Below are 41,868 nucleotides of genomic sequence, written 5' to 3'. Positions count from 1 at the left end.
CCCTGCAAGCCCACGCCCAACAACTCATCCACCACCTCCACACCCACCCCCACCACCACCACCACCCCCACGACATCGCCCACACCCTCGCCACCCGCCACCACTTCAAACACCGCGCCACCATCACCGCCACGGATGCGCCGCGGGCGGCAGATGCGCTGGAAGCTCTCGCCCGGGGCACGTCGCATCCGAGCCTTGCCCGGGACACCGCCAGAGCGGCACGGCTCGCCGTGATGTTCACGGGTCAGGGAGCGCAACGGGTCGACATGGGCCGGGAGCTGTACCGCACTTCTCCCGTCTTCGCCGATGCCTACGACGCGGTCGCCGCCGCGCTCGCCCTACCCTCGCCCGGGGCGGAAGACGCCCAGGGCACGGCGTGGGCTCAACCTGCGCTGTTTGCCCTCGAGGTTGCGCTCTACCGCCTGCTGACCCATGCGGGGGTGAAACCCGACTTCGTCGTCGGTCACTCCGCCGGCGAGATCGCGGCCGCTCATGTCGCCGGCGTGCTGTCGCTGGAGGACGCCGCAACATTGATCACCGCGCGGGGACGGCTGATGGGTGCGCTGCGCGACGGCGGGATGATGGTCGCCGTGCGGGCTCCGGAGCCACGCGTACGGGACCTGCTGACTCCTGGAGTGGCCATCGCCGCCGTCAACGGGCCTTCGTCGGTGGTCGTCTCGGGTATCGAGGAAGAGGTCCAACGGCTGCTCGACCAGCTTCCGGGCGGGAAGCGGCTCGCGGTGAGCCAGGCGTTCCACTCGCCGTCGATGGACGAGATCCTGCCCGACTTCCTTCAGGTGGCGCGGACACTGACGTATCGCGAGCCCACCCTGGCGGTGATATCCACGGTGACCGGACGACCGGCCGACGGCGACGACCTGCGCACGCCGGAGTACTGGGCACGGCACATCCGCGAGACGGTGCGCTTCGGTGACGCGATCCGGTGGCTGACCAGCGCCGGCGTGGACACGTTCGTCGAGGCCGGTCCCGATGCCGTCCTGACGCCGATGGTCCGGGAGCAGACGCCGGGGGCAGCCGCCGTGGCGATGCTCCGGCACGACCGTACGGAGCCGGCCGCGCTGGCGGATTGCCTGGGTGCGCTGTGGGCACGCGGCGTGCCGGTGAAGTGGGCCGCGGTGCTCACACCTCCGGCAAGGACGGGGGCGGCGCTACCGACATATCCGTTCGACCGGCGGCGGTACTGGTGGAGCGCACCCACGCCGCGTCGGGCAAGGGAGACAGACGTGTTCTGGGACCTGGCGGCCAAGGGGGACGTCGGCGGCTTCGCCCGTCAGCTCGGCCTCGCCGCTGACGCCCCGCTGAGCAGCGTCGTTGCGGCGCTGGCCGACCGGTGCCGGTCGCACAACGACACCGTACCGGCATCCGCGCAGGTGGAGCCGGAACAGGTGGAGCCGGAACAGGTGGAGCTGCGGGAGCGCCTCGCCGGGCTGACCCCGGGCCAGCAGCGCGATGTGCTGCTGGAGACGGTGCGTACGGCGGCAGTCGAGATCCTGGGGTACGAATCCGTGGAAGACATCGCACCCGACGACGAGTTCCTCAGCGTCGGCTTCGTGTCGCTGAGCGCCGTCGAACTCCGTGACCGGCTCAACCGGGTGATGGGCGCGGAACTGCCGGCGACCATGGTGTACGAGCATCCCACTCCACGGGAGCTGGCCCAATGCCTCCATCAGGAGCTGTACGCCGACGTCGGCGCCTGATCCTCAACCGAATTCAGAGCCTGCCGCGAGGGTTCTTCGCCTACCGAGAGATCTACTGGACGCAGGGACGCAGTCACGCTGGCCGTCCCTGCGCCCCGACCACGATGTGAGGTTGCCCGATGACCGTTGCTCACCCCGGCACGCAGCCGCCGGCCGGACTCGGCGAGCAGGAGCTCCGTCTCCTCGATCTGATGACCGATCCGGACCGGGTCGCGACGTACGCGCGCCTCCGAGAGCAGTACCGAGTGGTCGCCTGCCGGCACGTCGACGACAGCCGGGTGTGGCTGGTCACCCGATACGAGGACGCCAAGCTGGTGCTGGCGGACCCTCGCTTTGCCAGCGACTCTTCGCGGCACGGCCGGGGCGGCATGGCGGCCGTCAGTGGGATGCCGGAGGACGTGGCGCGCTACCTCGACGGGAACATGCTGGACCGGGACCCGCCGGAACACACCCGGCTGCGGCGGCTGGTGTCCCGGGTCTTCACCGCGCGGCGGATATCCGCCCTGGCCCCCCAGGCGCAGCGGCTCGCCGACGCGCTGTTCGACAGCGCGGCGGACCAGCCGGAGCCGGATCTGGTGGCCTCGTTCTCCGGCCCGTACCCATCCCAGGTCATCTGCGAGCTGTTCGGGGTGCCGCGGCACCAGTGGGACGACTGGGCGCGGCACGCCAAGGGCCTGACCGAGATGGGCCCGGCCATGGTCGACGCGGCGCGCGGCCTGATCGCCCTGGCCCTGGACCTCATCGCCCGCAAGCGGGTGGCGCCCGGCGCGGACCTCGTCTCCGAACTGGTCGCCCTCAACGACCAGGATGCGGCCAAGCTCACCGACGACGAGCTCGTGACCATGGTCATCACTCTGCTCGGCACCGGACACGAGTCCAGCGTGCAGTTCCTGAGCTGCGGTTTCTACACGCTACTCACGCAGGAGCAGCACCGCGAGGCGCTCATCCAGGATCCGGCGAGGGTGTCCGCGGCGGTGGAAGAAATCCTGCGTGTGTTCACGCCGTTCGAACTCAGTGGTATGCGGTACCCGGTCGAGCCCGTCGAGATCGGCGGCATCACCATTCCGGCGGGTGAGCCGGTGTATGCCGTCCTCGCCGCCGCGGACCGGGACCCGCGGGTGTTTCCCGAACCGGACCGGATCGACCTGCTCCGCGGCAACACCGGGGCCCATCTCGCCTTCGGTCACGGTCTGCACTTCTGCATCGGTGCGGCCCTGGCGCGGATGCAGGGCGAGATCGCGTTCACCACGCTGCTGCGCCGGTTTCCCGCCGTGTCCCTCGCCGTGCCGGCCGACGAACTGAAGTGGCGCCGGGCCTTCGTCAACGGCCCCGCCGCGTTACCCGTGCACCTGACGCCGAGGGGAATCTGACGCGCCGGCGGGGACGCTGTCGCGAACCCGCCGGCCATCGGGTCAGCTGGCCAGCGTGCTGGGGAAGTCCACGTAGGAGATCTCCTCGAGCAGTCTGCGCGACGGCCGGTTGAGCACCGGCGCCGGCTGTTCGTCGGCTTCGAGCCTGTCATCGGCGTTGAGGATCGCCTGGTGAAGACGCTGGACTTGAGCGCCCGGCTCCAGCCCGAGTTCCTCGACGAGGTTGTCGCGCAGCTCACGGAACACCTTGAGCGCCTGTCCGCGCCGGCCGCTGCTGTTGAGTGCACGCATGTACTGCCCGTGCAATCCCTCGTGGAGCGGGTTGCTGCTGGTCAGGGCCACCAGCTCGGGCAGCACCTCACGGAACATGCCGAGCCGCAACTGCGCGTCGATCATGTACTCGATGACGATGAGACGGGACTCCTCCATCTGGCGACGTCGCGACTCGAGTACCCGGCCACCGGTCACGTCCACCAGCGCCGGACCGCGCCAGACTCCCAGCGCCTCGCCCAGCTTCGCGATACCGGTGCTGTCGTCGCCGGCGGACAAGGCCTCCCGCCCCGCGACCACGAGCGCGTTGTAGCGATGCAGGTCCAGGTCGATGCTGCCGGCGTTGAGAACGTACCCACCGGCACGGGTGACGATCAGGTCCTGGGACACCTCGTGAAACGGCCGACCGAGGGCATGGGCGAACAGCTTGCGCAGAGCCAGGATGTACGTCTGCAGCGTGGTGAGGCCACTGCGCGGCAGGTCGTCCTCCCACAGCTCCGCCATGAGCGACGACGCTGGTACCAACTGACCGGCGTGCACGACGAGGGTGGTCAGGATGTTGCGCAGTTTTGGCGCGCTCGGCACCGTCGTGATCGGTCCGACACGGACGTAGAGTGGCCCGAGTATTCCCGCTTGCACCCTCTGTTCCCCCTTAGTAACACTTCGCAACCTAACCGAGCGGTTTCGTAGTTCTGGGAGTGCACTGCCCTTGTGGCCGCTGCCCGGCCGAATCATGAGAAGTCTCTTCGCTGTCGCGTTCCCGACATCCGGCAGCAAGTTGTGTTCAGGCTCGTCCGCATTCGAGCCCATTCCGACTAGAAAATATGGCCAATCAGACGATGTGACTGGCCATTGCGCTTACTCGAAGTCCTGTGTGGATCGCCCTGCATCTTGGCCGACCGGCTGGAGCAAACGCTATCGACGGCCGCAACTGGGGCCAACCCTTAAGACACCCCTCAGCGATCATGTGATGGCGCACTGTGCCGATTGCCCGTCTTGGGATCTGTCTTTGAACCGTCTTATGCGCTCCAAAACACTGACGGGTTGATCTCAGGCAAGTGGGCGCCGCGGGAGGTGGCGCCACACGGATGCGAAGTCGAACGGCATCCCAGCACGCCTGGTGGGTACCGGAGCCTGCCAGCGGCAGGACTTCTCTCCCCGGCCCTTGCCCGACTGCAGCGGCCGGTCACCCGCCTCCGCACACCTGTCCTGAGCGGCGGAGCTCCTTGGCGATGTGCTTCGTCGCAGTCGGTACGCCGCTTCGACAGCGTCGCGGGCCCAACGCATCCGTGACGCAGCCTCCCCGGGGTGATCTCCGTACGCCGCTGCAACCTCTGCCGCGCACTTGGCCGAGCCGCCGTATCGGCGCAGGACAGTGACGATGGCGGCCACGATCTCGTCGTGGGGGTGGGTCACGTGGGCGGAGAGGTGGCTCAGGAAGAGGGCGTGGGCGCGGGCCAGACCTGACATGTCACGGGTCATGCCGGCCTCCGGTCGGGGCTCCGGCAGCGCCCGACGGCGCCCTCCGAGCCCGTTGTCAGGCGCGGGTGGCTTGCTGAGCGGTGCCGCGTTCGCTGCCAACGAGTTCAGGGAGGTGGGGACCCGTAGGCCCGCAGCGGCCGACCGGATGGCTCGCATGAGCGGTATGGACCGGGGACGGAACATCAGATCTCCCTTCCGGAACGCGGAGCTGCCGGATTTGGCAACAGAGGAGACTGTGGCGCCCCGCGACTCCGTAGTCGTCTGCCGCTGGGGGGAATCGCCGGGTCCGCCTCATGGCGGACGTGCATCGTCGGAGGGGGTGGGAACCGGCGAAGTGCGCTGGTGGAGTCTCGAGTCGGTACGACCGGCGGGCCGGACAGTCCCCGCCAAGGGGGAGGATGCCGGGCGATGCCTCCCCCTTCGGTGGGCCTGTGTGTCGTCCCGGGTCCCTCACTGTGGTGACCCGGGACCGTTCAGATGTCCGACATCCGGTGGACCACACCAGCCCGCCGCGGGTGTCTCATTGATGGGAGGCGATGGGTGCTCGCCGTCTACCAGCCGATCAACAGGCACCCGGGAGGTCCACCATGCCGACTTCTGACGAAGCGGGAGAGGTCGTCGTCTCTATACAGGCGACGGGAATGGAGCAGGAGCCATGGGCCGGGCACCGGGCGGTCGGGTTGCTGGCGACCGAGGATCTGGTGCTGGTGCCCGAGGCAGCCCAGGAGCTGGCGGACGCCGGGCGATGGTTCGAGGCGCTGATCATCCCGACGTCGCTGGGAGCCGATCGGCCAGTTGAACGCATCAGCATTGCCGGCGTCGAGGCGCTGCAGCAGGTCGATGACGGTCGGGTGACTTCTGTCGTGTTCAAGCTGGCGCGCTGGTCGAGATACCCATCATCGATCTCCTCGTTCAGCAACTGCGATTTCAAGCAAGCGGTTCGCGAGCAGGATGGCAACGTATGGAAGGCCTTGCTGAGCGTCGGTGCGATTCGCCCCGGGCTTGACGTCGTCCCGGAAGAATTGTTGCGAGCGGTCCCCGCCATCGAACGGGAGCAGCGGCAACGCCGGATCCATTCTCACCCGTACCGGTTCCCCGGCGACGACTCCTGGGACATCTGTCCCTTCATCCTTTGGCCGTGCCGACCGTGCCAACCGTGCCGACCATGATCTGTATGCCTCGCCTCTTCCGCGCGGTCGCTGCGGAATCGGGCTCGCATGGCCAGTCGCCTTCCCTGCTGTGGGATGTGGTACCCGCAGCGGGCTTCTGTGCGATCGACCTGGTGCTCTTCTCGCACTTCATGGAGCCGCGTAACGCCCCGCTGGACAGCAGCGTTTCCCGGGCTGCCGTGGTGGGGTACGCAGTGTTCGGATTCGCTCCGCTGCTGCTGCGCCGACGATATCCGTTGCCGGTCTTCGCCATTGTGTACGTTCACGCGGTGGCGGCGTCCCAGCTACCCCTGCTCGGCTACACCCCCATGCTGGGCCTGCTGGTGGCTCTCTACACGGTCGCGGTCGTCTGCGGTCCGGTGTCCAACCTGGTGACGCTGCTGGCAAGCTTCGTCCCGCAAGGTCTTGTCGTCGCCGGCGCCGTCCGGTCTGCCGCGGACAATCACACCGCAACCTTGGTCGCCAACTCGGTGTTCTCCGCACTACTCACCATCACGGTGTGGGGCATCGGCCGGTGGGTCGGCGCCAGCCGGCGACATGCCCGCGATCTGGAATGCCGCCGACAAGTGGCAGCACGGGAAGCAGTGGCGGCAGAGCGTCAACGGATCGCCCGGGAATTGCACGACATCGTGGCGCACTCGGTCACCGTGATGGTGTTACAGGCCGGCGGTGCTCAGCAGGTTCTCCACGTCAACCCTGCTCGAGTGGGCGAGGCGCTCACTCGGATCGAGGAACTCGGCAAGCAAGCCATGGTAGAGCTGCGCCGGCTGCTCGTCGTGCTCCGAGCAGCCGACGCGGAAGACCGAACCGTCTCGGACGACACTCATCAGCCCGGCCTGGCTGGCCTCGACGATCTACTTCGCACCTTCCGCGTCGCGGGCTTGCCTATCCACCTGACGATGCGGGGCCGCGAACAACCCTTGGACCGCAGCGTCGACCTGGGCGCGTACCGCATCATCCAGGAGGCCCTGACAAACGTGATGAAGCACGCCGGCCCCGGCACACCGACTACCGTCGAGTTGGAATGGACCGATGACCTGCTGATCCGGATAACGGATCATGGCGGGCGCACCCCGCACCCCGCTGCTCGCAACTTGTCGACCGGACACGGGCTGCTCGGCCTGCAGGAACGGGTGAGTGTCATCGGCGGATCGGTACGGGCAGCTCCCGCCGGCGAAGGTTTCCAAGTCACCGCACTGCTACCTACTCAGGAATCCACCGCCCGCAACGCTGGCGCCGATGAAGGCAGCTCGCCGACCCCCGGCAGGCAGCCATGACCATCCGCGTCTTGATTGCCGACGACGAGCCGTTGGTGCGCTCGGGTATCGACATGCTGCTCAGCGCCAGCGCCGAGATCGAGCTTGTGGGCGAGACATCCGACGGCGCCGAAGCAATACGCGAAGCCCTTCGCCTCCAACCCGACGTCGTGTTGATGGACGTACGGATGCCCAGCGTCGACGGCGTCGAGGCGACCCGACAGATCACGGCAGACACGTTCTCGGTGGACACCGACAAGCCGATCAAGGTACTGATCCTGACCACGTTCAACGATGATGAGGCTGTACATGCGGCGCTGCGGGCTGGTGCCTCCGGCTTCCTGCTGAAGGAAGCGGCCAGGGCAGAACTCGTTCGGGCCGTCCAGGCCCTCGCGGCCGGCGACGGCTGGCTAGATCCTGCAGTGACCAAGCGGCTACTCCGCGAGTTTGCGACACGACCGGAGCAACACCGACCGACGCCGTCGGAGATGACCCAGCTCACTCCGCGGGAGCGCGAGACACTGGAGCTCGCTGCGCACGGACTGTCCAATCGCGAGATCGCAACGCAGCTCTATATCGGTGAGGCAACCGTCAAGACCCATTTTCAGCGTGTCCTCATGAAGCTCGGACTCCGCGACCGAGTTCAAGCCGTGGTGGCGGCCTACCAGAGCGGCCTGGTTGTACCAGGGTCCCTGCCGCCCAGTCTGCGTAGACAGCCCGATGAGCCATAGACCCGCGCGTGCCCTGCTGGTTGCCAGCTGATGCACCGCCACGATGTTCTCTTGCACCCTCCGGCTACTCGACCTGACGGCCCGTCCGCGCTTCGCTGGGTCCGGCGTCCAGCGGCGCCACGATCTCGCCCCGGTGTAGTGCGGCACCCGATGCGCAGCGCAAGCGGCGCGCCGACGCTCACCTAGAATGATCAAAGCTCAATAAACAGGGAGATCATGACCATCGTGAATTCAGGTGCACCGGTAGGGCGGCGTCTCCGGCGCTTCGCACGTTGGATGGCCATGGGGGAGGGCGCGGCAGCAGGCACTGGTGACCGGTTTCCGGTCTTGGCCGCTCCTCGTCCGCGGGGACCGCACGGAGTGATGCATGCGGTTTAACCTGCTAGGCCCGTTGGGCGTCGTGGTCGACAAGAGTACGGTCACACCGAGCAGCTTCAACCAACGGGCCACGCTGGCGTTCCTGCTCCTCCACCCCAACACCGCGGTAAGCACTAGGCAGCTCACGAAGGCACTCTGGGGTGACGACCCCCCGCGTACGGCTAGAAAGATGCTGCAGAACGCCGTGGCGGCGCTACGCCGGTTGTTTGCCGCCCACGCCGTCGCCGGTGACGGCGTCGCCCTGCATACCCTGGCCCCGGGATACCTGCTGCACGTCGAACCGCTCTCGATCGATCTGGTGCGCTTCCACGGCCTGGTGGAACGCGGCCGCACGAGCCTGGTGGAACGCGACTACGCGGTCGCATCGCAGCATCTGCGGCAGGCGCTGGACCTGTGGCGGGGACCGACCTTGGCTGATCTGGCGGAGCAGCGGGTGGACTGGCCCGAACTCAAGGTCACCGACGACGCCCGCCTCACTGCCTTCGAGCACTACGCCGACGCGGAGCTGGCCGCCGGCCGCCACTACGCGGTGGTCGGTGAACTGGAGCGTCTGGTAGCGGCCACCGACATCCCGCATGAGGCCTTGTGTGCACAGTTGATGCTCGCGTTGTACCGCTGTGGCCGGCGGGCCGACGCGCTGGGGGTGTACCGCCGGGCACGCACCGAACTGACGGAGAAACGGGGCGTCGAGCCGGGACGTCTGATGCAGCAACTGGAAAGGGCCATCCTCGACCATCATCCCGGCTTGACGTTGCCTTCCACCCGGTCGGAGGCACTGACGCATCGTCATTTCACGCCGTCGGCGTTCTGACGTACCTCCGGGGCCGCGCAGGACCCCGGAGGTACGCACATCACGCCGTCGCGGCCATCTCCGCAGTCAACCAGGCGGGGAGATCTCGACGATTGGAGACATCCAGCTTTCGGTACACCCGGGTGAGGTGCTGCTCTACCGTGCTCGGGGTGATGAACAGCCGCTCGCCGATCTCGCGGTTGGTGTAGCCCAGCACCGCCAAGCACGCGACCCGCCGTTCGGAGGCGGTCAGGTCGGCGGCACCCGGCAGCCCGCTGTCATGCATCGCGGGGGGCGCAGACTGGCTCTTTCTGGCGGCAAGCAGGTCCTGGCGCAGCGGTTGAGCCTCACAGGAAGTCGCGAGGTGCCAAGCGCGCCGGAAGGCCATGCGGGCACGTCCCGTCTCGTTGACCAGCTGGTGTACCCGGCTCACCTCGGCCAGCGTCCGGGCCTGCTCGTACCGATCGCCACAGACCTCGAACAGCTCAAGAGCCCGGCTGAGTGCCGGGCGCGAGCGGGCACCGGGCGTCAGTTGTGCTTGCAGCCGCAAGGCGGTGGCCTCGGTGCGGGCGGACGGGCTGCGCCGAAGCTGCTCGATCAGGCACCGTTGCGCCTCGTCGGTCGCACCCAGCTGCACGAACACCTCTGCGGCACCGACCCGCCATGCGGGAGCCAGGGAGTCGTCGAGCCGCCATCTGTGGCACAACCTGCCGCACGAGAGGAAGTCGTCGAGGGCGGCCTGCAGCTGTCCGGTCGCCAGGTGGTAGTGACCGCGCGAATGCAAGTACCCCACCCCCCACCGACTGTCGGTCAGTGCTTCAGGCAGGGGTAGCGCGAGCCACTGCGCCCCTTCTTCGAACTCACCGGCGCGAGTGGACGCCATGACCAAGACACCGAGCGGCTGCCCCACCACCACCCCCCACGACTTGCGCGTGAGATGAGTCAGCGCCGCCTGTGCGTGCTCGATGGCGAGGGCCAAGGCGCCTTGACGCAATGCGGCCTCAGCCCGCGCCCCCGCCACGATGGCTTCCCAGGCCGCAGCCTGCGGCATGATGCCGTCGCGGAGCAGCCGGTCGCAGTGGGCGATCACCGTTGTCGTACGGTCGGCGTCGTTGAGCACGGCGAAGGCCAGCAGTGCGGCCTCCTGCGCCCACATGCCGCCTCGGCTCGGATCCACGCCTTCCAGGATCATGTCGGCGTCCTCGCACGCGCCGTCGCTGTCGCCGGTGGCCAACCGGTGCGACATCGCGCCGACCCGTTGCAGCCAGGGATCGGCCTCGGGCGCGTCGGCCCGCGGTGGGACGGCGTCGACGGCCAGGCTCGGATAGGACGACCGAAGCCAGTGCTCGAACGGGGCAAGCGACGGGGTCGCGTCGTTCGCCCGCAACGACGTCAGGACGCGGCGCGCATCGGCGACGCGGCCGTGCCACAGCAACTGCCGCACCAGCGCCATCCGGTGATGGGCGTCGAGCTGGTCGAGGTCGGCTGCGCAGACAAGGACGTCAAGGTGCATGGCGGCGGCGGCGGGCGACACGACGGACTGCAGCTGGGCCAGTCGAGATCTCAGCTCGGCGCGGGTGCCCTCGTGGTTGCTCGCGTCGACCGCCGCCCTGAGGCGTTCCGTCGCCAGCCGGACGTCTCCTGCGTCGGTCGCCTGGGCCGCGGCACGCACCAGGACGTCCGCCGCCCACTGCGGGTGCGGCTGCCGGGCGCGGACGAGGTGGTGCACCAGCAGGTCGTCTGCGCGGCCCCGCAGGTAACGCAGGAGCGCGGCCCGCTGGTGCAGCGCCGCCCGCTGTTTGGCCGTCATGTCGTCGAGCGCGGCGGCCATGGCGGCGCGGTGGCGAGGCCGGCCGGCCGCCAGGAGCCCGGCCGCGGAGGTGTTCTCCAGGCTCTGCTCGAGAGCCTCGGGCGTGGTCTCGATGAGCCACGCGATATCCGCGGAGCTGGCGTCGTCCTGCCACACGGCCGCGGCCCGTACGGCGTGCAGGGAAAGCGGATCGCCTCGGCGGAGGCAGTCGATCAATGTACGACCGTATCCGTCCCGGTGGGGCGCACCATGGCGATCCTGGTCTTCGAGCAGAGCCATCAGCAGAGCGGGGTTTCCACCGCTGAGGCGGTGGTAATCGGCTGCCAGACCGGGCGTGATCTCCACGCGGGCCTGTTGGCGAACCACGCCGGCGATCTCGTGCTCAGACAGTGGCGTCATGACCTGGCGCCACACGTGCGGCAGATGCAGCAGCTCTCCGCGGAGCTCCGGCAGTGACGACGGTGCGTCCGGATGCTCGGTCAACACCAGCTTGAGCGGGGTAGCGGCCATGCGGCGGACCACATGACGCAGAAACAGCAGGGAGGCGGGATCGGCGTGGTGGGCATCGTCCACCTGAATGAGAAGCGGGCGCTTCTGCGCAGATTCCAGAAGGCTTAGATAGAGTTGCTGAAATTGCCGAAGAACGACCGGGCTGGCGGAGTTGCCGGAAGCCAGCGCCTCGGCTGACACGGCGGCGGCAGAGTCGAGCATCGTGCTGATCCGGCGCGGACGCCGCGAGATGTGGTCCGCATGATGAAACCATTGCCGGGCAATGTCCAGGGGAAGACTCCGCTCGTCCTGTTTGGCCGACGCGCGCAGTACGGCGTGGCCGGATGCGGTAGCCTGGGCGGCAAGTCGATCGAGTAGATGGGTCTTTCCCAGGCCCGCGGCCCCGTGCACCAACAGCACATTACGCCGGCCAGAAATCAGTTCCTGTGAAACGCTTCCGAACAATTTTGGACATAAGGCTTCTTCGACGTTATCCACATTCTCCCCCGAGATGGACTACTCTGCCTTAGTACACCAGAACGATAAATCACGATCTCGCAAACACGGTATCAAGTAATTGCACTGCGGTGCCGCCCGGTACCCACCGGCCGGCAACGGGCCACCCATTGCTGTCATCGTCAAGTATTTCGGCGTCAGCCTTCGGCGGCAGTCTCGGTGCCGGAGCCGTCCTATCGGCCCTGGGGGACGGCGGCCTGGGCAGCGAGCACCTCGTCCACGATGGCCGTGGTGTGATCGCCGCGGCGGAACGACGGCGCGGCCAGCAGCTGCGCCAGGAACGGCATGGTCGTGCGTACGCCCGGCCCGGTGACCTGGAACTCGGCCAGGGCGCGCTGCATCCGCTCGATTGCCTGCTCTCGATCGGGAGCCCAGACGAGCAGCTTCGCCAGCAACGAGTCGTAGTCGGCCGGGACGCGGTAGCCCGGGTAGCCGTGAGTGTCGACCCGGACGAAGGGGCCCGCGGCCGGCACGAATGTTTCGAGCAGCCCGGGCGAGGGCGCGAAGTTGCGCGCGGGGTCCTCCACATTGACCCGGCATTCGATGACCGCTCCTCGGGGGTGGACATCCTCCTGCCGCAGGCGCAGCGGCTCCCCGGCGGCGATCCGGATCTGTTCGGCCACCAGGTCGACACCGGTGGCCATCTCGGTGACCGGGTGCTCGACCTGGATACGGCAGTTGACCTCCATGAAGAAGAAGTGGTGATCTCCGTCGACGAGGAACTCGAACGTGCCCGCACCGACGTATCCCGCGGCGCGTGCGCCCCGGATCGCAGCGGCCCCCATCGCCCGTCGTACCTCCTCCGGCAAGCCGGGTGCCGGAGTTTCCTCCACGAGCTTCTGGTGTCGGCGCTGCGCGGAGCAGTCCCGTTCGCCGAGCTCGATCACCTCGCCGTACCGGTCGGCGAGAATCTGGATCTCGACATGCCGGGCACGCTCCAGATACCGCTCGACGTAGACCCGGCTGTCGCCGAACAGGGCCTGCGCGGTCGCCTTCGTCTCGGCGTAGGCCTGGGCGAACCCGGCCGGTTCGCGGACCATGGCCATGCCACGTCCGCCGCCGCCCGCCGCGGCCTTGATGATGACCGGATATCCGATCTCCGCCACCACGGCCTGCGCCTCGTGCAGGGTGGCCAGCGGCTCGATGCTGCCCGGCAGCATCGGTACGTCGGCGTGCTTCATCACCGCCCGCGCTGCCGTCTTGTCGCCCAGCTGGGCGATGACTTCGGCCGGTGGTCCGATGAAAGCGATGTCATTGGCCGCGCAGACTTCGGCGAAGTACGGATCCTCGGACAGGAAGCCGTACCCGGGGTGGATCGCGTCGGCGCCGGTCAGCCGCGCTGCCTCGATGATCGCCGGCATGTTGAGGTAGCTGCGCCTGGCGGGACCGGGTCCGATCTGCACGGCCTCGTCGGCGTACTGCACCAGTGCGGAGCACCGGTCCACGACCGAGTGGACCGCCACGGTCCGGACACCGAGTTCGCGGCAGGCGCGGGCGACCCGCAGACCGATCTCGCCCCGGTTGGCGATAAGCACCTTCTCGAACACCCTGCCACCCCTAGTCGTGAGTCGGATCGATCAAGAAGAGCCGGTCGCCGTACTCGACCATGGCGCCGTCGGCGACGAGTACCTGCCGCACCGTTCCGGCCACGGCCGCCTCGGCCGGGATCATGAGCTTCATCGCCTCGATGATGCCGATCTGCTGGCCCTGCCGGATGGCGTCTCCCACCTGCACGAACGGCGCCGCTCCGGGCTCCGGCGCATGGTAGAAGGCCCCCACCATCTCGGCGGTGAGGTAGGCGCCGTCGTCGGTCGCGGCGGGCGCCGTGACGGGCGCGGTGGCGTCTGCGGGGCCGAGCACCGGTGCGGTGGACGCGGCTGCCGCCTGTTCGGGCCACTCGAGCTGGATCTCGGCGCCGTCGTTGCGGAGCTTCATCGACCGGGGCGGACGGTTCAGTCCCGCCAGTAACCGCAATGCGGTGTCCTGTAGCTGGTCGAGCGCCGCCCCGGATTCGGTGCCGCCCATCGCATCGGCGTTGCCACCGGTCATCTCATTGCCTCCACCGTAGTTACGACCTCACTGCCGAACTGCCGGAACTTCCGGCGGCGCGACTCGACCAGCCGGGCGGGGTTGGACGCCGACAGGCGCCGTAGAGCCGTGACCAGCGCGTCGTGGACGAGGCCCGCCGCGGCCTGATGATCGCTGTGTGCCCCGCCGAGCGGTTCGGGGATGACCCCGTCGATCAGGCCCGCCTGCAGAAGCCGCCGCGCGTCGACCCGTAGAGCCTCCGCCGCCCGCGGCGCCGCTGTGGCGTCGCTCCACAGGATCGCGGCACAGCCCTCCGGGCTGATCACCGAATAGACGGCGTTCGCGCACATCAGGACCTGATCCGCGACCGCCAGCGCCAACGCGCCGCCGCTGCCGCCCTCGCCGGTGATGACCGTGATCACCGGTACCGGCAGACCGGACATCAGCCGGATGCTCTCCGCGATCGCGACCGCCTGCCCCTGCTCCTCCGCAGCGATGCCGGGATACGCACCCGGCGTGTCCACGAAGGTGATCACCGGGAGACCCAGCTTGGCGGCGAGCCGGCACAGCCGGGCCGCCTTGCGGTAGCCGGCCGGCGAGGCCATGCCGTAGTTCCGCTTGACCAGCTCGGCCGGGCCCGATCCCTTCTGGTGGCCGACGACGACGAGCGGTACGCCGGCCAGACGGGCCAGCCCGCCGACGATGGCGGCGCAGTCGCCGGAGATCCGGTCACCACGCAACTCCACGTAGTCGTCGAAGACCCGGCTGAGGTAATCGAGTGTCGTGGGCCGGTTGACGTTGCGGGCGCGCTGAACGGCGTCCCACGCCGGCACCTCCGGCAGGGCTGCCACATCGGTGACGACGACGTCCTCGACGGCCGCCCCGGTGTCCCGGCCACGGCGTCCGCCGGTGCCGAGGATCCGGCTGAGTACCTGACGCAGCGCGTGCCGGGGATGGATGGCGTCGATCAGCCCGCGCTCGAGCAGGAACTCCGCGGTCTGGAAGCCCGGCGGAAGGGTCTGCCGGATGGTCTGCGCGATGACCCGTGGGCCGGCGAACCCCAGCCGGGCGCCCGGTTCGGCGATTATCACGTCGGCCAGGGTCGCGAACGAGGCCGCGACCCCGCCGTACGTCGGGTCGGTCACCAGCGAGACGGTGAGGATGCCGGCCTCGTCGAGCTGCCCCAGCGCCTGGCTCGTCTTGGCCATCTGCATGAGGGCCACCGCACCCTCCTGCATGCGGGCACCGCCGGAGGCGGTCACCATGAGCAGCGGTACCCGGCGGCGCAGCGCCACGTCCGCTGCGGTGGCGATGACCTCCCCGACCCCTGCGCCCAGACTGCCGCCGAGGAAGCGGAAGTCCATCACCGCCGCGATCACCGGCTGCCCGTGGACCCGGCCGGCGGCGATGACCGCCGCCTCGCTCAGTCCGGTGCTTTTCTGCGCCGCCGCCCAACGCTCCGGGTACGGCTTCGAGTCGACGAACGACAGGGGGTCCCGCATGCGAACCGCCACGTCGATGCGCTCGACCGAGTCGGGATCCAGGAGCTGGTCCAGACGCTCCAGCGCGGTCAGCCGATGATGGCTGCCGCAGTCCGGGCAGACCTTGAGGTTCCGGTGCAGGCGCTTGCTGTAGATCATGTTGCGGCAGCCGGGGCACACCAGCCAGCAGGTGGCCTCGGCGTCTTCTGTGGGACGCAGGGTGTCCGTCACAGTCGATCTCCCCTCAGCACGGTCGGCCGGCGGTGACCGCCGACAGCGGATTGGCCGCCAGCGACGGCGGGAACTTGTGTCTGGCGCGGTGGTCCATCCAGCAAGCTCAGGAATGCGCCACCGTGGCGGTGACGAATCGGACCGGTACCGGGATGGACAGCGGGCCTGGCCCGTCCCGCATGTCGTCGAGTGCGGTGATCAGTCGCTCCCGCAGCTCGGTGCTCTCGGCCGGCGGCAGGTGCTGCCAGAGCAGGCGCATGCCCTGCGTGTGTGACCAGTCGACCCAGGCTTCCCCGGACGTGGCCACCATGTCGATGTCCTCGTCCGTGACCCGCACATCGGCGAATCCAGCGCGGTGCATGGTGGCGATCAGGTCGCCTTCGTCTGCGAGCCAGCTGTTGAACCGGCGGCGCAGCTCGTCGGGCTGCCAGGCCGGGGGCAGGTTGCGGAGCAGGCGGGCAGGGATCAGTTCGGTGAAGACCGGCGGCAGGAACGGAAAAGTGTCGTCGGTGAAGACCGGGCTGGTGAACGCGAGCCGCCCGCCGGGGGAGAGCAGACGGGCGTACCGGGCGACTGCCGCCGGCGCATCCGGCATGAAGATCACGCTGTAGCTGCCGGTGATGACGTCGAAGGAATGGGCGGGCAGATCCGGGTCTTCACCGTCCATGACCCGCACCTTCACGGTGGCGGACAGCCGCTGGCGGGCGATCTCCAGAGCGGCCTCGTCGATCATCGCCGGCGCGATGTCGATGCCCAGCACCTGACCACTGGGACCCACCGCGGCGGCGGCCGGGAACAGGCAGGCACCGCGCCCGCAGCCGATGTCGAGCACACGCTGCCCGGCGGCGGGTGCAGCGTGCTCGACCAGACGCTGGCCCATGGGGGCGAAGAACTGGACTCCCATCCGGTCGTAGCTTGCCGCGGCGGCGTTGAACGCGTTGGTCACCGCAGCCTTGTAGGTCGTGGTCTCCATGGGTTGGGTCCTCCCGGGATGGGCGCTGGTGAGGCGCCCGTTGCGCGAAGTGCCCGCGGGCCGCAGCCGGCAGGCACTTCGCTGACGATCCGATGTCCGCGCCGTTACCGGGCGCGGGCGCCGGCTACTGGGCGCACTGCGCGACCCAGTCCAAGGTGCTGCGGACGTCGGTGGGCTCGAGCTGGATGATGACGCGGGTCTGCGGTTCCGGGTCGTCGTGTCCGACGACCTGATAGCGCTCGTTGAGCCGGTCGAAGTGTGCCGGGGCGCCCTCCTCCGTCGTCATGACGAGGGTGGTCTCGACGTGCACCACCCGGGTCATGTCCTTCGGGTCCATGAGCAGAAGAGACGCCTGCTTGTCCCGCTCGATGGCGGCCAGCCAGCGCGAGCCGCGCCAGCTGTTGAGCCAGAAATGGCCGTCGCGGAACTCGTACCAGGCGGGGTCCATCTTGACCACGCCGTTCTTGCGCTTGGTACCGACGACAATCGGCATCACCTCGTCCAGGAACGCGGCGACCCGGTCACTGATGTCGGGGTGCATGACTACCTCCACAGACAAAACGCGTACGGCCAGAGAGCATCAACGGAATGAGTCGGCGTGCTCGAACGCCCACTGCGCCAGGGTGCGGCCGGGACGGCCGGTGACCTGCTCGACGACCGGGCTGACCGTCGGCGGGTGGGCTTCGAAGTGCTTGTAGTGGCCCATGATCTCGTCGACCAGCTCGGGCGGCATTCCCTGTCCGATCCAGTCCTGACGAGCCTGCTCGGGGGTCAGTTCCTCGAAGGCGATGTCGATCCCGGTGCCCACCGCGATGGACCGGACCTGGTCGCGCTCGGTAAGTGCCTGCGGACCGGTCAGTTCGTACTTGGCTCCGGCGTGGCCGTCCTCGGTCAGTGCGGCGACCGCCACGGCGGCGATGTCGGCCTCGTGCACGGGCGCGCCCAGAACATCGGGGAACCCGCAGCGCACCTTCTTCTCCGCCCGGATCGACTGTCCCCAGCTGTAGATCTTGTTGGTGGCGAACTCGCCCGGCCGCAGCATCGTCCAGTCCAGCGACGAGGCTTCCACGGACTCCTCGGCGAGCCGGTGATGCTCGTCGTGGCCGTACATGACGGCGTTGGACGACAGGAGCACGATCCGTCGTACACCGGCCTTCTCGGCCACCGCCGGCACGTCAGTGGTCACCTTCGCCTCGGTGAAGGACTGCCCGGACTGGTCGGGGTAGGCCAGCGGGAACAGGAACAGACTCTCCACACCCCGGAGCACCTCCTGCAGCCTGTCGAGATCGTTCAGATCGCCCTGCAGGACCTCCACGCCAGCGGGTACTCGTGCCCGGGACGGGTCGCGGGTCAGTGCCCGGACCTGGGCCCCGCGTCGGGCCAGCAGGTCGACCACGTTGCGGCCGACATTTCCGGTCGCCCCAGTCACCAAGATCGTCATGTTTCCTCCTTGCACCACGGGTCGGATGCCTGGTCGGACACTCGCAGCGCGTGCTAAGGGATCGCTCTAGCTTCACTGGCAGATGGTTGCTTCCCGGCCGTCACCAGCCCCGGGACAGAGGACTAGGCAGTCATAGCTCGCAGAGCAGACAGAACGATCCGCCGAGCGCCGGGGTCACGCGCGAAGGTGCGCCGCCGGGTGGCCGTAGCGCTTTCCCAGCGCGCGTTGAGGACGCCTTCTTAGCTTCGCGGAAGCAGCCCTCGACGGAAGCGACGGAGACACCATGACGGGCACCCTGCTCGCACCCTCAGATACCACGGCGCGTACGGCGCATGCCCTGCCCACCGCCATCGTGATGTTCGGTGCCTCCGGCGACCTCGCCCGGCGGGAGCTGTTCCCTGCGCTGATCAACCTGTTCCGACAGGGACGGCTCCCGGAACAGTCGTTGGTGATCGGCGTCGGGCGCAGCCCGCTGGACGACGAGACGCTGCGCGAGCGGATCCGCGGCTGGCTGCCCTCGGCGGAGTCGCAGTGGCTCGGACGCATCCGCTACCTGCGGGGCGGCTACGACGATCCGGCCACGTACGCCGGCCTGGCAACCATGCTGGCCGACCACGCCTCCCAATTGCCGGTACCCGCCGACCGCCTGTACTACCTGTCCACCCCGGCGCAGGCATTCGAGCCGGTCATCGGCCACCTCGCCGCCGCCGGACTGAACCGGGCGGTCGCCGGGGGACACACCCGCATAGTGATCGAGAAGCCGTTCGGCCAGGACGAAACTTCCGCTCAGCGGCTCGACGCGGTGCTGCACCGCGCCTTCGATGAGAGCCAGGTGTACCGCATCGACCACTACCTCGGGAAAGACGCCGTCCAGAACATTCTCACGCTGCGCTTCGCCAACGCCGCGTTTCAGCCGATGTGGCACCGCTCGTGGGTGGACAACGTGCAGATCACGGTCTCCGAAACGGTGGGAGTGAACGATCGGGGCGGCTTCTACGAGACCGCTGGCGCCGCCCGTGACATGCTGCAGAATCACGTTCTGCAGCTCCTTGCGCTCACCATGATGGAGCCGCCTGCATCGCTGTCCAGCGAGGCGATCCGGGACGAGAAGGTGCGTCTCCTCGAGGCGGTCCGGCTGGCCGGTCCCGCCGAGCTGGACCGGCTCTGCGTTCGGGGCCAGTACGGTCCCGCACCGGAGGGCAGCACCACACCGGGGTATCTCCAGGAACCGAACGTCGACCCGGCCAGCCGTACCGAGACGTACGCGGCGTTACGGCTCGAGGTCGACAACCCCCGGTGGTCCGGCGTGCCCGTCTACGTACGTACGGGCAAGTGCCTACCACGGCGCATGGCCGAGGTGGTCCTGCAGTTGCGGCGACCGCAGCATCTCCCGTTCGCCTTCGGTCATGTGCTCGACGACGCCCCGGAAGCGCTGGTGCTTCGTATCCAGCCCGATCCGGGGCTCCGGTTGCGCTTCGCCGCCAAGCGTCCCGGGCACCAGCTGTCGAGTCAGCCGGCCGAGATGACGTTCTCCTACCCGGCGCAGACACAGGCCGGCGTTCCTCAGGCGTACGAACGGCTGCTCCACGACGCACTGGTTGGTGACCCGAGCCTGTTCGTCCGCAGCGACGAGGTTCGGCAGAGCTGGCGGATCGTCGATCCGGTGGTGCGCTCGTGGGCGGCTTCGAGCACACCCGTACCCAGCTATCCCGCCGGCTCCTGGGGACCTGTCGAGGCCGACCGGTTGCTCACCCGCGAAGGACGGCGCTGGCACGACGACCGGTAACCGCACCTACCGGCTACCGGCTACCGGCCGGGAGCTAGTTGATGAGCATCGCGAGACCGTCAAGGACGCGGGCGAGCCCGAAGTGATAGGCGTCGTCGGGAGCGCAGGCGCTGCGCCGCGCTGCGCCGACGGCTGTTCCGATGCGTACGGCGGTGGGGTAGGCGGCCGGGTCGAACGCCGGAGCGGGCTCGGAGTCGCTGGCCGCGAGCCGTCGCCCGCCGTGCAGAGCCGTACTGAGCAGCTGGGAGGGCGCGCTGCTCGCGGCGCAGAAGGCCGCCCGGACGAAGGTGAGCAGGTACGTCAGCGCGGCATCGGTAGTGATGTCGTCCAGGCCCAGCCCGGTGAAGGCGGACAGCTCGTATTCGTACTTGGCCAGGAAGCCCGGTCCCGGCGCGGCCGCCCGGGCGGGGGAGAGCTCGACCATCCACGGGTGCGACTCGAGCACGTCACGGTTCTGCTGCGCGATGGCGGTCAGGCGGGTGCGCCAGCAGTCCGGGTCCAGCGCCGGCCGAGGCATGCGCAGATAGACGGTATCGAGCATGTGGTCGAGGAGTTCCGCCTTACCGGGTACGTACGTGTACAGGGTCATGGGCGTGACGCGGAGCGCGTTGGCGACGGTACGCATGCTGAGACCGTCGAGCCCGGCCTCGTTGGCGACCTGTAGCGCAGCATCGACGACCTGATCGAGGTTGATCGTCGGCTTTCGTCCCCGCCCGGACCGTTGCACTTCCCGGGTGCGCCACAGCAGGGCGAGAGTATGAGCAGGATCTGACTTCACGCTGTTATGTCCGGACATACGGTCCCCCGCCGTTCCTTCATCGATGTGCGGTACACCCCAAGGATCCTCGGCACCGCGTGACAGCATTCGGCTGCGACCCTTCCATCAGGCTGCACCACGGCGCGAGCATCCCGACCACGACGCCGGCCCGGGTCCACTGCGGAGCGCGGGGGGTACCGGCGCATCGGTGGTGCTTCGGCCTCCTCGCGCCGATGTTCGCAGACGACGTCGACTCCGCCGTGCGAGCCGAATCCTCAATCCGCTAATCGGAAAGCGGTAGTGATTGCCTCAAGTCACACTTGGAACTCCTTGGCGCCGCTTGTCGCCCCTTGGTTTATGCCGTACCGTACGACGTACGCCAGCGGGTTGAGATGGGCCCGGGGATCCACGGCGGGGAACCTGAATGAAAGCTGTCGGTCATCGCTGCTCTCCATCGCCAGGCGCATTCTCAACCACGTTGACGAGCCAGTCGGCATCATTGCCGGCGCCAGTTTCACGGCCACCCGGCCACGGACAAATGGAGGTAGTCACCCGTGTATGCAACTCGCACACTTCGTGTCGTGGGCACCGCACTCGCCGCCCTCGCCATCGGTATGGGCGTCGCTGCCTCGCCGGCGTCCGCGGCGGCTCCTCAGGTGACGGTCGACCCGGCCCAGGCCCTGCAGGACGGTCAGTCCGTGACGGTGGCCGGATCCGGCTTCGCCGCAGGTGCGGAGCTGTTCGTGGGCCAGTGCAAGAGCGTTTCGGAGTCGATCTGCAACGCCGGGGACGTCGCTGTCGTGGCAGCCGACGAGCAGGGTTCTTTCTCCCTGACCCTCACCGTACGCCGCGCCTACGAGGGTGTGGACGTGGCAACCAACCAGCCGGCGGGCACCGTGGACTGCAGCGGTGATGCCAAGTGCGTCATCACCGTGGGCGACTCGACGACCTGGGCCGAACCCGTCGCGCTGAGCTTTTCCTCGTCGCTGTGAAATCGCTTTCCTGATTTTAAAATCCGCACTGCCGACTGGGTCGTGTCACTGTTGCAAGGACGATTCTGTCTGTAACGCGCCGGGCCGATTCGAGCTTCGCGGATAAGAGCTTGATTGTCGGGACGGGTGTCACCGGCAGTGGTGCGGTGCCGGCGCTGATGCCGTCGGCACCGCCCACCGTCCGGCTCGACGGCGGCATTCACCAGCCTGTCGGCGCCATGCGAGACGGCTGCGATGTTCACACTGGCCGACCTGCTTGCCGTCATCCAGGGTGTATCACCATCTACCCGTGAAGGGAATCACCATGACCGATCAAGGCCGCATCATCCTGGTGACCGGCGCGACCGGGCTCCAGGGCGGCGCCACCGCCCGAGCCCTGCTGTCCCGAGGTTGGCGCGTGCGGGCGATGACCCGCGACCTCACGTCCGAGTCGGCGCAGCGATTGGCGGCTGACGGCGCCGAGCTGATCCAGGCCGACCTGAATGACGAGCACGCGCTCGCTCAGGCGATGACAGGCGCATACGGCGTGTTCAGCGTGCAGACGTTCATGACCGCGGCCGGGCTCGGCGGCGAGGTGCGGCAAGGAAAGGCGGTCGCGCGCGCGGCCAAGAAGGCGGGCGTCGCGCACGTCGTGTACACCTCCGTCGGCGGCGCCGACCGCACGAGCGGGGTTCCGCACTTCGACAGCAAGTGGGCCATCGAGCGCGAGCTCGCGGATCTCGGCGTACCGACCACCGTCCTGCGGCCCACCTTCTTCATGGACAACTTCGCCGCACACGGCCCGGAGGTGGTCGAGGGGGAGCTGGTGCTCCGGCTGGCGCTCGAGCCGGACACGCGTGTGCAGCTCATCGCCACCGAAGACATCGGTGCCGTCGCTGCGGAGGCGTTCGGCGATCCGGAGCGCTACATCGGCCGTGCCGTGGAGCTGGCCGGCGACGAGCTCACCGCTACCGAGATCGCGCAGACCCTCGGCCGGGCGGCAGGACTTCCCGGCCGGTTCGAACAGCTGTCCCTGGCGGATGTCGCGGGGAACCCGTACATCCCGTACAGCCACGAGATCGCGCTGATGTTCGAATGGTTCCAGAAGGCCGGCTACCGCGCCGATGTGCCGGCTCTGCGCGCGCAGCACCCGCAGCTGAAGACCTTCGCGAGCTGGTTGCAGGCGATCGACTGGAAGGTGGCCGCGCGGGTCTAGACGTCGCGGGCCCATCGGACTGGCGAGCCTCACTGCTCGATCGGCGAAGTTCGCGCAGTGCGACCCTCTCAACCCGAGACCGTACACAGTACGGTAGGGCATACGTCAGGGCGATGCGAAGGCGAGGTTTCGATGGGCGTGGACAACGCCAGTGGCGGACCGGCGGGAAGCCTGGCACTGCTGTGGGGGCTGCATGGCCGGCAGCGGCGCCGGGGCAGGTCCGACATCAGCGTCGAAAGAATTGTTGCGGTGGCGATCGAGGTCGCCGATGCCGAAGGGCTGGCGGCAGTGTCCATGCGCCGGATCGCCGAGGCGGTCGGCGTGGCGACGATGTCGCTCTACAGCTACGTGCCGGGGAAGAACGAACTGGTCGATCTCATGCTGGACCACGCCTACGGCGAGATGTCGCGCCCGAACGAGGTGCCAGGCGGGTGGCGGGCGAAACTGGAGCTCGTCGCCCGGGAGAGCTGGCGCTTGTACCGCCGTCACCCGTGGATTCTGCAGATCCCCAACGGACGCGTGCCGTTGGGCCCGAACGCCGTGGCGAAGTACGACTACGAGCTGCGGACCGTCGACGGCATCGGGTTGAGCGAGATCGAGATGGACTCGGTCGTCAATCTCATGGTCGCCCACGTGGAGAGCGCGGCCCGCCGGTGGTTCGAGGCGTCGCAGGTGGAGCAGAACAGCGGCATGACCGACCAGCAGTGGTGGGCGGTCAACGGCCCGCTGCTGCGCAACATCATCGACGAATCCCGCTTCCCGCACGCCGCGCGGGTCGGCGCCGTGACCGGCGAGGCGTATGGCAGCGCCTACGAGCCGGAGCAGGCCTTCGAATTCGGCCTCGGCCGTGTTCTGGACGGCATTGAAGTGCTGGTGGAGCAGCGGGCGGTCAGTGCCCGGCTCCCTTGATGAACATCCATGCGAAGGGGCTAGCGTACTGCGTACGGTATGGTGTACGTTAGGCTTCTGTGAAGATGCGGCAGTTCCCTGGAAGGGGTCGAAGTGCAATCCAGTGATCTCGCGGTGGTGGCGGAAGGACTGCGCAAGCGCTATGGCGACAAGAACGCTTTGGACGGCTTCAACCTGACGGTGCCGCAGGGCACGGTGTGTGGCCTGCTCGGTCCCAACGGTGCCGGCAAGACCACGTCCGTGCGCATCCTGTCCACTCTGCTGCGCCTTGACGGCGGAGTTGCCCGGGTGGCCGGTTACGACGTGGCCAAGCAGCCGGACAAGGTGCGCAGCCGGATCGGGCTGGTGGGCCAGAACGCCGCAGTGGACGAGGTCCTCAGCGGGAAGCAGAACCTGATCATGTTCGGCCGGCTGTTCCACCTCAATGCCCGGCAGGCCCGGCAGCGAGCCGACGAACTCCTGCAGCAGTTCGGCCTGGCGGACACCGGCAGTAAGCCGGTCAAGGCGTACTCCGGAGGCATGCGGCGGCGGCTCGACCTCGCAGCCAGCATGATCCTGGCGCCGGCCGTGCTGTTCCTCGACGAGCCGACGGTGGGTCTCGACCCGCGTAGCCGCAACGAGGTCTGGCAGGCGGTCCGCGATCTGGTCAGTGTCGGTACCACCGTGCTGCTCACCACGCAGTACCTCGACGAGGCCGACCAGCTCGCCTCCCAGATCAATGTCATCGATCAAGGCCGGGTCATCGCCGAGGGGAGCCCCACGGAGCTCAAGGCGCAGCTCGGAGGGGACCGCATCGACATCGTCGTGCGTGACGCGCACGAGCTGCCGAGTGCGGCTCAGGCGTTGAGCCAGCTGGCGGACGCCCGGGCCGTTATCGACGAGGACAACCGCCAGGTGAGCGTCCAGGTGAACAATCGCCGGCTCGCGCTCGCCGAGGTCGTCCGGACGCTGGACGAGATGGGCGTCGCCATCAATGACCTGGCGTTGCGTCGCCCCACCCTGGACGAGGTGTTCCTGCACCTCACCGGCAACCGCACGCCCGTACAGAAGTCCGCAGAGAAGGTGAACTCTTGAGCATCGCCAGCCCGAGCCTCACCCCTGTCGCCGGCGGCCGGCTCCGTTGGGTCCTCGCCGACAGCGTCACCCTCACCGGACGCGCCTTCCAGCACTGGATGCGCAACCCCGGTCCCGTCATCTTCTCGCTCGTGTTCAACGTGCTCATCGTGCTGATGTTCGTCTACCTGTTCGGCGGCGCCATGCAGGTGCCCGGCGGCGGGGAGTACCGCGACTTCCTGATGCCGGGCATGTTCACGATGACCATGTTGTTCGGTATCGGGCTGACCACGATCGCGGTGACCAGCGACGTCGACCGCGGGGTCACCGACAGGTTCCGGTCCATGCCCATGGCGTCGTCCGCGGTGCTCATCGGCCGGGCCGCGGCGGACATGTTCTTCTCGGTCCTCACGCTCGCGGTCATGGTCGTCGCCGGCCTGGTCATCGGCTGGGAGGCACACGGCTCCACCGGTGACACGTTGCAGGCCTTCGGGCTGATCCTGCTTCTGCGCTTCGCGCTGATCTGGGTCGGCATCTACCTCGGTCTGGCCCTCCAGGGCGAAGCGGTGACCGGTGTGCAGACACTCGAGTTCCCGCTCGGGTTCCTGTCCAGCGCTTTCGTGTCGCCGGACACCATGCCCGGCTGGCTCGGGACGGTCGCGGAGTGGAATCCGCTGTCGTCCACGGTGACCGCAGCCCGGACCCTCTTCCAGAATCCAGGCGTGGTGGGCGACTCGTGGGTCGTCGAGAACGCCGTCCTCATGGCGGTGATCTGGCCCTTGGCCATCATCGCCGTGTTCTTCCCCCTTGCGGTCAGCACGTACCGCAACCTGAGCCGCTGACCGGGCGCCGGTAACACCGGCTCCTGCGGCGGCCGCCCGGTGCGGGACGATATCCCCCGTTATCGTCCCGCACCGTTCGGCGGTTGGTCAGGACTTGCCCGGCCTGTCATCCTCGCGGTCCGTGTTGCGCCGCACGAACACCTCGATGCCCTCCAGGATTCGCTGCAGGCCGAACTCGAAATTGTGCGCGGCGTCGTGTGCCGTCCCGTGCGCCATCCCGACGGCCTGGCCAACGGCCGCGGCCATCGGGAAGCGGTTGACGTCCATGACCTTCATCAGCATGACGCTGTTCGCCTGCCACCACTGGTCATCGGTCATGCCGGTGCTCTGCTCGGCGCTGACCGCCTCGTGGGCGCGCCGGGCGGCACCCTCGGCATGGCCGAGAACCAGGCTCACCACGCTGTCCATCTCGATCTCACTGAGGCCGATGTCAGCGACGGCACGTAGCTCATAGTCGTACTTGAGCAGGGCATTCGGCCCCAGCGACGGCCGGGCGGTGCCGACCTGCAGCATCCAGGGGTGCCGACGGTAAAGATTCCAGTTCTCTCGCGCCACCTGCTCCAGCCGCGCGCGCCAGCCGCCCGCCTGCTCCGCCGGCTTGGCCGTCTCCCCGTACACCGTGTCGAGCATGAGATCGATCAGCTCGGCCTTGCCGGGCACATAGGTGTAGAGCGACATCGTGCCGACACCGATCTGCTCGGCGACCCGCCGCATGGACAGGGCGGCGAGACCCTCGGCGTCGGCCAGGTCGATGGCGGCGCCGACGATGCCGTCCACGCTGAGATCCGACCGCCCGCTGCGCCCGACCTTCTCGTGGGTGCGCCACAGCAGCGCTAGGCTGCGGGCCGGGTCTCCACCACCACTGAACTCGATAGTCATCGCAGCCGGATAGTATCCGATTGCCGGGCGGTCCGGTCAGAGCCGGGCGGCGCGGCCGCGCCGCCGACAGGCCGCTGACCAGCACTTTATCGTCGCCATGTCGGCAGCGCCACAGGGAAACTGCGCGTCACGGTCGCCCGTAGGGGCAGTGGGACCGTGGCGTCGACAACCGTCCGTCGATCCCGCCCGCCGCGTTCGCCCGCCCAGGCGTCGCTCTGCGAGGGATCCATCGGCAGGGGGCGGAAGCCGGCGAAGCTCCGAGCATCCGCGGCAAGGTTGGCGCGCGTGGTCATCGCCCACAGCACGTCCTCGGGCGCGCTGATGTCCACGTCCTCATCCACCATGACGATCGTCTTGAGGAAGGGGTGCATCTCGAAGATCCGCCACGCGAGGCGGCCGAGCCGTCGTTCGGCCGCGGGCGTGGGTTTACGGACGCTCATGACGAGCAGCAGCATGCCGCCGCCCGCCGGCGCGAAATGCAGGTCGGCGATCAGCGCCCAGTCGGCATGGTCGATACCCGACAGGATCACAGACAGCTCACCGGCCATACCGAGGATCACCGACTGCTCACGTCCTGGGCCGATCACCGCCTCGTACACCGAGGACCGGCGGCTGGTCATCCCCGTCACCGTCACCACGGGCACGCTCCGATGGGCGGTGCCGTCGTACCCGAGGAACTCCGGCAACGACGTGCCGCCGTCGGGTCGTTCGTCCGCCGTGGTGTCGTCCAGGTAGCCCTCGATCACGATCTCGGTCTCGGCCAGCACCGGCGTCGGCTGGGTCCGGGCCGGCGCAAGCGTGATCGGCACACCGGCCAGCGCGCCGGCGAGGCCGAGCTTGCTGATTCCCGCCGGGAGGAAGCGGGACGCCACCGCGGAGGCGATCACCGCAGCGGGCGGGGCACCGATGTTGATCGATACGGGCAGCCGCTCACCACGCCGCAGCGCAGACTCGTGCAGGGCTCGGAGCTCCCGCCCCGGGACCATCCAGATCGTGAGCCGGTCGGGGCCGAGAATCAGCATCCGGTGGGTGGACATCGCCGTCGCGCCGGTAGCCGGGTCCGTCGCGAGCACCAGCCCCATCGTCACGAACGGCCCGGCATCCCGCCCGGTCGTGCGCAGCGCCGGCAGTTCCTGCAGAGCGGTGCCATGGTCGCGCTGCTGGCACGCGGCACCGCGTCGGCGCAGGTGCGGCTCGCGGACGGAGGTGAGCATCTCGCGCACGGTGTCCACGGTGACCCTGCCCGGCAGGCCGGGCAGCCAGCCGGCCACCCTCGCCGCGTCGCCGTAGAGGCCGAGCAGGACGGGGAACGGCGAGTCGGGTGCCGCGTCGTAGAGCGCCACGTCCTCCGGCCGCGACCACGGGGTGGCCGGAATGCCGGCGTACCGGGTGGCGAAGTGCGCAGCCACCCCGTCAAGGTCCACCGCGGTGTGCCGGTGCACCCGGCCGGGGGTGCGCCGGCGCAGGTCGGCGAGCGCCGCCCGGACCGACAACCCCGGCGCTGCGGATCGCGCGCTCACCGCGGCGTCCGGGCCCGGCGGTGACGGTCGACCTCCGTGAGCCAATCCGCCGGATCGATGGCGCCGAGCAGGCCGGTGCCGACCAGCAGACCGGCGTAGCCGAGGTCCAGCAACTCCGCCGCGTCGGCCGGTGCCGTGATCCCGCTCGCGCTGACCGGGCAGGCCGTCCCGGTTGCCCGGACGGTGGGCAGCAGCTGCCGGCTCCGGTCGAGATCGGCGGCGCCGCGTTCCCGGGTGCCGATGTCCTTGTTGTTGACCGCCACGACACAGTGCTCGCCGAGGTGCACGGCGGCCGCCTCCGCCGCGTCCGCCACCTCCACGAAGGGTGTCAGCCCCAGCTCCAACGCCGCCTCGGTGAGGTGAGCCAGCGTGTCCCGCGGCAGCAGGCGGGCGGTGAGCAGCACGGCCGACACGCCGAGGCGGCGGGCGGCCACCAGCTGCGAACGCCGGGTGAGGAAGTCTTTCTGCAGTACTGGCCGGACGGTCAGCGCAAGGACCTCCCGCAGCAGGTCGATGGAGCCGCCGAACCAACGGCCGGTGACGACCGACAGGCACGGCGCGCCGGCGTCGTGGAACGCCGCGACCAGGTCCGCCACCCGGCGGTCGCCCAGCAGGTCCGTACCGTCACCGGTACTCCGCTTGACCTCCATCACGACCGGCCGGGCGGCGGCTCGGAGGGCGGCGGCGAAGTCGTCACTCACCGCGGCACCACCGTTGGCGCGGCGCGCCACGTACGGACGATGTCCGTGATCCGCCCGCGGTCGAGCCGGCCGGCGGTGTCCCGCGCGCCGGTGTCGACGTCGACACCGTGGAACAGCGGATGCCCCGCCACAGGCTCGTGCGTACCGAGCCGTGCGTCGATGCCGCCGGCCAGCAGGAATGGCGCGCCGCACCGGTCGGCCAGCGCCAGCACCTGGTCGGCGGCCACCCGTCGGCCGGTGCTGCCGAGCCGGCCGTCTCCGGTCGCGGCGTCGATCAGGAACAGATCTGTGCCGGCCCGCAGGTACGCGTCGATGAGGCCCAGTTCCGGGCAGCCTTCCGGCCCGACGTGCAGAACCTTGACCACGGTCACCTCCGCGTGCGCCTTGACGGCCCGCACGACGCCCGGCGGCTGGTAGCCGTGCAGTTGGACCATGGGCACCGCGCTGGTCCGGATGAGGTCGCCGAGTCGCCGCGCATCACGCAGCAAGGTGACCAGGACCGCTTGTAGGCCCAGCGCCGCGGCCGTCCCGGCCAGCGTGACGAGACGATCCATGGGCAACTCCGCATGACCGCCGTCGACGCCGTGCCACAGACCGACCAGGTCGGCGCCGCCCGCGGCGACCGTCGCGACGTCGTCGGCGCTCACCGCGCCGCACACCTTGACGGCGGTCACCCGGCCACATCCGCCTCGAGCGACCCCGGCCGCAGCCGAACGCGGCTGCCGAACAGACCGGGGTGCGCCGCGCGCAGGTCCCCGATCACGAACTCGTACGGCAGGTCGTCGAACTCGCCGTGCTCGCGCAGGAATTCCATGTGGCGGCGTCCGGTCTGGTCGTACGGGTGGTGCACGCTGTCGGCGAGCCCGTCGAACTCCAGCGGAGCCATGCCGTACAACCTGCACAGCGTCCGGTTGAACACCGGCGTGGCCCGTATCCACCGGCCGTCCAGCCGCACCGAGGTGAGGCAGTGCTGGTGGAAGACGTCACCGCCCAGATGCGTCTTGAGCCGCGGCGACGCCAGATGGTTGCGCACATCGGTCAGAACCAGCCGGCTGGGCAGGCCGATGGCCCTCAGGCAGGCGGCGTACAAGACCGACTTGTGCAGGCACATGCCGGTGCCGGACGCGGCGATCCGGCTGGCCCGCATCCCGTCCCGGGACAGGTCGGCGTCGTAGATCTCGTATCGGATCCGGTCGCGCACCCGGTAGTACAGCCAGACCGCACGCTCGCGCGGGGTCGCCTCCTGGTCCCCGGGGATCCCGGCCATGAATGCCTGGACCTCCGTGGCGTGGAAGTCCAGGAACTCCGTCGCGCGCAGGCCCGAGTCGGCCGTTGCGGTGTCGTGCTTTGACATCTGGGGTCCTCGGTTCTCCGGCTCCGCCTCCGGCGAAGCGCGCTTACAGACCCAGCATCGACGCGATGCGGTTGCGCTGGATCTCGGACGTCCCGGAGTAGATGGTTCCGGCGACCGCGTCGCGGAGGTCCTTCTCCAAGCCGTACTCCGTGGTGTAGCCGTTGCCGCCGAAGATCTGCACGGCCGCCAGTGCGGACGCGACATTGCCCTCGCTGGACAGCAGCTTGCCGATGGCGACGTCGGTGGTGATGTTCTCGCCTCGCAGGGACCGCTCGGCCGTGGCGAACAACCACGAGCGGGCGGTCTCGAGCTGGATCTTCATGTCGACCAGCTTGTGGGCGACGGCCTGGAAGGATCCGATGGCCTGCCCGAACTGGCGCCGGGTGCGGGCGTACTCCAGGCAGCGGTCCAGCCGGTGCTGCATCTCGCCTGTCTTGATGACGAACGAGCAGAGGATCTCCCACTGCATGACGTGGTCCAGGACGAGGAAACCACCCCCGACCCGGCCGATCACGTGGGAGGCGGGTATCCGGCAGTCGTCGAGGAACAGCTCGCACAGCGGCGACGTGCGCAGCCCCATCTTGGCGATCGGCTGGCCGCGGACGAGACCGGGAGTGTCCGCCGGAACCAGAAAGGCGGTGATTCCCAGCGGGCCCGCGTCCGGGTGGGTGCGCGCGTACACCACCACCATGTCGGCCACCGGACCGTTGCTCACGAACGCCTTGCTTCCGTTCAGGACGAAGTGGTCGCCGTCGCGAATGGCCCGGGTCCGCATGGCCAAGGCGTCCGATCCGCTGTCCGGTTCGGTGATCGCATGCGCACCGATCGCCGTGCCTGCGCTCACTGCCGGCAGGTACTCGGCCTTCAGCCGCGCGGAACCGAACCGCTGCAGCGCCACGCCGGTGCTCACCATGTGTGTGGAGACGGAGAAGCTCAGGCCGGCGTCACGGCAGCCCTCACCGAGGCCTTCGAGCACGTACATCGTGGTCAGCAGGTTCTGGCCAAGCCCGCCGTACCGCTCGTCCACGGCCAGGCCGAGGACACCGGTGTCCGCCACCAGTTTCCAGGCCTCCGCGGGAAACCGGGCGGCCGCGTCCCGCTCGAGGTGCCCCTCGTTCACCGCCGGCAGGCAGGCGGCGAGGCCGGCCCTGAGCGCCTTCTGCTCCTCCGTCCACATCATCAGAATCGCCGGTCAGTACTGCGAGAAGCCGTCGCCGTCGAGGTTGTGCCGCTCGTCGCCCTGCAGCGCGGGGGAGAAGACACAGACCAGGCGCAGGTCCTCCTCCGGGGAGGCGACCAGGAAGTGCGGGTCGTGAGCATCGAGGGCGTAGAGAACACCCGGCTCGAGCGCGTGCGAGTTGCCGTCGATGTCGACCACCTCGCCGCGGCCTTCGATGCAGTAGCAGGCTTCCAGGTGCCGCCGGTACTCGAGCCGGCTCTTGGTCCCGGCGGTCACCGTGGTGTCGGTGATGGTGAAGCCGAGCCCGTCCGCCGCGAGCAGGAACCGCCTGCTCGTGCCATTGCCCCAGTCGACGTTCGGAACCTTGTCCCAGGAACGGATGATCATCTGTGTCTCCTATCGGGTGGATGTGCTGTCGCTGCGGAGCTCGCCGATGAACCGGCTGAGCGTGTCTGTGACGTCGCGCTGCTGCGCCGTGGCCTGTTCCAGCCGGGCGACGGCCGCGCTGCCGACCACCGCGGCGTCCGCTCCGGTCGCAGCCACGGCAGCGAGGTCGGCGGCGGATCGGACACCGAAGCCGACCGCGATCGGTGCGGAGGCCCGTGCCCGAAGACGGCTGACGACGTCGGAGAGGCCGGCGTAGCCGTGAGCGGCGACGGTGCCGCTGCGGCCGTACGTCGCCACCAGGTAGGTGTAGGCGGTCGCCAGCGCCGCGTCCCCGATGACCTCATCACGAGAGTTCGCGTAGCAGGTGGTGACCACCGGGACGGCGGCTCGCTCGGCGGCCTTCAGGTAGTCGGTGCGCAGTACCGGCGGCAGGGCGTGCACCAGCAGAGCGTCTGCGCCCGAGTCGGCTACCTTCAGCAGGAAAGCCGGCTCGCGCAGTGGGCGGACGGTGTAGCTCCAGTCGGCCAGTAGGACGATCCGCAGGTTGCGCAGACGGCCGCGGACACCGGACACGAAGCTCAGGACGTCATCCAGGCCTGTACCGCGAGCCAGCGCCCTGGCCGCGGACCGGCGGATGACCGGCCCGTCGGTGACCGAATCCGGGAACGGCACCGCCAGCTCCAGGCAGTCGACACCGGACTCGTCCAGCATCAGCGCCACGTCGGTGAGCTGGTCCAGTGGTGGATCGCCGGCGTTGAGGAACAGGGCCAGGCCGGGCCCGTCGGCGCGCCGGGGAAAGAACTCAGCCACGGGTCGACACCGCCAGGGCACCGTTGGCTGTGCGGAGCCGGTCGAGCAGGCTGCGCACCGCGCCGTCACGCATCGCGGCCTCGGCCTCGGCCATCGCGACGGACCAGCTCGTCGCTTTCCCGGACGCCAGTACGAGCGCCGCGGCGTTGAGGCAGACCGTCTGCGTGGCGACTTTGCCGGCCCGGCCGGACACCACGGTGGTGAAGTGATCGACCAGCGCGTCGTCGGCGTGTACCGGCGCCAGCTCGCTGAGGTCGCCGGGCAGCAGGCCGAGCTGGGCGTGGCCCACCCGTACGTCCTCCCCACCGTCATTGGGATGGATGACGTTGTCGGCGAAGCTGAGCAACTCGTCGACGCCGTGGTCGTTGGCGACCAGCCAGGTGCGGCAGCCGTGGCGGCGCGCCGCCACGGCCCGCAGGGTCGGCAGCATCCTCCGGTCGGAAACGCCCGTCACCTGGGCAGTCACGGGCACGTCGGCCAGGAACGGGCCAATGGTGTTGATGAAACGACCGAGCGTGCGCAGGGGCACCGGGAACAGTGTCCGGGCGAGCAACCGCAGCTCGCGGGGGTAGACGAAATCGCCGGCGAAGGCGATGCCGTGTCGCTGCAGGCCGTCGACCATCGACGCGGAGGACGTCGCCGGTCGGATGCCGAGGCGTTCCAGCAGATCGATCGAACCGTGCCGGCTCGTGTAGGCCCGGGAACCGGTCTTGATGACCCGGATGCCCAGGGCCGCCGCCACCAGGGCCGCCGCCGTGGAGATGTTGAAGGTCGACGGCCCCCCGCCGGTTCCTACGACGTTGACGGTGTCGGGCAGAGCCCGAGTCTGCTCGGGCCGGCGTTCGGCGAGGGACAGCAGAAAACAGTCGAGCTGTTCGGCGGCGGGCATCCGCGTCGACAGCGACGCCAGCAGCGCGACCGCGTCCGCCTGGGTGATGCGTCCGCCGTCGAGCTGGTTCCAGAACGAACGCCACATCCTGAGGTCGACCCGGCGGTCCCCGTTAACCAGCGCAGCGACGGCTTCATGCACGGCTTCTCACTCCCGCCCTCGGTCGGGGGCGACCGCGACGAACTCGGCGATCGTCGAGACGGACCGGAAGCTCTCCGGGGCGAGATCGATGTCGTCGGCGCTGATCTCGAAGCGGTGCTCCAGCCAGGCGATCACCTTGAGCAGTCCGAGACTGTCGAGGACGCCACCGCCGATCAGGTCGTAGTCGCTCGCAAGCCCGTCGGCGCGCACGTCCGGCAGGAATTCCTCGACGATGAACTGCTTGATGGCCAGCTCGTGATTCAACTCGGCTCCCTTGTTGATGGTCATGACGACTCCCGGACACCGACGAAGGTCCGGTCGACCTTCCCGGTCGAGGTCCGGGGGAGTGGCTCGTCGGTGATGCGGAGGGTGGCGGGGATCGCGGTCGGTGACAGGGAAGCCGCACAGTGCCGCCGCAGCACCAAGCTGTCGAGCGTGCTGTCCGGGGTACGCCGTAACACTGCGTGCAGGCTCCGGCCGAGGTTCGGGTCCGGGACGACGATGACGGCCGCCTCGATCACGTCCGGGTGTTCGAGCAGGACTCGTTCGACTTCCTGGGTGTTGACGCGGGTACCGCGGATCTTCACCTGGAAGTCGGTGCGTCCCTCGAGGGTCAGCTCCCCATCGGGGTGCCGGCGCACCAGGTCGCCGCTGCGGAAGAAGCGGCGGTCCGGGTATGCGCCGTTCGGTACGCACCCGAAGCGGTCGCCGGCGGTCCCGCCCAGGTAGTCCTCGGCCTGGAACGGGGTGGACACGTACAGCTCGCCCGTTCCCGGTCCGGTCAGCAGGGTGCCGTCGGCGTTCACGACCACGGCTGTCACGCCCGGTAGGGGGTTGCCCAGCGGGACCGGGCCGTCGGGCAGCCGGGCCGGATCAACCTCGTACATCAGGCTGTCGTTGGTCTCGGTGCATCCGTAGACGTTCCAGATCCGCGCGTGGGGGAACAGCGAGGGCAGTTCGCCGAGGTAGCGGCGCGGGAGCGTGTCGCCGGTGAAGATGACGTGCTCGGGGTCGGTGAAGGACGAGCCCTGCTGCGCCTCGACGACGAGCCGGTAGAACAGCGGCACCGCCTGCACGACATGTACCCGGTTGCGGCGCATCAGCTCGACCAGGTGCGGCGGGTGCAAGGCCTGCGCCGGGTCGACCAGGACGACGCGCCCGCCGTACCGCAGGGTGGCCCAGACATCCAGCAGGCACAGGTCGAAGTTGAGCGGCGCGTAGTTCAGCACGCTACGGCCAGGGCCCAGGTCGAACTGCTCGTGTGCCCACCGGGTGAACCGGTCGACTGCGCCGTCCGGCAGCGGCACGATCTTCGGTGTTCCCGTCGAGCCGGAGGTGGTCAACATGAACGAGACCTCGCCCGCCGGAGCCTCGGCCCCGGGTGGCCGGTGCAGGCGCCGGTCCGCGTCGGGGGAGACCAGGAGAGCGCAGCCCGCCTGGCGGGCGAGACTCTGCTGCACCTCGGGTGGAGTGGTGGGCGCGAGCAGCAGGAAACGGCGCCCGTCGAGCAGGCAGGCGACGATGAGGGCGATGCCGTGGGGAGACTTCTCGGCCAGCAGCGCGACGGGATCGGCCGCGCCGTCGGTCAGCGCCGCCAGCCGGTCACGCTGTTGCTGAGCGAGCTGGTGCAGCCGGCCGTAGCTGATCTCCTCCTGGCGCCAGACCAGGGCGGGCGCGTCCGGACGGCGTCGTGCGTGCGCGACAAACGCTTCGATCAGGGTGACCTGCGGCATTACCTCTCCGTTCCTCACCGCGGGCATGCGGATTGCCGCCGCCGCTAGTCCTCGAGTAGGGCGACTGCCCGGGTCCAGCCCGCACCAGCGCCGGTGATCTTCACGGGGAAGCAGCAGACCTGGAACCCGTACGCCGGAAGAAGGGACAGATTCGCCAGGCGTTCGATCTGGCAGTACTCGCGGTGCCGCCCTGCGAAGTGCGCCGGCCACAGCACCGAGCGGTCGCCGGTGCGCCGGTAGCGCTCGAGGATGTCGTTGAACGGCGCATCAAGGCTGAATGCGTCCGTACCGATCACCCGGACTCCCAGGTCGAGCAACAGGTGCACGGCGGACGCGTCCAGGCCGACGAAGTCGGTGAAGTACGCCGGGGTGCCGGCCCGGTCCTGTGCCCCGGTGTTCAGCAGCACGATCTCGCCGTCGCGCGGGGTGTGCCCGATGCGGGCGAACTCCTTCTCGACGTCTGCGGCTCCCACCACGCCCGTGCCGTAGCCGGTCAGGTCCAGCACGACGCCGGGATTGAGGAACCACTCCAGCGGCATCTCGTCGATGTGCCGGGGCGTGCCGTCACCGTAGGTGGTGCGGGACCCGTAATGCGACGGTGCGTCGACGTGGGTGCCGGTGTGACTGGTCAGGCTGAGCCGGTCCAGGGAGAGGAACTCGCCGTCCGGAAGGACGTCCGGGTCGAACTCCAGTCCGAAGTGGCTCCGCATCTCCGACTGCATGTGCAGCGCGCCCTGGCGGGGGGTCAGTACGTTGTGCTCGATCGGATCGGGTTCATACGCCGCGGCGTCGATGGCCGAGGACAGATCGATCAGGCGCACGGAAGCCTCCTCAAGGCGGGACTCGTTCAGCGTGGGCGGTGGTCCTCAAGGACGGGTGGGAACCGGGCTCGGCGCCGGCTGTCCTGCCGCGGTCGAACTCGGCCGGACAGTCGCACGTCATCACCGTGCGCGGGCGCGCGTCACTCCCGCCAGCCGGCCGGCTCCGGCCACGGGTCGCCGAGCTGCCGGTAGGTGCCCTGGTAGTCGGGCCAGTCACGGTGATCGCGAATCTTGCCGTCGACCAGCCGGATGAGGTGGATCTGCTCGCCGGAGAACCGCCGGCCGGTCGGCGCCATGCCGACCAGGTCGCCGACGTGGCGGCCGTACAGCACGAGGTACGCCCGCACCCAGTCGCCGCGCTGTTCCATGCGCACTTCCTCCAGGTGCACCTCCTCCGAGAAGGTCATCCGCAGCCACTTGACCGCCATTGCGAAGGCCTCGGGCCCGCGCAGGTCCATGTGCTCCAGGGAGGCGGGGTTGAGGTACTCGGGGTGGATGTACTCGTCCACGTCGTCGGTGTTGCCGGTGTTGTAGGCGTCGACCATCCGGCGGACGACATCGATGTGGTTGCTCACCGTGGTGCTCCTCTTGGTCGTTAACGGGCTCGGGGCGGCACTCGTCAGGAAACGTGCACGAGCGCGCGGTTCGTCAGGTCGATCAGGGCCCGCGGGGTACGCGCCTCGACGACGGCCTCGTCGTCGAGCCGGGCGTCGAACTGCCGCTGGATCCGGCCCGCGGTCTCCAGCAGCGCCAGCGAGTCGTATCCGAGATCGGCGAAGTCGACGTCGAGGATGTCGCCGTTGAGGTCGACCCCTTCGTCCTCTCCGGCGCACTCGAGCAGAATCTTCCGGAGCCCGTCGAGAGTCAGCTGTGTCATGTCTTCTCCTGTTCGTGCGCTTGGGCTATCTGACTGCCGGGGCCGCGATCACCATGGCGGCGTTGAACCCGTTCCGGCCTCGGGCCAGGACCAGCGCGTGTGAGATGGCCATCGGCCGCGGCTCGAGCACCAGGTCGATCTCGTGCCTCGCGCAGAGCCGCGTCACGTTGGCCGTCGGCGGTACGAGTGAGTGCCGGATGGCCAGCAGCGCGGTAGCGAGATCCAGGGCCGCCCCACCGGCGCCCAGGCGACCGGTCATCGTCTTCGGCGCGGTCACCGGGACGCCGTACGGTCCGAACAGTTCGCGCAGCGTGGCCGATTCGGCGTCGTCCGCGGCCGGCTCCCCGGCCGCGTCGGCGAAAACGACGTCGACGTCCGCGGGCGTCAGGCCTGCGTCCGCCAGGGCCAGCTCGGCGGCCCGGCGCAGATTGGGCGGCGCGCCGGAGCCGGGCGCCGGATCGAACGTGGCGGCGTACCCGGCGATCTCGCCATACCAGGACCGCACGCCGCGGGCCTGTGCCGCCGTCTTCGACTCGACCACCAGCAGGGCCCCGCCCTCGCCGGGGACATGTCCGTCGGCGTCCTCGTCGAACGGCAGGAACGCGCGTGCCGGGTCTTGTCGGGTGCTGAGGCCACCGCCCGCGAGGTGCGCCACCCATCCCCAGGGGCAGGGCGATCCGTCGACCCCACCAGTGATCATGACCGGTTGGTCACCGCGTACGTACCGGCGGGCCTGTCCGACCGCGTCGAGGCCGCCGGCCTCGTCGGTGACCAACACCCCGCTCGGCCCGCGGGCGCCATGCCGGATGGAGATCTGACCCGTGTTGACGGCATAGAACCAGGCGAACGACTGGTAGGCGCTGACATGCTCGGGACCCTTGCTCCACAGCTTGTGCAGCTCGTGGTGCCCGAACTCGAACCCGCCGGCGGTGCTGGCCGTGACGACACCCACGTCGAAGCCGCCGAGGGAGTCCGCGCCGACCCCGGCGTCCCGCAACGCCATGTCGGCTGCTGCGAGCGCCATCCGCGTCATGTGGTCGGTCTGCGGCAACAGCCGGCTCGGTAGGTACGCGGACGCGTCGAAGCCGTCGACTTCGCCGGCCAGCTTGCTGGCGTACTGCTCCGCGTCGAACCGGGTGATCTGGCGGATTCCGCTGCGCCGCCCGATGATGCTGTTCCAGTGCTCGTCCGCGTCGAGACCGGTCGGTGCGATGACGCCCATGCCGGTGACCACTGCCGCCGTCATCACGGCTCCATCCGGTCGGGGCTGGTCAGCACCATGGCGCTCTGGAAGCCGCCGAAGCCGCTGCCGACGCTCAGCACGGTGTCGACGCGGTGCTCGCGGGCCTTGAGCGGGACGTAGTCCAGGTCGCATTCCGGATCCGGCTCGTGCAGGTTCGCGGTCGGCGGCACCAGGTTGTTCTGCATCGCCAGCACACATGCGGCGATCTCCAGCGAGCCGATGGCGCCCAGCGAGTGGCCGATCATCGACTTGATGGAACTCACCGGCACCTCGTACGCGTGGGCGCCGAGGCTGCGTTTGAACGCCGCCGTCTCGTGCCGATCGTTCTGCCGGGTGCCCGAGCCGTGCGCGTTGACGTAGTCGATCGCGGTCGGGGCGACGCCGGCCCGGCCGAGTGCGACCCGGATGGCTTCCGCCATCTCCGCGCCGTCCGGCCGCAGGCCGGTCATGTGGAAGGCGTTCGAGCGGGTGGCGAAGCCGGAGAGCTCCGCGTACACGTGAGCGCCGCGAGCCCGGGCATGGTTGAGCTCCTCGAGAACGAACACCGCGCAGCCCTCACCGAGGACGAATCCGTTGCGGGACCGGTCGAACGGCCGCGAGGCGGTCGCCGGCTCGTCGTTGCGCGGTGTGGTGGCCTTGATCGCGTCGAAGCACGCCACCGTGATCGGTGAGATGGGAGCGTCGGTCGCGCCGGCGATCATGACGTCGGCCGCACCGTCCCGGATCAGGTCCGCCGCCCGTCCGACGGCGTCCAGCCCGGACGTGCATCCGGTGGACACCAGCGACACCGGGCCTTGAGCATCGACGTCCCAGGCCACCTCGGCGGCGATCGAGCTGGGTACGAAGTAGTCGAACAGATGCGCCACCGCGTACCGGGGGTCGACGAGCCAGAGCCGCCCGCCGTCGCTGACCACCTTGTACTCGTCTTCCAAGCTCATCGTGCAGCCGACCGCGCTGCCGATCACCACGCCGGTGCGCGCCGGATCCACGGCGCCGGGCAGCAGTCCGCTGTCCTGCACGGACTCCCGGGCGGAGACCACCGCGAACTGCGTGGCGCGGTCCATCCGCCGGATCTGCTGGGGCGTCAGGCCCTCGCGCTGCGGCTCGAAATTGCATTCCGCCGCTATCTGGGACCTAAACGGCGCCGGGTCGAAGGAAGAAATGGTACGGGTCGCCGTGCGACCCGTCGAAAGCAGATCCCAGAAACGTTTTTTCCCAATGGCGTCGGGCGCGACCACTCCGATACCCGTGATCGCCGCAGAACGATTCACTTCACACCCTCACGTCGGTCCGCCTCCGGGGCGCGCTGATCCACCGACTGGTGCTGGCACACCTCGTACAGGTTCGGATCGCTGGTGCTGATGGCCCGCAGGGCAGCGGCGTGCGGGCCGAAGTCCGGGTGTGCCACCGCCTGGCGCAGGGAGGAAGCGTCGCGCCACTGGGCGATGTTCACGTAGGCGCCCGGCTGGTCCACGTGCCGGACGAGGGTGTGGCGCACGAAGCCCGGCTGACGGGCGAAGTACGCGGAGGTGTCCGCGAATATGCGCTCGAAGTGTTCTGGCTGTGCCTGCACGGTGAAGCGGTTGACGAAGACAACTCCCTCGCCGCCGGTGACCGGGATATCCCGATCCGCCATGTCGATTTCCTCCTCGTCCCACCTTTGGCCGTACGGCCCGCCCGGCCATTCCCGCAACAACCGTGGGACGCGGTTCTAGGAAATTACTCAAGAACGAATTGACCAGGAAATCGCCCCGACGCGGTCAAGCGGATCTTGAGTGACCCCTGTCAGCGTGGTTCGCACCATCCCTCGGCGCGGCACGCCGGACTCTCCTGGTGACCGCGGCGCCGGAACGCGTCAGGAGGTCAGATGTCAGGACCGGCACAGCAGGTCGCGATCGTCACCGGAGCCACCAGCGGTATCGGCCTTGCCGTCGCAGAGCTCCTCGCGGAGGCCGGAACGCGGGTCTTCATATGTGCCCGTACCGCCGAGTCGGTCACGCAGACCGTCAAGGAGCTCACCGGGCGAGGCCTGGACGTGGACGGCCAGGTCTGCGACGTACGCTCCACCGCCCAGGTACGTAGCCTGGCGGCGGCCGCGGCGGAACGTTTCGGCCCGGTGGACATCCTGGTCAACAATGCCGGGCGCAGCGGTGGCGGTGCCACCGCCCACATCACCGACGAGCTGTGGCTCGACGTGATGGAGACCAACCTCAACAGTGTCTTCCGGGTGACCCGCGAGGTTCTCACTACCGGCGGGATGCTCGACAAGGGATACGGCCGGATCATCAACATCGCTTCCACCGGCGGCAAGCAGGGCGTGGTGTACGGGGCCCCGTACTCGGCGTCCAAGCACGGGGTGGTCGGGTTCACCAAGGCGCTGGGCCTGGAGCTGGCGGGCGGCGGCATCACGGTCAACGCGGTGTGCCCCGGCTATGTCGAGACGCCGATGGCCCAGCGGGTACGCGAGGGCTACGCCGAGTTCTGGAAGACCACCGAGGCAGCCATCCTGGAGAAGTTCGAGGCCAAGATCCCGCTCGGGCGGTACGCGACGCCGCAGGAGGTGGCGGCGTTCGTCGGCTACCTTGCCTCGCCCGCCGCGGCCTCGATCACCGCGCAGGCGCTCAACGTCTGCGGCGGCCTCGGCAACTACTAGCCCGGCCCGGGCCAAGGAGGAATGGACCATGACTAGTTCCGCGTCACATGAGCTGACCCACGAGATCGACGTGGATGCTCCGCCGCAGCGGGTCTTCGACCTGATCCGCGCGGTGACCACATGGCCGCAGGTGTTCCCGCCGTCGGTGCACGTCGAGCACCTCGAACGGAGCGACACCGACGAGCGCATCCGGATCTGGGCCACCGCCAACGGCGAGGTGAAGAGCTGGACGTCGCGTCGGGAACTCGACCCGGACGGTCTGCGGGTGCGCTTCCGCCAGGAGGTGTCCCAGCACCCGGTGGCCGCCATGGGCGGGGAGTGGATCGTGCGCCGCCGGCCGGACGGTGGCTCCCACGTCACGCTGCTGCACGACTTCCGCGCCGTCGACGACAGCCCCGAGCACCTCGACTGGATTCGCCGGGCGGTGGACCGCAACAGCACGTCGGAACTGGCCTCGCTGCGCCTCGCCGCGGAACAGCACGACGAGCGCGGCGCGCTGGCCCTGACGTTCGACGACACGGTACGGGTGCGCAGTAGCGCCCAAGACATGTACGAGTTCATCCACGACGCGGCGCGCTGGCCGGAACGGATCGCCCACGTGGCCCGGGTCGAGCTCACCGAGCTGATGGCCGGCGTGCAGCGGATGGAGATGGACACCACGATCGCCGACGGGTCCACGCACACCACGGAGTCGATCCGTGTCTGCCTGCCGTTCGACACCATCGCGTACAAGCAGCTGCGGCCGCCGGCCTTGATGTCGGTGCACACCGGTTGCTGGAAGTTCACGCCGGACGGCGACGGCGCGGTGGTGACGTCCACGCACAGCGTCGTGCTCATCCCGTCGGCGGTACCGCGGGTGCTCGGTGAGTCGGCCACCATCGACGAGGCGAGAGACTTCGTGCGCAAGGCGCTGAGCCGGAACAGCACGGCCACCATCCACCACGCCGACGAGTACATCCAGGCCCAGCGCGGCGCGCGGGTGTAGCCGGCGACGGACGACCGAGGCGGCCCAC

At 69.0% G+C, this 41,868-nt stretch carries 40 protein-coding genes; 14 read left to right on the top strand and 26 right to left on the bottom strand.

The window, feature by feature from the left end; all coding sequences use genetic code 11:
• Both IEY99_RS32575 and IEY99_RS32570 read left to right on the top strand, forming a co-directional pair.
• The coding region (locus tag IEY99_RS32575) for an acyltransferase domain-containing protein (protein ID WP_189207957.1) at positions 1–1,718 on the top strand (1,718 nt) is incomplete at its 5' end.
• 119 nt (positions 1,719–1,837) lie between these two features.
• Positions 1,838–3,088, top strand: a complete 1,251-nt coding sequence (locus tag IEY99_RS32570) for a cytochrome P450 family protein (RefSeq protein WP_189207956.1) — start codon at positions 1,838–1,840, stop codon at positions 3,086–3,088.
• Between the two features lie 42 nt (positions 3,089–3,130).
• On the opposite strand, the gene IEY99_RS32565 is transcribed toward IEY99_RS32570, so the two are convergent.
• Entirely contained in the window at positions 3,131–4,093 is a 963-nt protein-coding gene (locus tag IEY99_RS32565) for an AfsR/SARP family transcriptional regulator (RefSeq protein ID WP_189207968.1), read from the bottom strand.
• A gap of 1,334 nt (positions 4,094–5,427) precedes the next feature.
• On the opposite strand from IEY99_RS32565, the gene IEY99_RS32560 reads away from it, so the two are divergent.
• From IEY99_RS32560 to IEY99_RS32545, 4 genes are all read left to right on the top strand, one after another.
• Positions 5,428–6,009: a hypothetical protein gene (locus tag IEY99_RS32560; protein ID WP_189207955.1), complete on the top strand. Its 582-nt coding sequence runs from the start codon at positions 5,428–5,430 to the stop codon at positions 6,007–6,009.
• The gene (locus IEY99_RS32555) at positions 6,006–7,286 is read left to right on the top strand and encodes a sensor histidine kinase (protein WP_229799471.1); all 1,281 of its coding nucleotides are present in this window, start codon (positions 6,006–6,008) and stop codon (positions 7,284–7,286) included. Before IEY99_RS32560 ends, IEY99_RS32555 begins: the two co-directional genes overlap by 4 nt.
• Complete coding sequence (locus IEY99_RS32550; RefSeq protein WP_189207953.1) at positions 7,283–7,996, top strand: response regulator; 714 nt, start codon at positions 7,283–7,285, stop codon at positions 7,994–7,996. Before IEY99_RS32555 ends, IEY99_RS32550 begins: the two co-directional genes overlap by 4 nt.
• Before the next feature lie 367 nt (positions 7,997–8,363).
• Positions 8,364–9,185 (top strand): AfsR/SARP family transcriptional regulator, encoded by an 822-nt coding sequence (locus IEY99_RS32545; RefSeq protein ID WP_189207952.1) that lies wholly within the window; start codon positions 8,364–8,366, stop codon positions 9,183–9,185.
• Positions 9,186–9,225: 40 nt separating this feature from the next.
• Here the strand turns inward: IEY99_RS32545 and IEY99_RS35155 are convergent, their stop codons facing one another.
• The 7 genes from IEY99_RS35155 to IEY99_RS32510 all read right to left on the bottom strand — a co-directional run bounded on the left by IEY99_RS35155 (position 9,226) and on the right by IEY99_RS32510 (position 18,133).
• Positions 9,226–11,961, bottom strand: a complete 2,736-nt coding sequence (locus IEY99_RS35155) for a helix-turn-helix transcriptional regulator (protein ID WP_189207951.1) — start codon at positions 11,959–11,961, stop codon at positions 9,226–9,228.
• Between the two features lie 191 nt (positions 11,962–12,152).
• The gene (accC, locus tag IEY99_RS32535; RefSeq protein WP_189207950.1) at positions 12,153–13,526 is read right to left on the bottom strand and encodes an acetyl-CoA carboxylase biotin carboxylase subunit; all 1,374 of its coding nucleotides are present in this window, start codon (positions 13,524–13,526) and stop codon (positions 12,153–12,155) included.
• Between the two features lie 10 nt (positions 13,527–13,536).
• Complete coding sequence (locus IEY99_RS32530; protein ID WP_189207949.1) at positions 13,537–14,028, bottom strand: acetyl-CoA carboxylase biotin carboxyl carrier protein; 492 nt, start codon at positions 14,026–14,028, stop codon at positions 13,537–13,539.
• Positions 14,025–15,707 (bottom strand): acetyl-CoA carboxylase carboxyltransferase subunit alpha, encoded by a 1,683-nt coding sequence (locus IEY99_RS32525; RefSeq protein WP_373293482.1) that lies wholly within the window; start codon positions 15,705–15,707, stop codon positions 14,025–14,027. The genes IEY99_RS32530 and IEY99_RS32525 overlap by 4 nt, the downstream gene beginning before the upstream one ends.
• A 118-nt stretch (positions 15,708–15,825) precedes the next feature.
• Positions 15,826–16,692 (bottom strand): class I SAM-dependent methyltransferase, encoded by an 867-nt coding sequence (locus IEY99_RS32520; RefSeq protein ID WP_189207948.1) that lies wholly within the window; start codon positions 16,690–16,692, stop codon positions 15,826–15,828.
• A gap of 124 nt (positions 16,693–16,816) precedes the next feature.
• Positions 16,817–17,233 carry a pyridoxamine 5'-phosphate oxidase family protein gene (locus tag IEY99_RS32515; protein ID WP_189207947.1) on the bottom strand — a complete coding sequence of 139 codons (417 nt, stop codon included), beginning with the start codon at positions 17,231–17,233 and terminating at the stop codon, positions 16,817–16,819.
• A gap of 39 nt (positions 17,234–17,272) precedes the next feature.
• Positions 17,273–18,133, bottom strand: coding sequence for an SDR family oxidoreductase (locus IEY99_RS32510; RefSeq protein ID WP_189207946.1), 861 nt, complete (start codon positions 18,131–18,133; stop codon positions 17,273–17,275).
• A 283-nt stretch (positions 18,134–18,416) separates the two neighbouring features.
• Between IEY99_RS32510 and zwf the strand changes: the two genes are divergently transcribed.
• A complete protein-coding gene (gene zwf, locus IEY99_RS32505; RefSeq protein ID WP_189207945.1) occupies positions 18,417–19,919 on the top strand; it encodes a glucose-6-phosphate dehydrogenase in 1,503 nt (500 codons plus the stop codon).
• Between the two features lie 34 nt (positions 19,920–19,953).
• On the opposite strand, the gene IEY99_RS32500 is transcribed toward zwf, so the two are convergent.
• Positions 19,954–20,715 (bottom strand): TetR/AcrR family transcriptional regulator, encoded by a 762-nt coding sequence (locus IEY99_RS32500; RefSeq protein ID WP_189207944.1) that lies wholly within the window; start codon positions 20,713–20,715, stop codon positions 19,954–19,956.
• A 542-nt stretch (positions 20,716–21,257) separates the two neighbouring features.
• On the opposite strand from IEY99_RS32500, the gene IEY99_RS32495 reads away from it, so the two are divergent.
• The 5 genes from IEY99_RS32495 (at position 21,258) to IEY99_RS32475 (ending at position 25,667) form a co-directional block, all read left to right on the top strand.
• On the top strand, positions 21,258–21,668 hold the full coding sequence (locus IEY99_RS32495; protein ID WP_189207943.1) for an enediyne antibiotic chromoprotein: 411 nt from the start codon (positions 21,258–21,260) through the stop codon (positions 21,666–21,668).
• A 304-nt stretch (positions 21,669–21,972) separates the two neighbouring features.
• A complete protein-coding gene (locus IEY99_RS32490; protein ID WP_189207942.1) occupies positions 21,973–22,863 on the top strand; it encodes an NmrA/HSCARG family protein in 891 nt (296 codons plus the stop codon).
• Positions 22,864–22,995: 132 nt separating this feature from the next.
• Entirely contained in the window at positions 22,996–23,772 is a 777-nt protein-coding gene (locus IEY99_RS32485; RefSeq protein ID WP_189207941.1) for a TetR/AcrR family transcriptional regulator, read from the top strand.
• Between the two features lie 93 nt (positions 23,773–23,865).
• Positions 23,866–24,846, top strand: coding sequence for an ATP-binding cassette domain-containing protein (locus tag IEY99_RS32480; protein WP_189207940.1), 981 nt, complete (start codon positions 23,866–23,868; stop codon positions 24,844–24,846).
• Positions 24,843–25,667 carry an ABC transporter permease gene (locus tag IEY99_RS32475; protein ID WP_189207939.1) on the top strand — a complete coding sequence of 275 codons (825 nt, stop codon included), beginning with the start codon at positions 24,843–24,845 and terminating at the stop codon, positions 25,665–25,667. The genes IEY99_RS32480 and IEY99_RS32475 overlap by 4 nt, the downstream gene beginning before the upstream one ends.
• 87 nt (positions 25,668–25,754) lie before the next feature.
• On the opposite strand, the gene IEY99_RS32470 is transcribed toward IEY99_RS32475, so the two are convergent.
• The 17 genes from IEY99_RS32470 to IEY99_RS32390 all read right to left on the bottom strand — a co-directional run bounded on the left by IEY99_RS32470 (position 25,755) and on the right by IEY99_RS32390 (position 39,838).
• Complete coding sequence (locus IEY99_RS32470; RefSeq protein WP_308427107.1) at positions 25,755–26,444, bottom strand: TetR/AcrR family transcriptional regulator; 690 nt, start codon at positions 26,442–26,444, stop codon at positions 25,755–25,757.
• A gap of 188 nt (positions 26,445–26,632) precedes the next feature.
• A complete protein-coding gene (locus IEY99_RS32465; RefSeq protein ID WP_189207937.1) occupies positions 26,633–28,066 on the bottom strand; it encodes a UbiD family decarboxylase in 1,434 nt (477 codons plus the stop codon).
• On the bottom strand, positions 28,063–28,767 hold the full coding sequence (locus IEY99_RS32460) for a beta/alpha barrel domain-containing protein (protein ID WP_189207936.1): 705 nt from the start codon (positions 28,765–28,767) through the stop codon (positions 28,063–28,065). The genes IEY99_RS32465 and IEY99_RS32460 overlap by 4 nt, the downstream gene beginning before the upstream one ends.
• The gene (locus IEY99_RS32455; protein WP_189207935.1) at positions 28,764–29,441 is read right to left on the bottom strand and encodes a phosphoribosylanthranilate isomerase; all 678 of its coding nucleotides are present in this window, start codon (positions 29,439–29,441) and stop codon (positions 28,764–28,766) included. The genes IEY99_RS32460 and IEY99_RS32455 overlap by 4 nt, the downstream gene beginning before the upstream one ends.
• Positions 29,438–30,121 (bottom strand): transglutaminase-like domain-containing protein, encoded by a 684-nt coding sequence (locus IEY99_RS32450; protein ID WP_189207934.1) that lies wholly within the window; start codon positions 30,119–30,121, stop codon positions 29,438–29,440. Before IEY99_RS32450 ends, IEY99_RS32455 begins: the two co-directional genes overlap by 4 nt.
• A gap of 43 nt (positions 30,122–30,164) precedes the next feature.
• Positions 30,165–31,301, bottom strand: a complete 1,137-nt coding sequence (locus IEY99_RS32445) for an acyl-CoA dehydrogenase family protein (protein ID WP_229799467.1) — start codon at positions 31,299–31,301, stop codon at positions 30,165–30,167.
• A 12-nt stretch (positions 31,302–31,313) separates the two neighbouring features.
• Complete coding sequence (locus IEY99_RS32440; RefSeq protein ID WP_189207933.1) at positions 31,314–31,688, bottom strand: ectoine synthase; 375 nt, start codon at positions 31,686–31,688, stop codon at positions 31,314–31,316.
• A gap of 9 nt (positions 31,689–31,697) precedes the next feature.
• Complete coding sequence (gene trpA / locus IEY99_RS32435) at positions 31,698–32,498, bottom strand: tryptophan synthase subunit alpha (protein WP_189207932.1); 801 nt, start codon at positions 32,496–32,498, stop codon at positions 31,698–31,700.
• Complete coding sequence (locus tag IEY99_RS32430; RefSeq protein ID WP_189207964.1) at positions 32,491–33,474, bottom strand: hypothetical protein; 984 nt, start codon at positions 33,472–33,474, stop codon at positions 32,491–32,493. Before IEY99_RS32430 ends, trpA begins: the two co-directional genes overlap by 8 nt.
• A gap of 60 nt (positions 33,475–33,534) precedes the next feature.
• Positions 33,535–33,816, bottom strand: coding sequence for an acyl carrier protein (locus IEY99_RS32425; RefSeq protein WP_229799466.1), 282 nt, complete (start codon positions 33,814–33,816; stop codon positions 33,535–33,537).
• The gene (locus IEY99_RS32420) at positions 33,813–35,261 is read right to left on the bottom strand and encodes an AMP-binding protein (RefSeq protein WP_189207931.1); all 1,449 of its coding nucleotides are present in this window, start codon (positions 35,259–35,261) and stop codon (positions 33,813–33,815) included. Before IEY99_RS32420 ends, IEY99_RS32425 begins: the two co-directional genes overlap by 4 nt.
• Positions 35,262–35,305: 44 nt before the next feature.
• The gene (locus tag IEY99_RS32415) at positions 35,306–36,082 is read right to left on the bottom strand and encodes a cyclase family protein (protein WP_189207930.1); all 777 of its coding nucleotides are present in this window, start codon (positions 36,080–36,082) and stop codon (positions 35,306–35,308) included.
• Between the two features lie 140 nt (positions 36,083–36,222).
• Complete coding sequence (locus IEY99_RS32410) at positions 36,223–36,657, bottom strand: ester cyclase (protein WP_189207929.1); 435 nt, start codon at positions 36,655–36,657, stop codon at positions 36,223–36,225.
• 44 nt (positions 36,658–36,701) lie between these two features.
• Positions 36,702–36,959 (bottom strand): acyl carrier protein, encoded by a 258-nt coding sequence (locus tag IEY99_RS32405; protein WP_189207928.1) that lies wholly within the window; start codon positions 36,957–36,959, stop codon positions 36,702–36,704.
• Between the two features lie 25 nt (positions 36,960–36,984).
• Positions 36,985–38,205 (bottom strand): ketosynthase chain-length factor, encoded by a 1,221-nt coding sequence (locus IEY99_RS32400; protein WP_189207927.1) that lies wholly within the window; start codon positions 38,203–38,205, stop codon positions 36,985–36,987.
• Positions 38,205–39,473 carry a beta-ketoacyl-[acyl-carrier-protein] synthase family protein gene (locus tag IEY99_RS32395; protein ID WP_189207926.1) on the bottom strand — a complete coding sequence of 423 codons (1,269 nt, stop codon included), beginning with the start codon at positions 39,471–39,473 and terminating at the stop codon, positions 38,205–38,207. Before IEY99_RS32395 ends, IEY99_RS32400 begins: the two co-directional genes overlap by 1 nt.
• Complete coding sequence (locus tag IEY99_RS32390) at positions 39,470–39,838, bottom strand: antibiotic biosynthesis monooxygenase family protein (RefSeq protein WP_189207925.1); 369 nt, start codon at positions 39,836–39,838, stop codon at positions 39,470–39,472. The genes IEY99_RS32395 and IEY99_RS32390 overlap by 4 nt, the downstream gene beginning before the upstream one ends.
• A gap of 231 nt (positions 39,839–40,069) precedes the next feature.
• Here IEY99_RS32390 and fabG point away from each other — a divergent pair, with 231 nt between their 5' ends.
• Both fabG and IEY99_RS32380 read left to right on the top strand, forming a co-directional pair.
• Positions 40,070–40,855, top strand: a complete 786-nt coding sequence (fabG, locus tag IEY99_RS32385; protein ID WP_189207924.1) for a 3-oxoacyl-ACP reductase FabG — start codon at positions 40,070–40,072, stop codon at positions 40,853–40,855.
• A gap of 28 nt (positions 40,856–40,883) precedes the next feature.
• Complete coding sequence (locus IEY99_RS32380) at positions 40,884–41,840, top strand: aromatase/cyclase (RefSeq protein WP_189207923.1); 957 nt, start codon at positions 40,884–40,886, stop codon at positions 41,838–41,840.
• Positions 41,841–41,868 lie beyond the last annotated feature (28 nt).

Source organism: Couchioplanes azureus (assembly GCF_014648355.1).
GTDB classification, from domain to species: domain Bacteria; phylum Actinomycetota; class Actinomycetes; order Mycobacteriales; family Micromonosporaceae; genus Actinoplanes; species Actinoplanes azureus.
This window is presented reverse-complemented; position numbering and strand designations above follow the sequence as displayed.

Coding starts and splice junctions, on each gene's coding strand:
- IEY99_RS32570 (WP_189207956.1), top strand. CDS start 1,838: ATGACCGTTGCTCACCCCGGCACGCAGCCGCCGGCCGGACTCGGCGAG.
- IEY99_RS32380 (WP_189207923.1), top strand. CDS start 40,884: ATGACTAGTTCCGCGTCACATGAGCTGACCCACGAGATCGACGTGGAT.
- IEY99_RS32405 (WP_189207928.1), bottom strand. CDS start 36,959: ATGACACAGCTGACTCTCGACGGGCTCCGGAAGATTCTGCTCGAGTGC.
- IEY99_RS32520 (WP_189207948.1), bottom strand. CDS start 16,692: ATGGAGACCACGACCTACAAGGCTGCGGTGACCAACGCGTTCAACGCC.
- IEY99_RS32555 (WP_229799471.1), top strand. CDS start 6,006: ATGATCTGTATGCCTCGCCTCTTCCGCGCGGTCGCTGCGGAATCGGGC.
- IEY99_RS32545 (WP_189207952.1), top strand. CDS start 8,364: ATGCGGTTTAACCTGCTAGGCCCGTTGGGCGTCGTGGTCGACAAGAGT.
- fabG (WP_189207924.1), top strand. CDS start 40,070: ATGTCAGGACCGGCACAGCAGGTCGCGATCGTCACCGGAGCCACCAGC.
- IEY99_RS32560 (WP_189207955.1), top strand. CDS start 5,428: ATGCCGACTTCTGACGAAGCGGGAGAGGTCGTCGTCTCTATACAGGCG.
- IEY99_RS32440 (WP_189207933.1), bottom strand. CDS start 31,688: ATGATCATCCGTTCCTGGGACAAGGTTCCGAACGTCGACTGGGGCAAT.
- IEY99_RS32510 (WP_189207946.1), bottom strand. CDS start 18,133: ATGACGATCTTGGTGACTGGGGCGACCGGAAATGTCGGCCGCAACGTG.
- IEY99_RS32430 (WP_189207964.1), bottom strand. CDS start 33,474: ATGTGGCGTTCGTTCTGGAACCAGCTCGACGGCGGACGCATCACCCAG.
- IEY99_RS32530 (WP_189207949.1), bottom strand. CDS start 14,028: ATGACCGGTGGCAACGCCGATGCGATGGGCGGCACCGAATCCGGGGCG.
- IEY99_RS32425 (WP_229799466.1), bottom strand. CDS start 33,816: ATGACCATCAACAAGGGAGCCGAGTTGAATCACGAGCTGGCCATCAAG.
- IEY99_RS32420 (WP_189207931.1), bottom strand. CDS start 35,261: ATGCCGCAGGTCACCCTGATCGAAGCGTTTGTCGCGCACGCACGACGC.
- IEY99_RS32445 (WP_229799467.1), bottom strand. CDS start 31,301: ATGATGTGGACGGAGGAGCAGAAGGCGCTCAGGGCCGGCCTCGCCGCC.
- IEY99_RS32490 (WP_189207942.1), top strand. CDS start 21,973: ATGACCGATCAAGGCCGCATCATCCTGGTGACCGGCGCGACCGGGCTC.
- zwf (WP_189207945.1), top strand. CDS start 18,417: ATGACGGGCACCCTGCTCGCACCCTCAGATACCACGGCGCGTACGGCG.
- IEY99_RS32515 (WP_189207947.1), bottom strand. CDS start 17,233: ATGCACCCCGACATCAGTGACCGGGTCGCCGCGTTCCTGGACGAGGTG.
- IEY99_RS32500 (WP_189207944.1), bottom strand. CDS start 20,715: ATGTCCGGACATAACAGCGTGAAGTCAGATCCTGCTCATACTCTCGCC.
- IEY99_RS32550 (WP_189207953.1), top strand. CDS start 7,283: ATGACCATCCGCGTCTTGATTGCCGACGACGAGCCGTTGGTGCGCTCG.
- IEY99_RS32485 (WP_189207941.1), top strand. CDS start 22,996: ATGGGCGTGGACAACGCCAGTGGCGGACCGGCGGGAAGCCTGGCACTG.
- IEY99_RS32565 (WP_189207968.1), bottom strand. CDS start 4,093: ATGATTCGGCCGGGCAGCGGCCACAAGGGCAGTGCACTCCCAGAACTA.
- IEY99_RS32400 (WP_189207927.1), bottom strand. CDS start 38,205: ATGACGGCGGCAGTGGTCACCGGCATGGGCGTCATCGCACCGACCGGT.
- IEY99_RS32450 (WP_189207934.1), bottom strand. CDS start 30,121: ATGTCAAAGCACGACACCGCAACGGCCGACTCGGGCCTGCGCGCGACG.
- IEY99_RS32390 (WP_189207925.1), bottom strand. CDS start 39,838: ATGGCGGATCGGGATATCCCGGTCACCGGCGGCGAGGGAGTTGTCTTC.